This window comes from Limnohabitans sp. 2KL-1, assembly GCF_003063435.1.
In the GTDB taxonomy this organism is placed as follows: Bacteria; Pseudomonadota; Gammaproteobacteria; order Burkholderiales; family Burkholderiaceae_C; genus Limnohabitans_A.
The window spans coordinates 1-54,604 of sequence record NZ_NESL01000014.1 but is presented as its reverse complement, the minus strand read 5'-3'; the positions used below and the strand labels follow the sequence as shown (position 1 = coordinate 54,604).

Below are 54,604 nucleotides of genomic sequence, written 5' to 3'. Positions count from 1 at the left end.
GCGAATGGCCTGACGGCCCAGCGAGCCGATCAGCATGCCCGCCCAACTGGCAAGTACCCCCGCCAGCTGAGCCGGAAATTCCTCGCCAGCGGGCGTGAACATGAACAGCAGCCAAGTCACCAAGCCCAAAACGATGGCAAACAAAGCCCCTTGGGTGGTGGCTTTTTTCCAGTACAGCCCAAACGCCAGGGGGACAAAGGCCCCCACCAAGGTGACCTGGTAGGCACCGGAAACCATTTCGTAAATGGACGTGCCCTGCATCGCGATGGCATAAATCAGCACCAAAGCACTGAACACCAAAACGGTGACACGCATGGCCTTGAGTTCCTGTCGGTCGCTTTGGTGCGGGAAAAACTGCCGCCAGATGTTCTCGGTGAAAGTGACGCTGGGGGCCAGCAAAGTGGCCGACGCGCAGGACTTGATGGCCGAGAGCAAAGCACCGAAGAACAGCACCTGCATGATGAAAGGCATCTGGGTCATGACCAGCGTGGGCAACACTTTTTGCGGGTCTTCCTCAATCAATTTCGCCGCCTGCTCGGGCATGATGATCAAGGCGCTGACCACCAGGAACATGGGCACAAAGGCAAACAGGATGTAGAAAATGCCGCCGATCACCGGGCCGCGGGTGGCAGCGTATTCGCTGTTGGCAGACATGACACGCTGGAACACGTCTTGCTGGGGGATGGAGCCCAGCATGATGGTGATGGCCGAAGCAAAAAAGAAAATGATGTCCTTGAAGTTCGGCTCGGGCCAGAACTTGAACATGTCTTGGCTCACGGCCAGCGCCAGCACCTTGTCTGCCCCGCCCGCCTGGTTGCCAGCAAACACCGCCAACACAGCCAACCCCACCACCAAGATGATCATCTGAATAAAGTCGGTGATGGCCACGGACCACATGCCGCCAAACAAGGTGTAAGCCAAGATGGAGACCACGCCAATCACCATGCCCACGGGCAGACTCACCACACCGTCAGACAAAACGTTGAACACCAAGCCCAAAGCCGTGACCTGCGCCGACACCCAACCCAAATAGCTGACCATGATGATGATGGAGCAGATCACCTCGACGCTGCGGCCATAGCGCTCGCGGAAGTAGTCGCTGATGGTCAACAAGGTCATGCGGTAAAGCCTTGCCGCAAAGAACAGCCCCACCAGAATCAGGCAACTGCCTGCACCAAAGGGGTCTTCGACCACGCCGTTCAGGCCACTGTTGACGAACTTGGCCGGGATGCCGAGCACGGTTTCGGAACCAAACCAAGTGGCGAAAGTGGTGGTCACGATCATCACCAAAGGCAAATGCCTGCCGGCAATGGCGTAGTCGGCGGTGTTTTTAACGCGCTTGGCAGCCACCAGGCCAATCGCAATGGTCACGAGCAGGTAGGCGATCACGAGGGTCAGCAACACGGCAATGTCTCCTGTTTATTTTTGGAAAAAGCGGACGATCAATACAACTGCATGTGCGACCAGACCTGCAAGGCCAGCAAACTCAAGATGAAGCCGATGCCCAGGTAAAGCAAGATTTGCAGCAGGCTGTTGGTGCGGCGCTGCTCGGCCAGCAATTGCGCCATCTGGCGGTTGTCGTTTGGATGTGTTTGTTTCAGGTACTCATGCAACAGGCGCGGCAACTGTGGCAGCAGTTTGGCGTAATGCGGGGCCTGCCCCTTGAGCTCTTCCCACAGCTTTTTAGGGCCGATTTGTTCCAGCATCCACTTTTCGAGGAAGGGCTTGGCCGTGCTCCACAGGTCCAGTTCGGGGTCCAGGTCGCGGCCCAGACCTTCGATGTTGAGCAAGGTTTTTTGCAAGAGCACCAGTTGCGGCTGGATCTCGACCTGAAAACGTCGCGAGGTCTGGAACAAACGCATCAACACCATGCCGAGTGAAATTTCCTTGAGCGGGCGGTCAAAGTAAGGCTCGCACACGGCGCGGATGGCCGACTCCAGTTCGTCCACCCGTGTCTCGGGCGGCACCCAACCGGACTCGATGTGCAGTTCGGCGACGCGCTTGTAGTCGCGACGAAAGAACGCCGTGAAGTTTTGCGCCAAGTACTCTTTGTCGTACTCGGTGAGCGTGCCCACGATGCCGAAGTCCAGCGAGATGTAGCGGCCAAAGGTCTCTGGGGCGAGACTCACCTGGATGTTGCCCGGGTGCATGTCGGCATGGAAAAAGCCGTCGCGGAACACCTGCGTGAAAAACAGCGTCACGCCATCGCGGGCCAGCTTGGGGATGTCCACACCCGCTTCGCGCAAACGGTCAACTTGGCTGATGGGCACACCGTGCATGCGCTCCATGACGATAACCTCGGGATGGCAAAAGTCCCAGATCATCTCGGGGATCAGCACCAGATCGAGGCCCTGCATGTTGCGGCGCAGCTGCGCAGCGTTGGCCGCCTCGCGCACCAGGTCCAGCTCGTCGTGCAGGTATTTGTCGAACTCGGCCACCACCTCGCGGGGCTTGAGTCGTTTGCCGTCGGCACTCAGGTTCTCCACCCAGCCGGCCATCATGCGCATCAGGCTCAGGTCTTTGTCGATGACGGGCAACATGCCCGGGCGCAAGACCTTCACGGCCACTTCGCGCAGCTCACCTGTTTTGCTGCGCAAGGTGGCAAAGTGCACTTGCGCAATGGAGGCGCTGGCCACGGGTTCGCGCTCAAAGGTTTCAAAAATGTCGTCCACCGAGCGGTTGAAGGCCCGCTCGATCGAGGCGACTGCAATGGCCGAACTGAAAGGCGGCACGCGATCTTGCAGCTTGGCCAGTTCTTCGGCGATGTCCGGGGCCAGCAGGTCACGCCGGGTGGACAGCACCTGACCAAACTTCACAAAAATCGGACCCAATCGCTCGAGCGCCTCGCGCAGGCGCACCGCCCGGGGCGAACGCAAGTCACGCCCGACCGACAACACGCGAGCCAAGAGGCGAATCCAGGGTTTCTGAAAGCTCGACAGCACCAACTCGTCCAGGCCGTAGCGCAGGACGATGAAGACGATGAAGGCACCGCGCCCGAAACGGCCCCAGCACATCATGCTGCGCTGCCGGTGCGCAGCCCGGTGCCTGGGCGCTGGGCGACAAAACTGCGCAAGGCCGTCATGGCCTGACGGGCAGCTTGTGCCAAGGTGTGCGCGGGGGCATCCCCGATCAAGCGGGCCAGGTCCTCTTCAGCATCCCAGCGCACATGATCAATCAGCCAGTTGACTTCGGCTGCCAACTGCACATCGCCTTCGATGCGCACCTTGGGTTTGTCGCCCCGGGCCAAAGCCGAAGCGAGCGAAACCGGTGATTCTTCGGTCACCGTCAAACGCAGGTCAAAACCCTCAAAACGGCCACGCTCCAACAAGCCAGCGGGGGTGGGGCTCAGTTGCAGTTGCATGCGGTCCCAGACCAGCTCGATGCGCTGGCCTTTTTGACGGGCGAGGCGGGCCATGGCCTCGGGTTCGCTCATCAGCACATGGTTAAGGAAAAGGACCAGGCGGTTGACGCTCTCGTCCACCACCCAAGCCGGGGGCTGGAAGTTGGCCGCGAGTTGGTTGACCATGTCGGGAAGCGCCTGAGCGGCCCATGAAAAAGGGGACTGTGTTGCCATAGTCCCCGATTATTCCCGAAAGTGCAGGTCCCCCGAGGGACCTGGGCTTTATTGCAGCGCTTGCACGCCAGCGACCAACCAACCGCCGCCTTGCTTGGATTTGGTCATGTTCCAGACTTCGCGGAAAGGGCTGGGGCCGGAAGATGCGTCTTCGCGGATCATGCCGTTGAACTCGACGCTGGCCAGGTAGGCATCGGCCTGCTCTTCAATGCCCAACAGCTGGGCGTCGAGCATGACCACTTCGGTCTTGTTGGGCTGACCGGGGAACTGCGCTTCACGCTCGGACAGCTGGTTGCGGATTTCCACCACCATGGCGTCGGTCATCATCGAGCGCAAGGCGGTGATGTCCGAGCGGTCCCAGGCGTCTTGCAGGGTCACAAAGTTGCGCTTGGCAGCGGTCACAAAACCGTCCACATCAAAACCAGCAGGGATGCCCCAGCTTTGAGTGCCACCCAATGCAGCACCGATCATGGAGCCACTGGTTTGCGCCGCAGCCGAGCTGTCGAAGCGGGTGTTTTGACCTTCCCAGGGGCGGGCCGAGGCGTCGTTGCCGACATTTTGCGGGCTGTATTGTTTGAATGTGGCTGGGTTTTCGGCCGATGCACCAGCACCTTGATAAGCCAATCCGCTGTTGCCGCCCATCTGAGCAGCACCCCCACGCCGGGCCCGCATGATCATGCCGATGACGGCCATCACGGCCACACCGATGAGCAAGGCCATCAGGATGTTGCCGAAGGCTTCACCCATGCCCAGCGAGCTGGCCAGCCAGGCCAGACCCAGACCGGCAGCCAAGCCGCCCAACATGGCACCCCAAGGCTTCTTGGGCGCAGCCGCTGCAGGCGCAGCAGCAGGTTTGGCGGCATTGGCAGGTGCGGCGTTTTGAGCAGGAGCAGCCGGTGTTTGAGGCGCGGCATCGCGCTTGGTGACCTGATTCGATTGCTGGCCGATGGACTTGCCACCGCCCATGCGGCGAGCAGCCTCGGCGTTCAAGCTGCCCAGGGCCAACACGCCCGCGAGCATCAGTGTCATCAACTTGTTCATGGTGTCTCCAACTCAAATCAAATTACGGTTTGTAGGCATCAGCACTTGATGCCCATGTGCAAGGCTACCACCCCGGCCGACAAGTTGTGAAAATCCACATGGCCAAATCCGCTATTTTTCATAAGGGTTTTCAAGTCCTCCTGGCTGGGGTGCATGCGGATGGATTCGGCCAAATAGCGGTAGCTGTCAGCATCACCTGCCACCAGCTTGCCCATGTGCGGCAGGATGTTGAAGCTGTACCAGTCGTAGACTTTTTCCAGCGGCTTGGCCACCTTGGAAAACTCCAGCACCAGCAATTTGCCGCCCGGCTTGAGTACCCGGCACATCTCTTTCAGGGCCACATCCTTGTGGGTCATGTTGCGCAGACCAAAAGCCACGCTGACCACGTTGAAGTGGTTGTCGGGAAACGGCAGCTTTTCGGCATCGCACACCAAGGTGGGCAGTGCCAAGCCGTGGTCCAGCAAACGGTCACGGCCTGTGGAGAGCATGGCTTCGTTGATGTCGGTGTGGACCACACGACCGGTAGCGCCCACTTTTTTGGCAAAGGCCACCGACAAGTCGCCTGTGCCGCCTGCGATGTCCAGCACCTGATCGCCCTCTTTGAGATTGGCCACCTGCACGGTGTAGGCTTTCCACACGCGGTGCAGGCCCATGGACATCAGGTCGTTCATCACGTCGTATTTGGACGCGACCGAGTCGAACACGCCGCGGACGTGTTTGGCTTTTTCTTTTTCGTCGACGGTCTTGAAACCGAAATGCGTGGTGCTCATGGCGGATATTGTAGAAGGCCGACCTTGGCCGGGTAGGTCGGAGCTTCAGCTCCGACAATGGTCGTGGACCCTGCAAATGGTGTCGGGGCTGAAGCCACCGACCTACAACCTCAGTGGTTGTGACCGCAGCTGCTGCCTGCTTTTTCAGGCATGGGGGCATCGCGGCTCATGCCTGCGGCTTGCAGGCGGTCTTCGTACTGTTTCCACAAAGCGTCTTGCTGGTCGCCCAAAAAGTACAGGTACTCCCAGGTAAACAAGCCCGACTCATGGCCGTCTGAAAACGTGGGCTTGACGGCGTAGTTGCCCACCGGTTCGATCTCGGCAATCGTCACGTTGCGCTTGCCCGTTTGCAGCACTTCCTGGCCCGGGCCATGGCCCTGCACCTCGGCCGATGGCGAATACACGCGCATCAGCTCAAAGGGGATACGGAACTGCGCCCCGTCAGAAAAGCCGATTTCCAGCACCTTGGTCTGGCCATGCACGGTCAGCGACTCGGGCGTGGGCATGTCTTTTTTCAATCCGGCCATATTTTGCTTTCAGGGTGTGCGTTGAAGGGTTAAACCAGAACACGTTCAATGCCACCGGCGTTCGCTGCGCTGACGTATTCGGGCATCCAGTTCTCGCCCAGAATGTGCTTGGCCATTTCGATCACGATGTAATCGGCTTCGAGCAGGCCGTTTTTCATGTCATCGCCATAGCGCGACAAGCCTTGCAGGCAGCTGGGGCAACTGGTCAAAATCTTGACGTTGGCTTGCGGGGCCAGGGCCCCGCTGGCACGCAAAGCGGCCTCGCCCTTGAGCAGTTCTTCTTCCTTGCGGAAACGGACCTGGGTCGCAATGTCAGGACGCGTGACGCCCAACGTGCCCGACTCGCCGCAGCAGCGGTCAGACTTGAGCACCTGGTCACCCAGCAAGCCTTTGACCGTCTTCATCGGGTCTTGCAGCTTCATCGGGCTGTGGCATGGGTCGTGGTAGAGATAAGCCCCCCCCGCATCGAGCTTCATGCCTTTTTCCAGCAAAAACTCGTGGATATCGATGATGCGGCAGCCGGGGAAGATCTTGTCGAACTCGTAACCCTGCAACTGGTCATAGCAGGTGCCGCAGCTGACCACCACGGTTTTGATGTCGAGGTAGTTGAGCGTGTTGGCCACGCGGTGGAACAGCACACGGTTGTCGGTGATGATCTTCTCGGCCTTGTCGAACTGACCCGAACCTTTTTGCGGGTAGCCGCAGCACAGGTAGCCCGGCGGCAACACGGTCTGCACACCCACATGCCAGAGCATGGCCTGCGTAGCCAGGCCCACTTGGCTGAACAAGCGCTCGGAGCCGCAGCCCGGGAAGTAAAACACCGCTTCTGATTCAGAAGTGGTGGCCTTCGGGTTGCGGATGATCGGCACGTAGTCGTTGTCTTCGATATCCAGCAGGGCACGCGCTGTTTTCTTGGGCAGGTTGCCCGGCATCTTCTTGTTGATGAAGTGGATCACCTGCTCTTTGATGGGTGCGGTGCCCACCGATGCAGGCGGTGCGCTGGTTTGTTTGCGGGCCACACCCTTGAGCAAACCCGCCACAAAACGCTGCGCCTTCATGCCAACACCCACCATGGCCATACGAGCCAGCTTGATGGTTTCGGGGTTGGTGGCGTTGAGCATGAACATGGCTGCGGCATTGCCCGGCCGGAAACTCTTTTGGCCCATCTTGCGCAACAGGTTGCGCATGTTCATCGACACATCGCCAAAGTCGATGTTGACCGGGCAAGGTGACAAGCACTTGTGGCAGACGGTGCAATGGTCCGCGACGTCTTCAAATTCTTGCCAGTGTTTGATCGAGATGCCTCGGCGGGTCTGCTCTTCGTACAGGAAAGCCTCCACCAGCAAAGAAGTAGCCAAGATCTTGTTGCGCGGGCTGTAGAGCAAATTGGCACGTGGCACGTGGGTGGCGCACACCGGCTTGCACTTGCCGCAGCGCAGGCAGTCTTTCACGCTGGCGGCAATCTCGCCAATGTCGGACTGCTGCATGATCAGCGACTCGTGGCCCATCAGGCCAAAGCTGGGGGTGTAGGCGTGGGTCAGGTCGGCCGCGTGCACATCGTCGCCCAGCCCGGTCAAGGCCGCGCCGCGCAGCAGCTTGCCTTTGTTGAAACGCCCTTGCGGGTCCACCTTGGCCTTGTAGGCGGTGAAGTTGGCCAGCTCGTCGTCGGTCAAAAACTCCAGCTTGGTGATGCCAATGCCGTGTTCGCCCGAGATCACGCCGTCCAGGCTGCGGGCCAACACCATGATGCGGGCCACCGCTTCGTGGGCGGTTTGCAGCATCTCGTAGTTGTCGGAGTTGACGGGGATGTTGGTGTGCACATTGCCGTCACCGGCATGCATGTGCAGCGCCACCCATACGCGGCCCTTGAGCACACGCTGGTGAATAGCGTTGACTTCCAGAAGGATCGGCAAAAAGGCCGAGCCGGAGAAGATGTTCTGGAAAGCCGGGCGAATTTGCGTCTTCCAGCTGGCGCGCAGGCTGTGCTCTTGCAGCTGGGGGAACAAGGCATCGACATCGGTCAACCAGCCTTGCCATTGCGCCTGCACCTCGCGCACCACCGCCAAGGCTTGCGCCACGCGGTCTTCGAGCAGTTCGGCCGAAGCAATCTCGTTGGCGTCGTCTTGCTTGCCCAGCGGCAGATTGCCCCGCTCCAAGAAAGCTTCCAGCTCGCGGCAAAAATGCAGCTTGTTGCGCAGGCTCAGCTCGATGTTGATGCGCTCGATGCCGTCGGTGTATTCGGCCATGCGCGGCAGCGGAATCACCACGTCTTCGTTGACCTTGAAGGCGTTGGTGTGGCGCGAGATGGCCGCCGTCTTCTTGCGGTCGAGCCAGAACTTCTTGCGTGCTTCGGGGCTGATGGCAATGAAGCCTTCGCCGCTGCGCGAGTTGGCGATGCGCACGATCTCGGAAGCCGCCTTGGCCACGTCGTCGGCGTTGTCACCGGCGATGTCACTGAGCAACACCATCTTGGGGAAACCGCCGCGCTTGCTCTTGGTGGAATAACCCACCGCCCGCAGGTAGCGGTCATCCAGGTGCTCCAGGCCCGCCATCACAGTGCCGGTGCGCTTTTGCTCGGCAAACATGAAATCCTTGATCTCGACAATGCTGGGCACCGCATCACGGGCGTGACCAAAGAACTCCATGCAGACCGTGCGGGTGTGTGTGGGCATGCGGTGCAACACCCAACGGGCACTGGTGATCAAACCGTCGCAGCCTTCTTTTTGCACGCCGGGCAGGCCCGAAAGGAACTTGTCGGTCACGTCCTTGCCCAGACCTTCCTTGCGGAAGGTTTTGCCCGGAATCACCAGGGTTTCGGTGCGGATCGGGGTTTTGCCGTCGGCCTTGAAATAGCGCAGCTCAAACGTGGCGACTTCGGCATCGTGGATCTTGCCCATGTTGTGGTCCATGCGGACCACATCCAGCCATTCGGCGTCGGGCGTGACCATGCGCCAGCTGGCCAAGTTGTCCAGTGCCGTGCCCCACAAAACGGCCTTCTTGCCACCGGCGTTCACTGCGATGTTGCCGCCAATGCAGCTGGCTTCAGCCGAGGTCGGGTCCACCGCAAACACAAAACCGCCGCGCTCGGCCGCATCGGCCACGCGCTGGGTCACCACACCGGCTTCGGTGTAAATGGTCGGAATCTTGTGGGCGATACCCGGCAGGTCGACCATCTCGACTTCGGTCATGGCTTCGAGCTTTTCGGTGTTCATGACCGCGCTCTTCCAGGTCAGCGGGATCGCGCCGCCCGTGTAGCCCGTGCCGCCGCCCCGAGGCACGATGGTCAGGCCCAGATCGATACAGCCTTTAACCAACCCGGCCATTTCGACCTCAGAGTCAGGCGTCAGCACCACAAAGGGGTATTCCACGCGCCAGTCGGTCGCGTCGGTCACGTGGCTCACACGCGAAAGGCCGTCGAACTTGATGTTGTCTTTGGCCGTCAGGCGCCCCAAGGTCTTTTGTGTCTGCGCGCGCAGCTTGGCCATGCGGGTGAATCGTTCACTGAATTGCGTGACAGCCTGGGTGGCCAGCGCCAGCAGCTGGCCCACCAGCGCATCACGAACCGCATCCAAACTCGGTGTACGCCGCTTTTGAACCTCACCCAGGCGATGGTGCAAAGCCTCAACCAGCAGTTTGCGACGGTCAGGATTGTCCAGCAGATCGTCTTGCAAATAAGGATTGCGCTCAACGACCCAAATGTCACCCAGCACCTCGTACAACATGCGGGCCGACCGGCCTGTACGGCGCTCATCGCGCAACTGGTTCAGCAGATCCCAGGCCGACTCGCCCAGCAATCGAACCACAATTTCGCGATCTGAAAAACTGGTGTAGTTGTAAGGAATCTCGCGCAGGCGCGGCGCATCGGCGTCGGCTTGCATCAAAAGTTGGAGCGTGGTGGGTGCATTCATGGGGAATTGGCGCAGATAGGACGTCACACGGGACGCTGTCAGCACGACCCGAAACAAGCATCAAACCGGCTGAAACTGAATGTTACCGCAGTGCAACAAACACGCGTCGGGTCAAGGGACACCGGTCTGAGCCTTTTTCACTCCCCAGAAACCTCATGGAAACCCCGGGTTGTCGCATTCTGGTCACTTCGTTGTAATCAATTGGTCATTGGCGTGATGTCCAATCGATTTGAAAATCCATGTGACGTGCGCTGTTGCACCGATGGAAACCTTGCCTTTATTTGCCCAGGACCCCTTACATGACAAAAATCAAACACTCGATCACTGCACTTGCGCTCAGCCTGACCGGTATCTGCGCTCAGGCCCAGACCGAAATCCAGTGGTGGCACTCCATGGGCGGTGCCCTGGGCGAATGGGTCAACGACCTCGCCAAAGACTTCAACGCTAGCCAAAAAGACTACAAAATCGTGCCCACCTTCAAGGGCAGCTACGACGAGTCCATGACCGCCGCCATCGCCGCCTACCGGGCAGGCAATGCGCCCCACATCCTGCAGGTGTTTGAAGTGGGCACCGCCACCATGATGGCCAGCAAGGGGGCCGTCGTGCCCGTGGGCAAGGTCATGACCGACGCGGGACTCAAGTTTGACCAAAGCGCCTATGTGCCCGCCGTGGCCGGTTACTACACCGCCCCCAACGGCCAGATGCTGAGCTTCCCCTTCAACAGCTCCACCCCGGTGTTCCACTACAACAAGGACGCCTTCAAGGCCGCCGGCCTGGACGCCGAAAAGCCGCCCACCACCTGGCCAGAAGTGGCTTTGGCAGCGGCCAAGCTCAAAGCCAGCGGCCACAAGTGCCCCTTCACCACCAGCTGGATCAGCTGGACGCAGCTGGAAAGCTTCTCGGCCTGGCACAACACCGAATTCGCCACCAAGGGCAACGGCATGCGCGGCATGGACGCCCGCCTGTCCTTCAACACCCCACTGCATGTGCGCCACATTGAGAACCTGGCCAACATGGCCAAGCAAGGGCTGTTTATCTACAAAGGCCGTGGCAACGCGGCCGACGCCACCTTTGTCTCGGGCGAATGCGCCATGGCCACCGGCTCCTCGGCGCTGTATGGCAGCGTGGTGCGCAACGGCAAGTTCGGCTACGGCATCGGCACCCTGCCCTATTACCCCGACGTGAACGGCGCCCCGCAAAACACCGTGATCGGTGGCGCGAGCCTGTGGGTCATGAGCGGCAAGAAAGCCCCTGAGTACAAAGGCGTGGCGCAATTCTTCGCCCACCTCTCCAAAGACAGCGTGGCCGCCGCCAGCCACCAGCGCACCGGCTACCTGCCCGTGACCAAGTCTTCGTTTGAAGTGACCGAGAAGTCGGGCTTCTACAAAAAGAACCCTGGCACCGATGTGTCGGTGACGCAGATGATCCGCAAGACCACCGACAAGTCACGTGGCGTGCGCTTGGGCAATTTTGTGCAGATCCGCACCATCGTTGACGAGGAACTCGAAGGCGTGTGGAGCGGTAAAAAGCAGCCCAAAGAGGCCCTGGACATCGCCATCAAGCGGGGCAACGAACAGCTCGAACGCTTCGAAAAAGCCAACAAGTGATGCACCGCTGATGCCCCATTCCCGCTTCGGGGCGGGGGCACGGCATGAAAGCAGAGGCAGTGCCTCTGCTTTTGCGCATTCTGGGCTGATACTTTTGAATTGGCGTTTTGGAGTCGCCATTTTTGATCTGACACTTCACACGCAGGTTTTGCAAAGCATTTATGGAAAAACGCGTTCGATTCAAATCCCGCTGGTTGCCCTGGCTGCTCATCGCTCCGCAGCTGAGCATCGTGCTGGTCTTCTTTTTCTGGCCTGCCGGGCAAGCGCTTTACCAAAGCGTGTTGCAAGAAGACGCTTTTGGCGCATCCCGGGAATTTGTGGGGATGGAGAACTTCTCCCGGCTCTGGAACGACAGCGGCTACCTGGAATCGTTCAAGACCACCGCCGTGTTTTCGCTTTTGGTGGCGGTGACGGGATTGTCGGTGTCGCTGCTGCTGGCCGTGATGGCCGACCGGGTTGGGCGCGGCGCAGGTCTGTACAAAACCCTGCTGATCTGGCCCTATGCGGTGGCCCCGGTGGTGGCGGGGGTGTTGTGGCTGTTCATGTTCGCATCGCCCATGGGCGTGGTGGGTTATGCACTGCGGTCTATCGGTATCGAGTGGAACCACCTGCTCAACCCCAACCATGCCATGGCGCTGATCGTGATGGCGGCGGTCTGGAAGCAGATTTCCTACAACTTCCTCTTCTTTCTGGCTGGGCTGCAGTCCATTCCCAAATCACTCATCGAGGCGGCGGCCATCGACGGGGCCAGCCCCTGGAAGCGCTTTTGGACCATCGTGTTCCCGCTCCTGTCGCCCACCACCTTCTTTTTGCTGGTGATCAACATCGTCTACGCCTTCTTTGACACCTTCGCCATCGTGGACGCCACTACGCACGGCGGCCCCGGCAAGGACACGGCGATTCTGGTCTACAAGGTGTACTACGACGGTTTCAAGGCGCTGGACATGGGCAGCTCGGCCGCGCAGTCGGTGGTGCTGATGGTGATCGTGGTCTCGCTCACGGTCTTGCAGTTCAAATTTGTCGAGAAGAAAGTGCAGTACTGATGTTGCACCCACACATTCCCTTGGGAGGGCTGTCATGATCGAACGACGCCCCGGCCTGCAAATTTTGCGGCATGTCATCTTGCTCATCGGTGTGGCCATCGTGGCCTTTCCGCTGTACCTGACTTTCATCGGCTCTACCCAAACCGCCCAGCAGATCAACCAGAGCGTGCCCATGTCGCTGGTGCCGGGCAGCCACTTTTGGGAGACCTACCGCCTGACCCTGTTTGGTGGCCCCAATTCGCAAGGCAGCCCCCTGCCCGCCATGTGGCCCATGATGCAGATCAGCCTGATCAGCGCCCTGGGCATCGCCATTGGCAAGATCGCGATCTCGCTGCTGTCGGCCTTTGCCATCGTGTATTTCCGCTTCCCGCTGCGCAACCTGGTGTTCTGGATGATTTTTGTCACCCTGATGCTGCCGGTCGAAGTGCGGATCAGCCCCACTTACGAAGTGGTGGCGGGCCTGGGCCTGCTCAACAGTTTTGCGGGCCTGACGGTGCCGCTGATCGCCTCGGCCACGGCCACCTTTTTGTTCCGGCAGTTTTTCCTGACCATCCCCGACGAACTGGTCGAGGCCGCCCGCATGGACGGGGCTGGACCGATGCGCTTTTTCAAAGACGTGTTGCTGCCCCTGTCGGCCACCAACATCGCGGCGCTGTTTGTCATCCAGTTCATCTATGGCTGGAACCAGTACCTGTGGCCGCTGCTGGTGACCACCAGCGAAGACATGTACCCGGTGGTGCTGGGCATCAAGCGCCTGATTTCGGGCGAGTCCTGGACCGAGTGGAACGTGGTCATGGCCGCCGCCATCCTGGCCATGCTGCCCCCGGCGCTGGTCGTGATCCTGATGCAAAAATGGTTCGTCAAGGGCCTCGTTGATACGGAAAAATAATAACCCCGGGGACAGACCACTGCGAAGCGGTGCTCTGTCCCCGTCAAATTAGGAACCAGGGGACAGACCGCTGCGAAGCGGCGCTCTGTCCTCGTCTGATCAAAGAATTTATGGCTGCCATTACCCTTTCCCACATCCTCAAAACCTACGGCGCGGGCGCCAAAGCCAACACCGTCATCCACGACCTGAACGCCAGCATTGCGGACGGCGAATTCGTGGTCATCGTCGGGCCCTCGGGCTGCGGCAAATCCACCTTGCTGCGCATGGTGGCGGGCCTCGAGGACATCTCGGGCGGCACGATTTCGATTGGCGAGCGCGTGGTGAACGACCTGGAGCCCGCCGAGCGCGACATCGCGATGGTGTTCCAAAACTACGCGCTGTACCCGCACATGAGTGTGTTCGACAACATGGCTTACGGCCTGAAGATCGCCAAGCGCCCGATCGAAGAAATCAAAGCCCGAGTGGACAAAGCGGCGGGCATTTTGGAACTGAGCCACCTGCTGCAACGCAAACCCCGCGAACTGTCCGGTGGCCAGCGCCAGCGCGTGGCCATGGGCCGCGCCATCGTGCGCCAGCCGCAGGTGTTTTTGTTTGACGAGCCGCTGTCCAACCTCGACGCCAAGCTGCGCGCCCAGACCCGTCTGGAGATTCAAAAACTGCACCGTGAATTGGGCATCACCAGCCTGTTCGTCACGCACGACCAAGTCGAAGCCATGACCCTGGCCCAGCGCATGATCGTCATGAACGGCGGCCACATGGAGCAGTTCGGCACGCCCGAAGAGGTCTACAACCGCCCGGCCAGCACCTTTGTGGCCAGCTTCATCGGCTCACCACCCATGAACCTGCTCAAGCGCGCTCCGGGCACACCGGCAGGACAAATTCTGGGCATCCGGCCCGAGCATCTGGACATCACGCCCACGCCCAACGCGGGGGGCTGGACCTTGACCGCCGACACGGTGGAACTGCTGGGTGCCGAGCGCCTGGTGCATGCCCGCCTGGGCGAAGAAATCCTGACGCTGCGGCTGGACGAATCGGTGGCGCCGCCGCAAGCGGGCCAAAGCTTTCACGCCACGCCCCGCGCCGACCGCCTGCACTGGTTTGACGCGCAAACCCAAAAACGCATCAACTGAACATGCCCATGTCCCCACACTGGCCCTACCCGCGCTGGATCGCCCACCGGGGCGCAGGCAAGCTCGCACCCGAAAACACCCTGGCCGCCTTCCGCATGGGGGCCGAGCACGGTTACCGCATGTTCGAGTGCGACGCCAAGCTCAGTGCCGACGGTGTGGTGTTCTTGATGCACGACGCCACGCTGGAGCGCACCACCAATGGCCAAGGTATCGGTGGCGACCTGCCCTGGCAAGCCTTGTCACAACTCGACGCAGGCAGCTGGCATTCACGCCGCTTTGCGGGCGAAGCCTTGCCCACGCTCGAGGCGCTGGCGCGGTTTTGCCTGGCCAACCGCTACCTGCTGAACATCGAGATCAAACCCACACCGGGCGCCGAAGCGGCCACAGGCGAAGCCGTGGCGCGTCTGACCGCCCGGCTGTGGGCGGGGGCCGAAGTGCCGCCGCTCTTGACCTCGTTCAAACCCGAAGCCTTGGCCGCCGCACAGCAAGCAGCGCCCGAGCTGCCCCGCGGCCTGCTGGTCGACACTCTGTGGGAAGGCTGGTTGGAGAAAGCTTTGGCGCTCGATGCGGTGGCCGTGGTGGCCAACTTCGCGCTGTGGGACCCCACCACCGTGGCCCAAGTGCATGGCGCAGGCCTGAAATGCCTGAGCTACACCGTCAACGACGACTGGGCTGCCGAGCACCTGCTGGCGCTCGGCACCGACGGCATCATCACCGACCGGGTGGACCTGTTCAGCCCGGCTTGAATCAATCGAGCTTGGCGCCCGATTTCTGAACCACCGCCGCCCAACGGGGCATTTCGGCGGTCAGGAATTTCGCAAAGTCATCGGCCCCCAAAAACGCCGGATCGGCCCCCTGCGCGACCATGCGCGATCGGATGTCAGGCTGGTTCATCACGGCTTTGAAGGCGTCGCTGAGCTTGTTCACCACATCTTTGGGTGTGCCGGCCGGGGCCAGAAAACCGTAAAAACCCACCACTTCGAAGTTCTTGATCCCGGTTTCCATCACAGTGGGGATGTCGGGCAGCGCGGGGTTGCGCTCGCGGCTGGTCACGGCCAAGGCCCGCACCTTGCCCTGCTTGTGGTACTGCGCGGCCTGCGGAATGCTCTCGGCCATGAACTGCACCTGCCCCGCCATCAGGTCGGTGAAAGCCGGTGCGCTGCCCCGGTAAGGGATGTGCACCATGAACAGCCCCGTGGCCGACTTGAACATCTCGGGCACCAGGTGGCTGCTGCCGCCGTTGCCCGCCGAGCCGTAATTGATCTGGCCGGGCCGGGCTTTGGCATAGGCCACAAATTCCTGCAGGTTGTTCACCGGCACTTTGGGGTTGACCAGCAGGGCCAGCGGCTGCATGGCCGTGCGGGCCACTGGTACAAAGTCGCGCAGTGTGCTGTAAGGCAGCTTGGTGTACAGCGCCGGGTTGATGACCATCACCCCCGTGTTGGCCAGCATCAGGGTGTGGCCATCGGGCGCGGCGCGCATCACCTCTTGCGCGCCCACGGTGCCGCCAGCACCGGCTTTGTAATCGATGAGGATGGGCTGCCCCAGCTGGGCTTGCAGCCGATCGGTCAACAAACGGGCATGCTGGTCGAGCGGTCCGCCCGCCGGGAAACCCATCACCACACGGATGGGTTTGGTGGGGAAAGACCAGGCATTGCCCAACACCCCCGCCAGGCCAAGCCCGAACACCACGGTCATCACACGTCGCCCTATGCCTGTCATTTTGTTTCCTTTGTGTTGAGTCGATGAGCCCGGTCCATGCTGGGCAGTGCTCGGCTTCATGCCCAGCCTTTTTGCAGAGCCCATTCCAGCGCGGCCGCCACCAGCACCAAAGCCGCATAGGTGGCCATGGTGCCGTCGTGTCCTTGCAAGACCAACCCCACCGCCAAAACCGCCACACCGGCCAAGGCATGCCACAGGATGCGGCGGGCCAGGCGGGGGTGGCGCGGGCCCATGACCCAGCGCCCCGCCAAAGGCATGAAAACAGCCATGACCAAAGCCGGCAAGACAAAATTGAACAGGTGCAATACCAATTGCCAGAACGTCATGAAACCTCGTTGTTGCCCGTTAGCCCACCGCATCCGGTGGCCACAATGGGGCAAATTGTGCATCGAAATGAACGGCAAGGCGTCGCCTGACGACAAAGTGTCAAGTCAAGTTGACATGCCGTGCCTATAATGTGCTTTATGGCCGTCTGGACCCTGGGTTTGAACCACACCACTGCACCGCTGGATTTACGCGGTCGGTTCGCGTTCGCCGTGGACAAACTGGTCCCTACGCTGCAAGGTTTGCGCCGCGATCTGGCCCACCGCATCTCACAAGAACCCGAAGCGGCCATCTTGTCGACCTGCAACCGCACCGAAATTTATTGCGCCGCCGACCAAGCCGCTACCAACGACACCTTGCGCTGGCTGGCCGAAACAGGCGGCGTCAGCGCCCACGAGCTGCATGCCCACACTTATTTGCTGGAAGGCAATGAAGCTGCGCGACACGCTTTCCGCGTGGCCAGCGGACTCGACTCCATGGTTTTGGGCGAGGCCCAAATATTGGGTCAACTCAAAGATGCTGTGCGCGCTGCCGAGCAAGCAGGCGCCTTGGGCAGCACCCTGAACCAACTGTTTCAACGCAGCTTTGCTGTGGCCAAGGAAGTGCGCAGCTCCACCGAGATCGGTGCCCACTCCATCAGCATGGCAGCGGCCTCGGTGCGGCTGGCCAGCCAGTTGTTTGAAGACATCAAAGACATCCGGGTGCTGTTTGTCGGTGCTGGCGAAATGATCGAATTGGTGGCGACTCACTTTGCAGCCAAACAACCCAAAAGCATGGCCATCGCCAACCGCAGCCTGGACCGTGGCGAATTGTTGGCCAACCGCTTTGGCGCCGAAGTGATGCGCCTGGCCGACCTGCCCGAGCGTCTCCACGAGTTCGATGCGGTCATCAGCTGCACCGCCAGCACCCTGCCCTTGATCGGTTTGGGCGCGGTCGAGCGGGCCCTGAAAAAGCGCAAGCACCACCCCATGTTCATGGTTGACCTGGCCGTGCCACGCGACATCGAGCCCGAGGTCAAGTCGCTGGAAGACGTGTACCTCTATACCGTGGACGATCTGGCCAGTGTGGTGCAAGCGGGTCAGGCCCACCGGCAAGCGGCCGTGGCCGAAGCCGAGGTCATCATCGACGCGGGCGTGCAAAGCTTCATGCACTGGATGGGCCAGCGCGGCACCGTGCCGCTGATCCAGCAACTCCAAAACCAGGCCGACGCTTGGCGAGAAGCCGAAATGGCCCGTGCCCGCAAGTTGCTTGCTCGGGGCGATGACCCGATCGCCGTCATGGAGGCCCTGTCCAAAGGCCTGACGCAGAAAATGCTGCACGGCGCACTGGCCGAGTTGCGTGGGGCCGATCCTGAGCACCGCGAGCACACCATGCAAACCGTGCAACGCGTCTTTTTGCGCAAAGAGCGTTAGCGGCTCACTTTGTAGGCCGGGGCTTGCGCTCCAGCAAATTCTTCTGGGCCTGCAGGACAGCGCATCAGCTCGGACACATGGCAGATGTTGGTGCTGCAGCGCCAACCTACAAAAATTCTGGTCGCATGAAACCCTTTCTCATCCAACAACTCGAACGCTACGCCTTGCGGCTAACCGAGCTGGACTTTTTGCTCTCGCGTGAAGACATCATGGGTGATATGACCCAGTTCCTGAAGCTCTCGCGCGAACACGCAGACGTCTGCGCCGTGGCCTCGCGCTTTGCCCGCTTTCAGCAACGCAGTGCCGACTTGGCAGCCGCCCAAGCCATGCTCGATGACGCCGACCTGCGCGAGATGGCCGAAGAAGAAGTGACCAGCGCCAGCGCCGAGCTGCAAACGCTTGAAGCCGAGTTGCAACGCATGCTGCTGCCCAAAGACCCGGATGACGCACGCCCGGCCTTTGTGGAAATCCGCGCTGGCACCGGGGGCGACGAGTCCGCCCTGTTTGCGGGCGACTTGCTGCGCATGTACACCCGCTATGCCGAAAGCCAAGGCTGGAAGACCGAGATCGTCTCTGAATCGACCAGCGAGCTGGGCGGCTACAAAGAGGTGGTGGTGCGCATCGAGGGCGGCGCGTCGGGCGATGGCGTGTATGGCGCGCTCAAGTTCGAATCCGGTGGCCACCGCGTGCAGCGCGTGCCCACCACCGAGACACAAGGCCGCATCCACACCAGCGCCTGCACCGTGGCGGTGCTGGCTGAGCCGGACGAGGCCGCGGCCATCAAGATCAACCCGTCCGACTTGCGCATCGACACCTACCGCGCCAGCGGTGCGGGCGGGCAGCACATCAACAAGACCGACTCGGCCGTGCGCATCACCCACTTGCCCACCGGCATCGTGGCCGAATGCCAAGACGGCCGCAGCCAGCACGGCAACAAGGCACAAGCCCTGAAAGTGCTGACAGCCCGGATTCAGGAAAAAGACCGGGCCGAACGCGCCGCCAAAGACGCGGCCGAACGCAAGAGCCTGATCGGCAGCGGCGACCGCTCGGACCGCATCCGCACCTACAACTTCCCACAAGGGCGCCTGACCGACCACCGCATCAACCTGACGCTGTACAAGCTGCTCACCATCATGGAAGGCGATTTGCAGGACGTGGTCCACGCCTTGCAAAGCTACGAAGCGGCCGAACAATTGGCGGCGTTGGAAATTGGGGCCACCGCCTGATGCAAAACCCAACGACCGTCGCCGAGTGTCTGCGTCAAGCCCAAACCCTGGGTTTGGCCCGGGTGGACGCGCAGATTTTGCTGCTGCACGGCCTGCAACGCCCGCTGCACGACCGTGCCTGGCTGCTGGCCCACGACAGCGACACCTTGACGCCTGTGCAAGCAGCCGCGTGGCATGACGCACTGCAGCGCCGCCTGAGCGGTGAGCCCGTGGCTTACATCACCGGGCGCAAGGATTTTTTTGGTCTGACGCTCGCTGTGGATGCGCGTGTGCTGGACCCACGCCCCGACACCGAAACTTTGGTGGAGTGGGCCTTGGAATGTCTACCTGAATCCCAGCCAGAATCCACGCACGTACCCTCTTCCGCCAATGGCTCGCCCCGCATTCTGGACTTGGGCACGGGCAGCGGCGCGGTGGCTTTGGCACTGCAACATGCCCGGCCCGATGCCACGGTGTGGGCCGTGGACGCGAGCGAAGACGCCCTGGCCGTGGCCCGCGCCAATGCCGCCCGTTTGCAACTGGGCGTGCAATTCATCGCCAGCGACTGGCTGAAGGCGGTAGATGTCCAGCACACGGGCCGTTTTGACCTCATCGTCTCCAACCCGCCCTATGTGGCCGATGGCGACCCGCACTTGGCCGCCCTGACACACGAACCCCTTCAAGCCCTGACCAGCGGCCCTGATGGCCTGGATGACATCCGCAAAATCATTGCCCAGGCCCCTGCCTGCCTGGCCCCCGGCGGCTGGCTGCTGCTCGAACACGGCTGGGACCAGGCGGCCCAGGTGCAAGCGCTGCTGCGCGAGGCCGGGTTTGTGCAGGTGCAGTCGCGCCGCGATCTGGGCGGCATCGAGCGCTGCACAGGCGCGGCCATGCCGGCGTGACAGCAACACCCCTGTGAAAATGGCAGACTTTCAATCAGAGACATAATTCACCCCATTCGATACCGACCCCATTTGGAGTAAAGACCATGAGCGACACCCAGCAACGCATCGACGAACTCGTCAAAGGCAACGAGATCACCCTGTTCATGAAGGGCAGCGCCAGCTTCCCGATGTGCGGTTTTTCCGGCCGAGCCATCCAGATCCTCAAAGCTGTCGGCGTGGACCCCAAAACCGTCAAGACCGTGAACGTGCTGGACGACGCTGAAATCCGCCAGGGCATCAAGGAATACAGCAACTGGCCCACCATCCCCCAGCTCTACGTCAAGGGCGAATTCATCGGCGGCTCCGACATCATGATGGAAATGTACGAATCGGGCGAATTGCAGCAAGTGATCAACGGCCAAGCCTGATCGACCGCCACACCCGGGCCCAAAGCCCCGCCAGAGCCACCTTCAGGTGGCTTTTTTGCGGCCCGTCGATCTCACTGGCCCGAGGTTGTCGTTTGCCGCCAGTCTGACAATCCGAACCGTTCTAAATTGCGGTTTGCCTGTAATAGCAGTGCTGCGCCTATCAGCATCAGCAACAGATCGTGGCCCATATGGCGCAGCGCCCAAAACTGCCTGCCGCTGTCGGTCAGCATCCAGATGAAGCCAGACATCACCAGCAGCAGCCCCAGGCCATCTTCCCAACGCCGCCAATGCAGCGAACGCACCCAAACCGCCATGGCGGTGGCCACCAGCAAGTCCACCGTCCACCAGCGCCACACATGTCCCACGGTTTTCAGAATGTCGAGCAATAAACCGCCCAAACCAAAATTCACAAGCAAACCTATCAGTCCAAGCGGAATCAACAGACTGAGTACGAAACGCAAGCTGGCCCCCCAGATTTCGTAAGCACGGTTCTGACGAACCCGCAAACGCGGCATCAGTTCCCAACGCCAGTGGTGGCGATCTGAGCGTAGCAAGCAAATCATGATCAGCACCCAAGCCAACAACCGGGATCCAAGCCCTTTTTCCGACCATACCCATGGCGAAAATATGGACTGAGTCAAGGGCAGCACTGCAAAAGCCACCATCTGCGGCAGCCCGATCCACCGCCCTTGCCCACGCCAATACGACCACAACCGTGCCCACCCGTCCCACCGCCCCACAACACGAACTTCGACAACCGGGGCAGGTTCGCCCAAACGCAGCATCCGGTGCATCAGGGCCCACAGTCCGATCAAAGAGAACAGCAAGCAGATCAGGGGCAGCCACCAGCCTTGATCTTTGCCCCAATACTGCCAAACCAACCAAGAGCTCGCCCATGCGAACATGGACACGGGGTACATCAGCCATGGCCATCGCACCCAGCGGGGCCCATGGCCCATCCTGGCCAAACCCGCCAGTCCATACAGCGGCCAACCCACCTTGGACAGACCCACCAGCGCACTGCCCTGCTGCAACGTGAAGCCACTCAAGGGGGCGATACAAAGCACGGTCAAACAAAAAAAGACCGCCCAAAACATGAGCATCTGAAAATGCCCAAACACCCATCGCTGCACATGCACAGAAGGCACCCGCAATCGCAGCAGGCGAAGCCACTGTTGCTGAAAGTCATTGTGCGGAACCAGCAAAACCACGAAACTCGCCCCGCTTCCCCAAGCAGCACTCATCCAAACACTGCTCAAGGTCCCTTGCGATGCATGAACCGCATAGGCCGCCCACATGAAAACTCCGTTGAAAAACACCGGAAAGAGCAAATTGAATGCGCCAGATCGCTGAGACGGTCTGCGCTGGATCAGGGCTTTCATGCGTTGAGCCCCTCAAACAGGTCTTCCAGGTTCATGGCTTCGCCCTGCAGGCCGGGCGGTGCCCTGCGCAAGTCCACGATCCAGCGGCCATCGGCTGTTTGTGCCAGCACACAGTCTGGTGGCGGAGCCACCGGCCCCTGCACGCATCGCACCTGCTCGGCCAGCACATCCCAGGCGTCCATGAGCTGAATCCGGCCCTGATGCATGAAAGCCACATGGCTGACCACCCGCTCCAGATCGCTGAGCAGGTGGCTGCTGATGATCACGGTGCGCGGGTCCTCGCGCTCTACCCGGTCGAACAGGGCACGCATGAAGGCGCGACGTGCCACCGGGTCCAGGCTGGCCACCGGCTCGTCGAGCAAAAGCCAGTCGGGGTCGTGGCCCAGCGCGAGCACCACTGCAAGCTTTTGCTGATCGCCCAGTGAGAGTGCACGCGCAGGGGTGAACAGGGGCAGATCCAGTTGCGTGGCCAGCGCCCGAGCACGGTCATGCTGCCAGTCGCGGTACATGGTGCCGATCTGCTCGAAATGCTGCTCGCCCGTCAGCCACTCAAAGAGGTCTGGCGTTTGCGCGACCACCCCCAGGCGTTCACGCACCTCATCGGCCAGGTCCTGACTCGGGTAGCCGCCGATGCGGCAGTCCCCCTGAGTGGGCTTGACCAGGCCGGTCAGGCAGCGCATCAGGGTGCTTTTGCCAGCACCGTTGCGCCCCACCAGCCCGAGCACAGCCCCCTCGGGCACGGCCAGGTTCAGACGGTTCAGGATGGTTTTTCGCCGGTAGGCGAGCTGGAGGTCGTGGGCCTCGATGGCAATTCGTGTCATGGTGTCTCCCTGTCTGAAGTGTTGTCGAGTGTCTGGTCGATGAGCCGGTGCAGCGTCTCGGGTGGCAGACCCAGTTCGGCGGCCTGTCGCACCAAGGCCTGCAGCAAAGGGGCCAGCAGGCGCTCCGGATCGACCGCGCTGCGCGCTCCCTGCCCAGCCACGACCATGCCCATGCCCCGGCGACGGGCCAGCAGACCTTCGGCTTCGAGCAGGCTGTAAGCCTTGGACACAGTCATGGGGTTGATCGCGTGCTCTTGCGCCAGGGCACGCACACTGGGCAGCTCTTGCCCCGGGCCAATCACGCCACCGGCAATCTGGCGACGCACCTGCTCCACGATCTGGCGGTAGATCGGGGTGGGGTCACTGGGGGCGATGCTGAAGTTCATGTGCATTGGTGTATTAGTTAAATAATACACAAAGACAATGCTTCAGTCTATTTTTTAAATTCCAAAGTATTCAATTCAATCCACCGGGTGCAGCCAGCCGCGCTGCGCCGTTTGAACAGCCTGCGGATAGGGACTCTGCCCCCGGCTGCCGTTGTAGCGGCCCAGCGCCATGAAGGTGTCACCGCGTTCGCGGTCCAGGTAGTGGCGCAGGATCACGCAGCCAAAGCGCAGGTTGGTCTGCATGTGGAACAAACGGCTGTCGTCGCCGTCGCCGATCAGCCGCGCCCAAAATGGCATGACCTGCATGTAACCCCGCGCCCCCGCACTGGACACGGCAAATTTACGAAACGCGCTTTCAACCTGCACCACGCCCAAGACCAACGAGAGGGGCAGACCGGCTCGGCGGGCTTCGTACCAGAGGGTTTGCAGAAATTCCTGTCGCTCGGTGGGATGGTTTTTGTAGCGGGCCAGACGCTGGCTGCTGGTGGCCAGCCATTGGGCATAGGCTTGTTGCTCTTGCTGCGTGCCCAGCAGGGGCTCAGGCGGTGCCGCAGCCGCCACGGCGGCGCTGAGCGCCGAGCGCACCGCGTGCGAGAGGGGTTCTTCGACTTGGGTGCCCGCCTGAGCCCGGCTTGAAGACAAAAGGCCCGGCACCACGCTCAGCAGCAGCCGGGCCATGGAGGCCCGGCGGGTGGCGTGGCCGGGGCGACGCGTCACCGGTATGGCCCCAATTCAGGCGAACAGATCAGGCTGAACGATCAGGCCGCAAGACGTGCCCGAAGGTGGCCCAAGATGTCGGCCACGGCCACTTTGCTGGACTCGGCATCGCGGCGGTGCTGGTACTCCACCAGACCGTCTTTGAGGCCCTTGTCACCAATCGTGATGCGGTGTGGCACACCGATCAGCTCCCAGTCGGCAAACATGGCACCGGGGCGCTCGCCACGGTCGTCCAGGATCACGTCCACGCCGTCGGCCAACAAGGCGGCGTAGATGCGCTCGGCCTCGGCTTTGACGGCTTCGCTGCGGTCCATGCCAATGGGGCACACCACGGCAGTGAACGGGGCAATCGCGTCGGGCCAGATGATGCCGCGCTCGTCGTGGTTTTGCTCGATGGCGGCGGCGGGCAAGCGCGTGATGCCGATGCCGTAGCAGCCCATTTCCAGAAATTGCGGCTTGCCGTTTTCATCGAGGAAAGTGGCATTCATGGCCTTGGAGTATTTGGTGCCCAGATAGAACACATGGCCGACTTCGATGCCGCGCTCAATGGCCAGCTCGCCCTGGCCGTCGGGGGACTTGTCGCCCGCCACCACGTTGCGGATGTCGGCCACCAAGGCGGGCTCGGGCAGGTCGCGGCCCCAGTTGACGCCGGTGATGTGGAAGTCTTCTTCGTTGGCACCGCAAATCCAGTCGGCCATCACGGCCACCTCGCGGTCGGCAACGATGTGCACGGGCTTCTTCAGATTCAGGGGGCCGAGGTAACCGGGCTTGCAGCCGAAGTGGTCTTCGATCTCGCCGAGGGTGGCAAAGCGGAAACCGCCCTCCATGCCGGGCAGTTTGTTGGCCTTGACTTCGTTCATGTCGTGGTCGCCGCGCAGCAGCAAAAGCCAGACTTGGGATTTGACGATCTCGCCCTGCTCGTTCAGGGTGTCGGTGGCCAGCACCAGCGATTTGACGGTGGAGGACAGGGGCACGTTCAGCAAGGCGGCCACGTCTTCGCAGGTGCTCTTGCCTGGGGTGGGCGTCTTGGTCAGTGCTTGGCTTGCCGCACCGCGGGGCTGGCTCGGGGCCAAAGCCTCGGCTTTTTCCATGTTGGCGGCGTAATTGCTGGTGGGGCAGTAGACGATGGCGTCTTCGCCGGTGGCAGCGATGACCTGGAACTCTTCGCTCAGGTCGCCCCCGATGGCACCGCTGTCGGCAGCCACAGCGCGGTAGGTCAAGCCAAAGCGGTCAAAGATCTTGCGGTAAGCCCCGGCCATGACCTGGTAGCTGGCCTTGGCGCTCACCATGTCGCGGTCAAAGCTGTAGGCGTCCTTCATGATGAATTCGCGGCCACGCATCAGGCCAAAGCGGGGGCGGCGCTCGTCACGGAATTTGGTCTGGATTTGGTAGAAATTTTTGGGCAGCTGTTTGTAGCTGCGCACTTCCTGGCGCACCACATCGGTCACGACTTCTTCGCTCGTGGGCTGGATGACAAAGTCGCGGCCGTGGCGGTCTTTGATGCGCAAAAGCTCTGGGCCCATCTTGTCAAAGCGGCCCGTCTCTTGCCAAAGCTCGGCAGGCTGCACCACGGGCATGGTCATCTCAATCGCTCCAGCGCGGTTCATCTCTTCGCGAACGATGGCTTCGACTTTGCGGATCACGCGCAAGCCCATGGGCATGTAGTTGTAAATACCGGCACCGAGCTTCTTGATCATGCCCGCACGGGTCATCAGCTTATGGCTGACCACCTCGGCATCGGCGGGGGCTTCTTTGAGGGTGGAAATGAGGAACTGGGAGGCTTTCATCGCGGCGGGCTAACTCTGCAAGGGCATCAGGGAAACATCCAAGAACAAGCGCAGGTGCGGCGTGCATAATGGACACAATTTAAAAATTTGAGGTTGATTATGCTTGACCGTGAAGGCTTTAGGCCGAACGTCGGCATCATTCTGCTCAACCAGAGAAACCAGGTTTTCTGGGGCAAGCGCATACGCACCCACAGCTGGCAGTTTCCGCAAGGCGGCATCGACCGGGGCGAAAGTCCTGAACAGGCGATGTTCCGAGAACTGCATGAAGAAGTGGGGCTCCACCCGGAGCATGTGCGCATCGTGGCCCGAACCCGTGACTGGTTGCGCTATGAGGTGCCTGACCGCTTCATCCGCCGGGATGCTCGCGGCTTTTACAAGGGCCAGAAACAAATCTGGTTCCTGCTGCAGATGGTCACGCACGACCACCACCTGAACCTGCGCGCCACCGACCACCCGGAATTCGACGCCTGGCGCTGGAACGATTATTGGGTGCCCCTGGATGTGGTGGTGGAGTTCAAGCGCGGGGTCTATGAAATGGCACTGACCGAACTGGCACGTTACCTGCCCCGGCACGAACGGCACAACCGGTATTTGCGTGGTGGCGCTCGTGGGCAGCGCGAGGGGTTTGAACCTGAAATGGGGCAAGCCGATACTCAGCCACCCTTGCACATGGAACTGCCGCCTGGGGCGAGTTTCGATCCAAATCCGCAAGGTTGAGCCTTCTGCCTCACACCCAAAAGCCCACTTCATGTGGGCTTTTTTTGGGAGTCAAGACGGGCCTGCTCAGCGACTGAGGATCATATTGTCCCGATGCACCATTTCAGGCTCGGCGGTATAGCCCAACAAGGCTTCGTAATCGTGCGAGGGTTTACGGCACAACAAGCGGGCCTCAGCGCTGGCGTAATTGGCCAGGCCCCGGGCAATTTCCGCGCCTTGCTCGTCACGGATGGCGATCACATCACCGCGTGAAAAGTCACCCGACACCCCCGTCATGCCGATGGGCAACAGGCTCTTGCCTTCGGTCAGCACCTTGTGGGCGGCCCCAGCATCGACCGTCACAGAACCGCGCAGTTGCAAATGGTCGGCCATCCATTGTTTGCGGGCTTGTTGTTTGGCAGTTTGTGCCACCAGCAAGGTGCCCATGTTGTCGCCCTCGCACAACCGCAACAAGGCATCGGGTTCACGCCCCCAGGCGATCACGGTGGATGCGCCCGAACCGGCAGCCCGTTTGGCGGCCAGAATTTTGGTGATCATGCCGCCCTTGCCAATGCTCGAACCAGCGCCACCGGCCATGGTTTCCAATGCAGGATCACCGGCACGGGCCTCGTGCACAAACGTGGCAGAAGGGTCTTTGCGTGGGTCAGCGGTGTACAGGCCTTTTTGGTCGGTCAGGATGACCAGCAGATCGGCTTCAATCAGGTTGGCCACCAAAGCGCCCAAGGTGTCGTTGTCGCCAAACTTGATTTCATCGTTGACGACCGTGTCGTTTTCATTGATGACCGGCAACACCCGGTGCTGCAACAAAGTCAGCAAGGTTGAGCGGGCATTGAGGTAACGCTCGCGGTCGGCCAGATCGGCATGGGTGAGCAGCACTTGGGCGCTGCCCATGCCGTTTTCACGCAACTTGGTTTCGTACATCTGCGCCAGACCCATCTGGCCCACGGCCGCAGCAGCCTGCAAGGCAGGCACTTCGCTGGGACGGGTGGTCCAGCCCAGGCGCTTCATGCCTTCTGCAATCGCGCCGCTGGAAACCATGACCACCTCTTTGCCCTGCCCCACCAGCAAAGCCATTTGGCGACACCATTCGCCAATTGCGCCCTCATCCAGGCCGCGGCCTTCGTTGGTCACCAGGCTGGAGCCCACTTTGACTACGATACGACGGGCGTCACGCAAGAGGCTGGAAACGGCGGGAGTGGTCATGCTCAAGAGGGGTTTCGTTGGCAATTGGACGAGTGGCGCGAGAGCAGCCCTCAGCGGGCTTTATTCTGTGGGCAGCGGCTTGAAGCGCGGGTCATCGGCATCGGGCTCTTGCGGCTTGTCCTGCTCCGTGAAACGGGGGTCAATGTCCACAACACCTTGCTCGATGATCTGCTGGGCACGGATGTGCTTGTAGATTTCTTTGATCAGCGGCTCACAACCTTCACGGGTCAGGGCCGAGATCTGGAAAACCGGGCCTTTGTAGCGCATGCGTTTGATGAAGTCCTTGACGCGGGCTTCGCGCTCGTCTGCCGGCACCATGTCCAGCTTGTTGAGCACCAGCCAGCGCGGCTTGTTGTACAGGCCCGGGTCGTATTTTTTGAGTTCGGCCACGATGGCCTTGGCCTGTTGCACCGGATCGACATTCTCGTCAAACGGCGCAAAGTCGACCACATGCAGCAGCAAGCGGGTGCGCTGCAAGTGGCGCAAGAACAAATGGCCCAGACCAGCGCCTTCCGAAGCACCTTCGATCAGGCCAGGCACGTCGGCCACCACAAAACTCTGCTCGGGGCCCACACGAACCACGCCCAGGTTGGGGTGCAAAGTGGTGAAAGGGTAATCGGCAATCTTGGGGCGGGCGTTGGAGACGGCCGCGATGAAAGTGGATTTTCCCGCGTTGGGCATGCCCAGCAAGCCGACGTCGGCCAGCACTTTCAGCTCAAGTTTGAGCTCTTTCTTTTCACCGAGCCAGCCCGGTGTTTTCTGGCGCGGAGCGCGGTTGATCGCACTTTTGAAGCGCATGTTGCCAAAACCGCCGTCGCCACCCTTGGCGATCATGATGGTTTCGCCAGGCACCAGCAGTTCGTACAGCACTTCACCGGTTTCGGCGTCGGTGATGATGGTGCCCACGGGCATTTTGAGGGTCACGTCGTCACCGGCAGCGCCAAACATGTCGGAGCCCATGCCGTGCTGGCCACGTTTGGCCTCGTGGCGACGGGAGTAACGGTAATCCACCAAGGTATTCAGGTTGATGTCGGCAAAGGCGAACACATGCCCGCCACGACCGCCATCGCCCCCGTTGGGGCCACCGAATTCTTTGTACTTTTCATGACGGAACGAGACGCAGCCGTTCCCGCCGTCACCTGCGGCGATGTCAATATAGGCTTCGTCAACGAACTTCATGAGATTTCCAGTGTAGCTTGGGGCCCGCGATCAAAACACCCACGGGCCAAAATGCGAAAAGCCCCGGCTTGCGGGGCTCCTCTTCGCAATGGGCGAGACGGGCTTAAACAGCCGGCGTCACGTTCACCATGTGCTTGCTCAGTTCGCCTTTGGTCGAGAACGACACGTGGCCGTCCACCAGGGCAAACAAAGTGTGGTCTTTGCCGATACCGACATTGTTGCCAGCATGGAACTTGGTACCACGTTGACGAACGATGATCGAGCCAGCGCTGATCAGTTCACCACCGAAAGCCTTGACACCCAGCATCTTTGGCTTGGAATCACGACCGTTGCGCGTAGAGCCGCCGCCTTTTTTCTGTGCCATGACCTATTCTCCTCAGGCAGAGATCGCGCCGATTTGCAGTTCGGTGAACTGCTGGCGGTGACCCTGACGTTTCTGATAGTGCTTACGACGGCGCATCTTGAAGATGTGCACTTTGTCGTGCTTGCCATGCGCCAAAACTGTGGCTTTGACTGTGGCGCCGGACACCAGGGGCGTGCCGATCTTGAGTTCAGCGCCGGTACCGACGGCCAAAACTTGATCAATCACGATTTCCTGGCCAACGTCCGCAGCAATCTGTTCTACTTTAATTTTTTCGCCAGCGACAACACGATACTGTTTGCCACCGGTTTTTATGACCGCGTACATAAATGACCTCTTTGAATGGAAGTTTCCAAGGGCTAATCCCCAAGGAACCGAAGATTCTAGCACGGTCAAACCCATCAGGCAAATCCTTCGGCCCCGCCGATCTCTCAAAGCAGGACTGACAAACGCGGTCCCTATAATGTGTGCACATTCAAAATGTGTCCCACCCTCGTCCTTTCCAGACTCGGCCCAGCCGGGTAACCCAGCCGGATATTCCATTTGTCTGCCTCCGATCACAGCACCGCCACCGTCCTAGAACTGGTGGCACCCGACATGGCCGAAGTCGACCGGGTTATCGCCCAGCGACTGGATTCAGGTGTGCCATTGGTGGGCCAAGTGGCACAGTACATCATTTCGGCCGGTGGCAAACGCCTACGCCCCGTCCTTTTGCTGTTGACTTGCGGCGCTCTGGGCTACACGGGCAGTCAACGCCACAACTTGGCCGCGGTGGTTGAATTCATCCACACCGCAACGCTGTTGCACGACGATGTGGTGGACGATTCGACCTTGCGACGCGGCAAGCCTACGGCCAATGAAAATTTTGGCAATCCAGCCAGCGTACTTGTCGGTGACTTTTTGTATTCGCGCGCCTTCCAGATGATGGTGGACGCCGAAAGCATGCGAATCATGCAGACCTTGGCCGATGCCACCAACGTGATCGCCGAAGGCGAGGTGCTGCAGTTGATGAACATGCACGATGCCTCTCTCGACGAAGCGGGTTATTTGCGCGTCATCCGCTCCAAAACGGCCAAACTCTTTGAAGCCAGTGCCCGTTTGGGCGCTATCTTGGCAGCCAGCCCCCCCGAAATAGAAGCCGCATGCGCTGAATACGGTCAGGCCTTGGGGACGGCTTTTCAAGTGATCGACGATGTGCTCGATTACGACGGCAACACGGCCGAGATGGGCAAGAACCTGGGTGATGATCTGCGCGAGGGCAAAGCCACTTTGCCCTTGATTTTGGCCATGCAACGCGGCAACGAAGCGCAACGCCAAATCGTGCGCGAAGCCATTGAAACCGGCAGCGTCGACCGATTGACAGACATTGTGGCCATCGTCCGCGACACTGGGGCATTGGAGGCCACACGTGACGCCGCTGCCGCAGAAGCTCAACGCGCCATAGATGCAGCCCTGCAACTGCCCAGCAACGAGCATCGCCGGGCGATGGTGGTGCTGGCGTCCCAATTGCTCAACCGACGCACTTGATCCGCATACCACGCGGTGGCAACAGGATGTTTGACGACATTCCCGACCACTGCTGATCTTGCACATCACGCCTTGTGCATGACCGGGTTCTGCGGCCATCACATTGGCTCTACCGATACGGCAGCCCGCTGTGTTCCGCTGGAACACCCCCTTGCGTGACCGCACTTGCAAATTTTTAACCGGAACAGTGGTTTGGGTTCACTTGGATGGTGCATTTACAAAATCGCGTTAAAGCACCATGATTTGAATAACTCGGTTTTCAAATCATTCGGAGACAGCATGGAATTTGCCCAGACACGTGCACCAAACACCGGGGCAGACGATGCGCCGGTCGTCAGTTACGTTCAGCAATTGCTGGAGCATGCCGTGCTGCTCAAAGCCTCCGACCTGCACTTCGAACCTTACGAACACCACTACCGGGTACGGATGCGCATCGACGGTGAATTGCGGGAACTGGCCACGCCGCACATGGCGCTCAAAGACCGGCTGGCGTCACGCATCAAAGTCCTTTCACGCCTGGATATTGCCGAAAAGCGCCTGCCTCAGGACGGTCGCATGAAATTACAACTGGCCAACGGACGCGAGCTGGATCTGCGCATCAGCACCTTGCCCACCCTGTTTGGCGAGAAGCTGGTTGTTCGCATCCTCGATGCCGCGCAGGCACAGCTGGATCTGAACAAACTGGGTTATGAACAGGAAGATCTCAACCGTCTCATTCAGGCCATACGGGCGCCCCATGGCATGGTGCTGGTGACCGGTCCCACGGGCTCGGGGAAGACGCAGTCGCTTTACGCCTGCCTGAACTTGCTCAACACGCCTGAAGTGAACATTGCCACCGTTGAAGACCCTTGCGAAATTCAGATGGAAGGCATCAACCAGGTCAACGTGCAGGACAAACCTGGTTTGAGTTTTGCGGTTGCCCTGCGGGCTTTCTTGCGACAAGACCCGGACATTTTGATGGTAGGCGAAGTGCGCGATCTGGAAACCGCCAACATCGCCATCCAGGCGGCGCAGACCGGTCACCTGGTGCTCTCCACGCTGCACACCAACGACGCGCCCAGTACGCTCGTGCGTTTGCGCAACATGGGCACGGCTCCCTACAACATCGCTGCCAGCGTGACACTGATCACAGCCCAAAGGTTGGTGCGCTGCTTGTGCCCGCATTGCAAAAGAAAAACCTCATTGCCGACGACTGTCTTGCAACATGCAGGACTGCCCGCGGCGCTTTTGCCAAGCGACCCAGTCGAAGTTTTCATCCCGGTGGGCTGCGATCAATGTCACAAAGGATTCTCTGGCCGGACGGGGATTTTTCAGGTGATGCCCATCAGTACCGAGATACAAAACCTGGTGCTGCGCGAAGCTGGCAGCCAAGAAGTGGCCCAGCAAGCCCAACGCGAAGGGGTGGGCAGCTTGCGTCTGGCCGGTTTACGCAAAGTGTTGCAGGGCGTGACCTCGCTGGACGAGGTACTGGCAGCCACACGGGAGGGCGCATGACCCCGCCCAAAACCTCACACGCCCAGGCGGCTTTCGCATGGAAAGGTCTGAATTCTCAGGGCCAGCCGGTCGAGGGGCGTTTGAACGCAGTCAATGCCGACCTGGCCCGTGCGCAATTGCGCAGGCAAGGCCTGCAACAAGTTCAATTACACCGCCTGTGGTGGCACAAAACACCCACTGTTCGCCCCAAAGAACTGTCAGCCATGACCAGGCAATTGGCTGCCTTGTTGCGCGCAGGCGTGCCGCTCCTGCAAGCGCTGGACATGCTGTGCCGCAGCATGTCCTCTCCTGGACTGTTGCAAACCATTCGGGCCGTGCAATCCGATGTCGAGGCAGGCCTCAGCCTGCACACCGCTTTGGCAAAACACCCGCAGCTATTCAGCGGTCTGTATGTCCACATGGTTCAGGCTGGCGAGGCGGCGGGCATATTGGAGACCATGATGGAGCGCCTGTCTCTGACGCTCGAAAAGAACGAGGCTCTGCGCTCCAAAATCCGGTCTGCGTTGATGTACCCCTGCGCGGTCTTGCTCGTAGCCATCGGCATTTTGATCATGATCCTGGTGTTTGTGGTGCCGGTTTTTCAGGACGTTTTTCAGTCTTTTGGTGCAGAACTGCCATGGGCCACTCAGATGGTGGTGGGTCTGAGCGGTGCACTGATCCATTCAGGGCCACTGTTGCTGGTCGTGGCTGCTGGTGGCGCCTGGCTGACGCAAAGGTCTCAACACAAACTGGAACATGCCAAGCAATGGTGGTCTCGCTGGCTCTTGCGATGGCCTCTTTTGGGGGCCCTTGTGACCCACTCGGTGGTGGCCCGGTGGGCGCAAACCCTTTCAGCGCTGCTGTCCGCCGGTGTCCCATTGACCGAAGCATTGGGGCCCACGGCCCAAGCGTGCGATCATCCAGTGTTCGCTCGCATCACGCTGCAACTGCAACGCCGGGTTGCCCAGGGCAGCAGTTTGAGTGAGGCCATGACCCAAACCGGGCGATTTCCGGCGATGATCACGCAGTTGTGCGCTACCGGAGAAGAAACCGGATCGCTGGACAGCTTGCTGGCCAAAGCAGCAGGCCTGATGGAGACCGAACTGGACGATCAGGTCAATGGCCTGTCGAGCTTGCTCGAGCCCTTGATCATCGTGGTGCTGGGTGGCTTTATTGGTGCCATTTTGGTGGCCATGTATTTGCCCATTTTCCGTTTAGGACAAGTTTTCTGACATGAACGAGATTTTTTTCAGCCTTTCGCTGGCAGGTTTGCTTGGCTTGATCGTTGGCAGTTTTCTGAATGTGGTCATTTACCGCCTGCCCCGCATGATGGAGGCGCAGTGGCAACCCGAATCGGATGGCAAGGTTGACGAATGGGCAAGCTACAACCTGGCATTTCCCGCATCGCATTGCCCACATTGCGCGCACCCGCTGGGCTGGAGAGAAAACATCCCCGTATTGGGTTTCTTGTGGCTCAAGGGCCGCTGTGCCCACTGCCAGACACCGATTTCCTGGCGCTATCCGGCTGTAGAGCTGATCACCGCTTTGTTGTTTGTAGGGGTTTTTGCGCAGCACGGCTGGGGTTACACAGCGGCAGCTTGGGCAGGCTTTTCAGCCGCTTTGGTGGCCTTGGCCGCCATCGACGCCGACACGACGCTGCTGCCCGACGCCATCACACAGCCCCTGACGTGGGCTGGCCTGGTGGGTGCCAGCCTGGGGCTGACGGGCACGACACTGAACCACGCACTTTGGGGTGCCAGCGTGGGTTATTTGTTTTTGTGGTCGGTGTATTGGCTTTTCAAAATCGTGACAGGCAAGGAAGGCATGGGACAAGGTGATTTCAAGCTGCTGGCAGCACTGGGGGCCTGGCTGGGCTTACCCGCCTTGTTGTCCCTGGTGATGATTGCCTCGCTGACCGGCGTCGCTGGCGGGGTGGTGTTGCGACTTCGAGCTCAACTGTCTGAGAATGGTCAATTGCCATTTGGACCTTTTCTGGTTTTGGCAGGCTTTTGGGTCATGGCTTTTGGTCCCCTGCCCTGGTTTCATATTTGACGAACATGGTTCACCAACGCATCTGGCGCCTAGGCTTGACCGGGGGTATCGGCAGTGGCAAAAGCACCGTGGCTGGCTTTTGGGCTCAACGTGGCGCCACGGTCATTGATGCCGATGCCATTTCTCGCCAACTGACGGGGCCTTCCGGCCGCGCCCTGGAAGCCATTGCCCAAACATTCGGACCCCACATGATTGGGCCGGACGGTGCCATGGACCGACAAGCCATGCGCACTCGGGTATTTCAAGACCCCTTCGCCAAGCGTCAACTGGAGGGAATCATTCATCCACTGGTCAGCCTGATCACCGCAGAACAGACCCATGCGGCGATCGAACAAGGCCAGCATTGCCTGGTCTTTGATGTCCCGTTGTTGGTGGAGTCTGGTGAACGCTGGCGTCGTCAGGTCGATCGTGTGGTCGTGGTGGATTGTGATCAAGACACCCAGCGCCAGCGGGTCATGAAGCGAAGTGGCTTGAGTGAGCCCGAGGTTGATCGCATCATCGCCCAACAAGCCCAGCGGCTTGAACGCTTGGCTTGTGCAGATATCGTTATTGTCAATCAAGGTCTCGATTTTGACGAATTAAGCACCCAAGTGGCTCAGTTGGCTGCCGACTTCGGGCTATGATGGCGGTATTGGAAAATGCCGCGTGATACTGTACGAATATCCATTTAATGAACGCATTCGCACTTATTTGCGATTGCAGCAACTGTTCAGGCGTCTGGGTCAGTTGATCCTGCGTGAGGATGCACTCGACCATCACTTTGCGCTCACCACTTTGTTTGAAATCATGGAAGTGAGCAGCCGCTCGGAACTCAAATCCGATGTGCTCAAGGATCTTGAACGTCAAAAGCAGCTTTTCAATGCTTACCGTGGCAACCCGGCCATCTCGGAGCAAGCACTTGACGGCCTGATCCATCAACTCGATGAGCACTTTGAAGCCCTGAACCAGTTGAACGGCAAGATCGGTCAAAGCCTGACAGAAAATGATTTTCTGATGGCCCTCAGAAGCCGTGTGGTCATCCCTGGCGGTACTTGTGAATTTGACTTGCCCGCATACCACGCTTGGCAGCACTTTCCAAACAGCAGCAGGTCGGCCGACCTGCAGACTTGGTCTGCACCGTTTGGCCCATTGTCGCAAGCCGTTCATTTGCTCTTGCAAATGCTGCGTGAATCCGGGGCCAGCCAAAAAGTCATGGCGACCACCGGACAGTTGCAACAAAATTTGCCCCAAGGACGCGCGTTCCAACTGCTGCGCCTCAAAATCGATCCGGCACTGGGCATCACCCCCGAGATCAGCTGCAACCGTTTGTTGGTGGTGATCCGCATGATGCGCCAACAAAGCGATGGTAAATTGGTGGCCACCACCGATGACGTGCCTTTTGAAATGTCTTTGTGCGCATGAGCGACTCGAACCAGCCTCAAGGCTTCACACCCCGCAAGGTACGCTGCCCAGCCTGCGCCGGCCAGAGCCTGTACAGCAGCGCCAACCCCTACCGCCCGTTTTGCAGCGCCCGTTGCAAGGGCGTTGACCTGGGGGCCTGGGCCAGCGAAGAGTTCAAACTGCCCGACGACACCCCACCTGACGAGCCCTTTGGCGATCCACGTTTGCAATAAGGCCTGAATCGCTCAGCGCCACCCGCATAGGTTTCAGGCGTGCGTGGCACCGCTGAATTGACGCTCGTGCGCCAACCAGCCCAGCACCGGCACCGTACCCGGCAACACAGGCACCACCTCAACCGGCAGCGTCTGCCAAGCATGTGACTGCGCTTCGCGCATCTGCAGCTCGCCCTGCCAGTCCCACACTTTGCAAAAGTGCAGCCGCACCAGCGCGTGCGGGTAATCGACCATCTGGGTTTTCCAGGCCTGCGCGGCACCGATGGTGATGCCCAGCTCTTCTTGCAACTCTCGGCGCAGCGCTTGCTCGACCGACTCACCCGCCTCGAGCTTGCCGCCGGGGAATTCCCAATACCCAGCGTAGACCTTGCCCTCTGGGCGCGAGGTCAGCAAAAACCGACCATCGGCCTGCAGCAGCACACCCACGGCCACATCGACCACGGCACGCTCGGACTGGCCTGCGCTCAGGTCTTCGCGTGCACGCTCACCATGAGCGACCAGCAAACCTGCGCTCATGCGGGATCGGCTTGGCGGCCCATCATGTCCCGCGCAAACTGGTAGGCCACACGGCCGCTGCGCGAGCCGCGCTCCAGGGCCCACAGCAGCGCATCGGGGCGTGCTGCCTCGATTTGCGCAGGCGTGGCCCCCAAAGCGCTGAGCCATTGGCCTGCGATGGTCAGGTACTCGTCTTGCGAGAAGGGGTAAAAACTGATCCACAGGCCAAAGCGCTCGGACAGAGAAATTTTTTCTTCCACGCCCTCGCCCGGGTGCACCTCGCCGTCCTCGGTGTGCTTGTAGGTGAGGTTCTCGCTCATGTACTCGGGCAGCAGGTGGCGGCGGTTGCTGGTGGCGTACACCAGCACATTGGGGGTCGAAGCCGCCACGGTGCCGTCCAAAATCGACTTGAGCGCCTTGTAGCCCGGTTCACCGTCTTCAAAGCTCAGGTCGTCGCAATAGACCACAAACTTTTCGGGGCGGTCCGCCACCACCTCGATGATGTCGGGCAGGTCGGTCAGGTCTTCCTTGTCCACCTCAATCAGGCGCAAGCCCTGGGGCGCATAGGTGTTCAGGCAGGCCTTGATGAGCGAGGACTTGCCGGTGCCGCGTGCGCCTGTGAGCAGCACGTTGTTGGCCGGACGGCCGTGCACAAACTGCTCGGTGTTGCGCTGCAGCTTTTCTTTTTGGTCGTCGATTTCTTTGAGGTCAGCCAGCGTCATGGCCGCCACATGGCGCACAGGTTCGAGCACGCCATGGCCGGACGAGCGTTTGCGGTAGCGCCAGGCAATGGCCTGCGTCCAGTCGGGGGCAGACAGGGGTTGGGGCAAGACCGACTCGATGCGATCCACCAGCTGGCTGACTTTGGCCAGCAGTTGGTCCAGGGCAGAGGTTGCAGGAGAAGTCATGAACGGTAATCCGCATTGATGGTGACGTACTCGTGGCTCAGGTCACAGGTCCACACGGTGTCGCTGGCGGTGCCCCGGCCCAGGCCCACACGCACGGTGATTTCGCTGCCTTTCATGACGCGTTGACCGTCTTCTTCGCGGTACTCGGCGCGGCGACCGCCTTGCGAGACCACATGCACATCGTCCAGGTGCAGCTCGATCAGGCCCTGGTCCAGGTCTTCAATCCCGGCGTAGCCCACTGCGGCCAGAATGCGGCCCAGATTGGGGTCGCTGGCAAAGAAAGCGGTTTTGACCAGGGGCGAGTGCGCGATGGCATAAGCCACTTGACGGCACTCCTCGCCCGTGCGGCCGCCTTCGACCTGCACGGTGATGAACTTGGTGGCACCCTCGCCATCGCGCACGATGGCGTGGGCCAGCTGGCGAGCCACTTGCATCAGGCCCTGTACCAAGGCTTGGCCTTCTGCGCTGTCCAGTGACGTGATGGGTGCATTCGCCGCCTTGTGCGTGGCGATCAGCATAAAGGAGTCGTTGGTCGAGGTATCGCCATCGATGGTAATGCGGTTGAACGAGCCGTCGGCCAATTGTTTGGCAAGCGCGGGCAACAAGGCCGGATCGATGCACGCATCGGTGGCCACAAAGCCCAGCATGGTCGCCATATTGGGGCGGATCATGCCCGCGCCCTTGCTGATGCCGGTGATGCTCACGGTCTTCCCGCCCACTTGCACTTGCACGCTGGCGGCTTTGGGCACAGTGTCGGTGGTCATGATGCCTTCGGCGGCCTTGGCCCAATGGGCAGGCTGCGCATCTGCCAGCGCAGCGGGCAAGCCTGCCACGATGCGGTCCACCGGCAGCGGCTCCATGATCACGCCCGTCGAAAACGGCAGAACTTGCGCGGGTGTGCATTGGAGCAACTTGGCCAGCGCGTCACAGGTCTGGCGAGCATGGGCCAGACCCGGTGCGCCCGTACCCGCATTGGCATTGCCCGTGTTGATGACCAAAGCACGCACCGCGCTGCCCGCAGCCAAATGCTCGCAGCAAACCTGCACCGGGGCGGCGCAAAAGCGGTTGCGGGTGAACACACCCGCCACGCTGGCACCTTCGTCCAGCAAAAACACCGTGAGGTCTTTTCGGTTGGCTTTGCGCACACCGGCTTCGGCGATGCCAATGCGCACACCCGTGATCGGGCTGAGTTGAGCGGGGTCCAGTGGGGGCAAATTCACGGGCATAAATATCCTTCAGAAAAACAGTCGGTATTCAGTCAGCACAAGGAGAAAACGGGCCGAAGCCCGTTTCATTCGTTCAGCGCAATCAGGCGAGTTTGCCGTGGCACTGCTTGAATTTCTTGCCACTGCCGCAAGGGCAGGGATCGTTGCGGCCCACAGGACCAAAGGCTTGCTGCATGCCCGCCAAATCGGCCGACACGGTCTGAGGCTCACCCGACTCGTCGGGGGCGCTGTAGGTCACGTTGCTGATGTGCTCGGCACGCTCTTCGATGTCATGGGCTGCCTGCTCGATCTGGTCGCCCGAGTCGATGCGCACGGTCATTAGGGTACGAGTGACTTCGTTTTTGACGGCGTCAAGCAACTGGCCAAACAATTCGAAAGCTTCGCGCTTGTATTCCTGTTTGGGCTGCTTTTGGGCATAGCCACGCAAATGGATGCCCTGGCGCAAATAATCCAGCGCACTCAGATGTTCGCGCCAATGCGTGTCAATGCTTTGCAGCAAGATCATGCGTTCAAACGAGGTGAAGTTATCCGCGCCCACGCTGTCGAGCTTGGCCTGGAAATGCGCGTTCGCGGCGGCCACCACCGTCTCGAGAATTTCTTCATCGGTGATCGCGTTGGAGACTTGTACCTTCTCGCGCAAATTGAGCGGCAGCAACCACTCTTCGGCCAACAACTTTTCCAGACTGGCCAGGTCCCATTGCTCCTCGACCGTCTCGGCTGGCACGTATTGGCGCACCATGTCGGTGAAACAGCCTTCACGCAAGGCGGTGATCTGACCGTTCAAATCTTGCGCATCCAGAATATCGTTGCGCTGCTGGTAAATCACCTTGCGCTGGTCGTTGGACACATCGTCGTATTCCAGCAGTTGCTTGCGGATGTCGAAGTTGCGCGACTCCACCTTGCGCTGGGCGCTTTCGATGCTGCGTGTGACGATGCCCGCTTCGATGGCTTCGCCCTCGGGCATCTTCAGGCGGTCCATGATGGATCGCACACGGTCGCCCGCAAAAATGCGCATGAGCGGGTCGTCCAGGCTCAAATAAAAACGCGAGGAACCAGGATCGCCCTGGCGGCCAGATCGGCCGCGCAACTGGTTGTCGATGCGGCGCGACTCATGACGCTCAGTGGCGATGATGCGCAAGCCACCCAAGGCCTTGACCTGCTCGTGCACGACTTTCCATTGCTCGCGCAATTCGTTCACGCTGGCTTGACGTGCATCTTCGGAAAGGGTCTCGTCGGCTTCTACCGCCTGGATGTCTTTTTCGATGTTGCCGCCGAGCACGATGTCGGTGCCACGACCGGCCATGTTGGTCGCAATCGTGATCATGCCGGGGCGTCCGGCTTGGGCCACGATGTCGGCCTCGCGGGCATGTTGCTTGGCGTTGAGCACTTGGTGCGGCAACTTCTCTTGGGTCAGCATCTGGGCAATCAACTCCGAGTTTTCAATCGAAGTGGTGCCCACCAGCACGGGCTGACCGCGCTCATGGCATTCACGGATATCGGCGATCGCGGCCGTGTAACGCTCTTGCGAGGTCTTGTACACCCGGTCCAACTGGTCTTCGCGTTGGCTCTTGCGGTGCGGCGGAATGACCACGGTCTCCAGACCGTAGATTTCCTGGAACTCATAAGCCTCGGTGTCGGCCGTTCCGGTCATGCCACCGATCTTGTTGTACAGGCGGAAATAGTTCTGGAACGTGATGGAGGCCAGCGTCTGGTTCTCGGCCTGGATCTGCACGCCTTCTTTGGCCTCCACGGCTTGGTGCAAGCCATCACTCCAGCGACGACCAGCCATCAAACGTCCCGTGAACTCGTCCACGATCACGATTTCGCCGTCTTGCACCACATAGTGCTGATCGCGGTGGTACAGGTGCTGCGCACGCAGGGCAGCGTTCAGGTGGTGCATCAACGTGATGTTGGCCGGATCGTAGAGGCTTGCGCCCTCGGGGATCAGGCCCATCTGAGCCAGCACGGCTTCGGCTTTTTCATGGCCGTCTTCGGTCAAAAAGACCTGGTGCGATTTTTCGTCTACCGTGAAGTCGCCGGGCGTGATGATGCCTTCGCCCGTGCGGGGATCGGCTTCACCTTCCTGGCGGGTGAGCAAAGGCACGACCTGCCTCATCGCCAGGTAAGTGGCTGTGTGGTCTTCGGCCTGACCACTGATGATCAGAGGGGTTCGCGCCTCGTCGATCAGGATGGAGTCCACCTCGTCGATGATGGCGTAGTTCAAGGGACGCTGAACGCGGTCACGGGCTTCATAGACCATGTTGTCGCGCAGGTAATCAAAGCCGTATTCGTTGTTCGTACCGTACGTGATGTCCGAGTTGTAAGCGGCCTGCTTTTCTTCACGCGACATTTGGGCCAGGTTGATACCGACCGACAAACCCAGGAAGTTGAACAGTTTGCCCATCCACTGGGCATCACGGCTGGCCAGGTAGTCGTTCACAGTCACCACATGCACGCCCTTGCCTGCGATGGCGTTCAAATAAGCGGGCAACGTCGAGGTGAGTGTTTTGCCCTCACCCGTGCGCATCTCTGCGATCTTTCCGTAGTGCAGGGCGATACCACCGACCAATTGCACATCGAAGTGACGCATTTTCATGGCACGCTTGGAGCCCTCACGGACCACCGCGAAAGCCTCAGGCAGCAACGCATCCAGGCTCTCCCCTGATGCGGCACGTTCACGAAAACTCTGCGTTTTCCCCCTCAACTCATCATTGCTCAGACTTTCCAGTCCAGCCTCAAGGGCATTGATGCGTTCAACCGTTTTACGGTATTGCTTGAGCAGGCGGTCGTTGCGACTGCCGAAAATCTTGGTGAGGAATGGGATGGCCATGTCTATTAGATCCACCTTCAGCGCGAGACTGAAAAACAGACCGTCTATCCTGTCTAGTTAAAAGTTTCATGAAAACCGGGCCAGCCAGGCTGTTGCCCACTTGGCCTGGCAGGCAGCCCTCAGGTCAGCCAGCACAACCGAATGATTTTAGCCGCTTGAATCTGACACTTCGAAGACCTTTTCGCGGCGCATAACGGTTGCCGGATAATCCTTGTCAACAAGCCCATCCATGACCAGAAGACACCACCCCATTCCCCTGCAACAAGCAGCCCAAGAGTCGCCTACTTTTGCCCTCTTGATGGACCGTGTGCGTGATTCGTCAGATCGTCTGAATGCCATTCGCAGTCTTCTTCCTGCCCCTTTGCGTGCCAGCATTCAAGCTGGACCCATTGAAGATGGATGCTGGTGTCTGCTTGTGGGATCGAACGCTGTGGCTGCAAAACTGCGGCAGTTGCTGCCGGCCTTACAAGCCCATCTGAACAACAAGGGCTTGGGTGTGGTGTCCATTCGCCTCAAAGTGCAAAACCGCTGAAACAACGCAGCCTTGGTGTAGCGGCATGAGCGCACACCAAAAAAAAAGCCCTGACCGGTGAGGATCAGGGCTTGAATTTTGGTGCCGCTTGTCGGATTCGAACTGACGACCTACCGCTTACAAGGCGGGTGCTCTACCAACTGAGCTAAAGCGGCACGGGCTGAATTCTAACTTGCTATCAGGCGTACTTCTGTTCGGGTCGAATAATTTTTATTTGATTCGCTTGAGCGTTGGCCTTGTAGAACCGGGTGCAGCGGGTTTATCCCCTCCTGAAGGAGGCGCTTCATCTTGCGGTTCCACGGCCGTTAACGACGCCGAAGACGACTCTTCATCGCTGACTGGAAATGCCATGCCTTGTCCATTTTCCCGTGCATAAATGGCCATGACCCGGTGAATGGGCACCATGATGTCGCGCGGTTTGCCGCCAAATCGGGCTTTGAACTCAATGAATTCATTGCCCAATTTGAGCGAGCTGGTCGCATCCATGCTGACGTTCAGCACAATTTCGCCACCTTGCACATATTCACGCGGAACCTGCACCGAGTGATCCACCTTCACGGCCACGTAGGGCGTGAAGCCATTGTCAGAGCACCACTCATAAAGCGCCCGAATCAAATAAGGGCGTGTAGAAGGCAACTCACCAGAACCGATCATTGCAGTCTCCCCGTCGATTTATTTGCGCATGACCTTTTCCGAGGGCGTCAATGCCTCGATGTAGGCAGGACGCGAGAAAATGCGCTCAGCGTACTTGAGCAAAGGCGCAGCGTTTTTGCTGAGTTCAATGCCGTAATAATCCAAACGCCAGAGCAGGGGTGCGATTGCCACGTCGAGCATTGAGAAGTTGTCGCCCAACATGAACTTGTTCTTCAAGAACACCGGTGCCAACTGGGTCAGGCGGTCACGAATATGCGAGCGGGCCTTTTCCAGCGCCTTGTCATTGCCTTTGAGGGCGCGGTTTTCAAGCGTCAACACATTAGCAAACAGTTCTTTCTCGAAGTTGAGCAAGAAGAGGCGCACGCGGGCGCGGTCCACGGGATCACCGGGCATCAATTGGGGGTGCGGAAAACGCTCGTCGATGTACTCGTTGATGATGTTCGACTCGTACAGGATCAGGTCGCGCTCGACCAAAATGGGAACCTGGCCGTACGGGTTCATCACATTGATGTCTTCGGGCTTGTTGTACAGGTCCACATCGCGGATTTCGAAGTCCATGCCTTTTTCAAACAGCACAAAGCGGCAACGATGGGAAAAAGGACAAGTGGTTCCGGAATAAAGCACCATCATGGCAGGAGGCTCCTCAAAAAATCAAAAAGAGTGGGAGGCCGCAATGACCCACCACTCCGCAAGACCCGGCATGCTTGCCGGGTGAAAAATCAATTACTTGATGTCTTTCCAGAACGCGGCATTCAGACGCCAGGCAATGAAAGTGAAGAACGACAAGAAAATCAGGACCCAGACGCCAATGCGAACACGGGTGTTTTGAGCAGGCTCGGCCATCCACTGCATGTAACCCACCAGATCACCAATGGCTTGGTCGTATTGCAGGGGTGTCATGGTGCCAGGTTTGGTTTGCTTCCAGCCCTTGAAGACTTGGACTTTGTGGCCGTGCTCTTCTTTTTCTTCATAAACCGGCTCTCGCTCACCTTGCAATTCCCACAAGGGATTGGGCATGCCCACGTTCGGGAAGGCCAGGTTGTTCCAGCCGGTCAGCTTGGTGTCGTCACGGTGGTAGCTGCGCAGGTAGGTGTAGAGGTAATCTGCACCGGTGCCGCCGTGACCTGAACGCGAGCGGGTCATCAAAGTCAAGTCGGGGGGGTTCTTGCCGAACCACTCTTTGGCTTGAGCGGGATCGATCGCAGCCTTCATGGTGTCACCCACTTTGGCAGAGGCGAACAACAGGTTGTCCTTGATCTGCTGCTCGGTCAAACCGATGTCTTTCAGGCGGTTGTAACGCATGAAAGCGGCCGAATGGCAGTTCAGGCAGTAGTTGACAAACAGCTTGGCGCCGTTTTGCAAAGCGGCCAGATCGTTCGTTTTGTGGGGCGCTTTGTCCCAGGAAATGCCGCCGCCCGCAGCGGCGTTGGCACCAGCGATCAAACCAAGGGCCATCACAAAGCCCAGTGCGAGTTTCTTGAGGTTTTTCATGTTCTTGAATCTCCGTGATCTCAGTGAGGCGTGAAGGTCACGCGGTCAGGAACGGGCTTGGGCGTGCCCAGCTTGCTCCACCAAGGCATCAGCAGGAAGAAGCCGAAATAGAACAGGGAACCGACTTGGGAGACACGTTCACCGATAGGCGATGGTGGCTGCACGCCGAGGTAGCCCAGGATCAGGAAGTTGATCACGAACACGGCGTACAAATACTTGTGCCAGTCAGGGCGGTAGCGGATCGACTTGACAGGGCTGTTGTCGAGCCATGGCAGGAAGAACAGGATCACGACAGCGCCACCCATGACGACCACACCCCAGAATTTGGCATCGATGGCCAGCATCAAGGCAGAGATCACCACGGCCGCACCAATCACAGCGCCCTTGAGCAGCTGAGGCAATTTGCCCTTGGCCACAGCCAGCACGGCACCAATCACGACGCAAGCGATCAAGGCGTACATCATCTCACTGGTGATGGCACGCAGCATCGAGTAAAACGGTGTGAAGTACCACACAGGTGCAATGTGCAAAGGTGTGGTCAGCGGATCGGCCGGAATGAAGTTGTTGTATTCGAGGAAGTAACCACCGAATTCAGGCGCGAAGAACACGATCGCAGTGAACGCCATCAGGAAGACGCTCACGCCCATGATGTCATGCACCGAGTAGTAAGGGTGGAATGGAATACCGTCCAGAGGATGACCTTGGGCATCTTTGGGGGCATTCGGGCCCTTGATTTCAACGCCATCGGGGTTGTTGGAGCCGACTTCGTGCAACGCAATGATGTGCGCCACGACCAGCCCCAGCAAGACCAAAGGCACCGCAATCACGTGGAAGCTGAAGAAGCGGTTCAGGGTGGCGTCGCCGACCACGAAATCGCCACGGATCAGCAATGCCAGATCAGGACCGATGAAGGGAATGGCCGAGAACAAGTTCACGATCACCTGAGCGCCCCAGTAGGACATCTGACCCCAAGGCAACAGATAACCCATGAAGGCCTCTGCCATCAGGCACAAGAAAATCGCGCAACCGAAGATCCAGACCAGCTCGCGTGGCTTGCGGTAGCTGCCGTAAATCAGGCCACGGAACATGTGCAGGTACACCACCACAAAGAACGCAGAAGCGCCCGTGGAGTGCATGTAACGAATCAGCCAGCCCCAAGGGACATCGCGCATGATGTACTCGACCGAAGCGAAAGCCACGGCGGCATCAGGCTTGTAGTGCATGACCAGAAAAATACCGGTCACGATCTGGATCACCAGCACCAGCAAAGCCAGCGAGCCGAAGAAGTACCAGAAGTTGAAGTTTTTGGGCGCGTAGTACTCGGACAGGTGTTCCTTGTACAGCTTGGAAGCCGGGAATCGATTGTCCACCCAGTTGAGCAGCTTTTCGCCAGCAGGGGCGTTCGGGGAAATTTCTTTGAATTCAGCCATGTCGTTCTCCATCAGGCCTTCTTGTCTTCACCAATGATCAATTTGGTGTCAGACAGGTACATGTGCGGAGGCACTTCGAGGTTGTCAGGCGCAGGCTTGTTCTTGAACACGCGGCCAGCCAGGTCGAATGTCGAGCCGTGGCAAGCGCACAAGAAACCACCGTTCCAGTCATCGGGCAACGAAGGCTGCGGCCCTGTAGCGAATTTGTCACCAGGCGAGCAACCCAAGTGGGTGCAAATGCCCACGGCCACCATGATTTCGGGCTTGATGGAGCGGTGGCCGTTCTTGGCGTATTCGGGCGTGGGGTAAGCGGTACGGTCCGAAGCGGGATCGGCCAGCTGACCTTCAATCTTCTTGAGGGATTCGAGCTGCTCGGGCGAGCGCTTCATGATCCAGACGGGCTTGCCGCGCCATTCGACCGTGAGCTTTTCGCCCGGGTTCAAAGCGGAAATGTCCACTTCTACGGCCGCACCAGCCGCTTTGGCTCGTTCGGAGGGTTGAAAGCTGCTGACGAAGGGGGTGGCCACAAAGCCAGCGCCTACGGCACCTGCGCAAGTGGAGGCAATCAGCCAGGTCCTCTTGCTGCTGTCGACTGGGGTGTCACTCATGGGAATCCTCTAGCGAGTCGTTATCAGGGTCAACCCGGGATTGTAGCGGAGTGAAACAAACAACCGACTTACAAGATCTCTGCACGCACAATGTTGCGTCACAATCGGCCGCATCACTTTTACCCAAGGAGTTACAGAGATGTCATTTGTCCAAGAATTCAAATCTTTTGCCCTCAAAGGCAACGTCATGGACCTGGCGGTTGGCGTGATCATTGGCGGCGCTTTCGGCAAGATCGTCGACTCGGTGGTGGGAGACCTGGTCATGCCACTCATCAGCAGCGCCTTTGGGGGTCTGGACTTCTCTAACTACTATCTGGGGCTGGCAGGGCAAGCGGCCGGATTGTCTTTGGTGGAAGCCAAAAAACTGGGGGCCGTGTTCGCTTATGGCAGCTTCCTTACCGTGGCTTTGAACTTCATCATCCTCGCTTTCATCATTTTTTTGATGATCCGCCAGATGAACCGCCTGACCACCTCGACGGCCGAGCCGGAAGCAACGGCTGCCACCCCCATCACCCCGGAAGACGTGTTGCTCTTGCGGGAAATCCGCGACAGCCTCAAAAACAAAGGCTAAAACCGCCGCCGTTCATTGAGCCGCGCTGGCCATCTGGCGGGCCATGCGCAGCGCGTGGATCAGGCTGCTGGCGTCCGCCACACCTTTTCCGGCCAGGTCCATGGCGGTGCCATGGTCCGGGCTGGTCCGGATGAGCGGCAACCCCAAGGTCACGTTCACGCCCTTCTCGACCCCCAGGTACTTGACCGGAATCAAGCCCTGGTCGTGGTACATGGCGATGACCGCATCGAACGCGCTTTGCCCGTCGGGCTGCAGACGTGCCCGCATGAACACCGTGTCGGGCGCATAAGGGCCATGCACATCCATCCCCTCTTGCCGGGCCACGGCCAGGCAAGGCTGCAGGATGTCGATTTCTTCGCGGCCAAACAAACCGCCCTCGCCCGCATGGGGGTTCACGCCCGCGACGGCGATGCGCGGTCTGCGGCCCAGCACCGCACGCAAGGACGCATCGGTGATGCGCAAGGTCTCCAACACCCGATCGTGGGTGACGGCCTCCAGCGCCTCACGCAGGGACAAATGGATGCTCACCAGCACCGTGCGCAATTCGTCGTTGGCCAGCATCATGCGCACCGGCATTTGCGCCACGGACACCCCTTGGTGTCTGGCCGCTTCGGCTTGCAACAACTCGGTGTGGCCCGGGTACTGGTCGTAGGGGGCTCCTGCGGCGTGCAGGGCTTCTTTGTGCAAAGGCGCGGTGACCAAGGCCGCCACCTCTCGCCGCAAGGCCGCACGGGTGGCCCAAAGCACGGCTTCGCCAGCGAGCCGCCCGGCACGGGCATCGATTTGCCCCCAGGGCAAAACAGGGGCCTGCGGCACCACCTGCAACACTGGCAGGCAGCGTGGCGGCACATGCAGGGCCTCTGCAGCTGACTCAATCTCGCACACCGGGAAAGTCGGAGTCGTTTGCACCAAGGCCATGGCGCGGCGCATCAGGCCGACATCGCCCGCCACAAAACAGCCCTGGGTCAAGTCTGGGGCGAGGCACCAGGCCCCCGCCACAATTTCAGGCCCAATGCCGCAGGGGTCGCCCGGGGTGAGGACGATCGGGCGCTGGATTGGCGCCGTTGACAGGTCGTTGAGGGGTGTCATGCAGAGGACCTCACGCCGGGTTGTCGATCTCGATGAAACGGTGCTGCAGGCCCAACTCTTGCGCCACATGTGCGGCCAAGGCCGGCGCACCATAACGCTCGGTGGCGTGGTGGCCACAGGCCAGAAAAGCCACGCCGGTTTCTCGGGCCAAATGGGCCTGAGGCTCCGAGATTTCGCCCGTGATGAAAGCGTCCACGCCCTGGGCAATGGCCGCTTCGAAATAGCCTTGCGCCCCGCCGGTACACCAGGCCACCCGGCTGACGGGCCGATCGCTGCCCTCCACGCAAATCACCGAGCGTCCCAGGGTCGCCGCCACATGGTCCGCCAAGGCCTGGGCACCCGACCAGGTTTGCGCCCCTGCCCCCACAAACCCCAGGTCTTGCTCGCCAAAGCGGCCATCGGCTTGCAGACCCAGCACGCGGGCCAGTTGGGCGTTGTTGCCCAGCTCCGGGTGGGCATCGAGGGGCAGATGGTAGGCAAACAGGTGGATGCCGTGCGCGAGCAACAAGCGCAGGCGCTCGCGCATCCAGCCCGTGACGCGCCCGTCCTGGCCACGCCAAAACAGGCCGTGGTGCACCACGATGGCATCGGCCTGGGCGTCAATGGCCGCTTCGATCAAGGCTCGGCTGGCGGTCACCCCACTGACGAGCAACTGCACATCGCGGTCACCTTCGACCTGCAAGCCGTTAGGGCCGTAATCGCGGAACTTGTCGGGCTGGAGCAAGGCGTCAAAGGCCTGGCCCAGAATTTTGGCGTGGGTCATGGCGAAAGGCTTTCTGTCTGGGTGGGCTATTGTGGCGCAAGGCACCTGTGACCGTGCGGCGAATCTAGGACAATGGACACCATGAAACGTTATTGGCTTTTATTTTCCCAATGGGTGACGGTTTTGCTGGCCGTCTGGTTTGTGGTGGCCACATTGCAACCAGAGTGGCTGCGCAGTGCACAGCGCTCGGCCGATGGCATGACCTTGCTGCAAGCCCCCATCGGCTCGCCGCTCAGCCGCCCGGCGGGCAGCCTGAGCGCACCTGCTCGCCAGGCGTCTCCCGCTGTGGTCAGCATCAACACCAGCAAGGCCAACAGCCAGAACCCCCAAAGCCAGGACCCCTGGTTCCGGTTTTTCTATGGCGAGCAAGAAGAACAAAATCCAGCGGGTCTGGGCAGCGGCGTCATCGTCAGTCCACAAGGCCATATCCTGACCAACAACCACGTCATCGAAGATGCAGATGACATCGAGGTGGTGTTGGCCGACGGACGGCGGGCGGCGGCCAAAGTCATTGGCACCGACCCCGACACCGACCTGGCGCTGCTCAAAATCACCCTCGACAAATTGCCCGTGATCGTTTTGGGGCAAACCCAAGAGCTGCAAGTCGGCGATGTGGTGCTGGCCATTGGCAACCCCTTTGGCGTGGGCCAGACCGTGACCTCGGGCATCGTCAGCGCCCTGGGCCGCAGCCAGCTGGGCATCAACACTTTCGAAAACTTCATCCAAACCGACGCCGCCATCAACCCCGGCAACTCGGGTGGGGCGCTGGTCGACGTGAATGGTCACCTGATGGGCATCAACACCGCCATCTATTCCCGCTCGGGCGGCAGCATGGGCATCGGTTTTGCCATCCCGATCTCGACGGCCAAGCAGGTGATGCAGGATCTGCTGAAAAACGGCAAGGTCATCCGGGGCTGGATCGGGGTGGAACCGCAGGACATGTCGCCCGAGCTGGCCGAAAGCTTTCAGCTGCCCAAGTCCGGCCAAACCTTGCCTGTAGGCGTGGTGATCACTGGCGTGCTGAAAAACGGACCAGCGGCTGCCGCTGGGATCCGGCCAGGCGATGTGGTCGTCAAAGTGGCGGGGCAACCGGTGCGCAACGTGTCTGAATTGCTGACCCAGGTGGCAGGCTTGAAACCTGGTGTATCTGCAGAGGTGAATGTCTGGCGTCGACAGGGCGAGGTCAATCTGCGCCTGACCCCTGCCGAACGACCACCCGCCAGCAAAGTACGCAAATAAAACCTGAAGGGCCGTGCGCATGCTCCAAACAAAAGAGGCCTGTCGGCCTCTTTTGTTTGGAGATCTGATGCCGTCAAGCGGCGGCTTCAGGGTCTTGCGGGGGCTGGGTGTGTTTGATGAAAATCTGTGCGGCCCAGATGCCCAACTGATAAAGCAAGCACATGGGGATGGCCAGCGCCAGCTGAGACACCACATCGGGCGGCGTGACCACAGCGGCGATCACAAAGGCCAACACCACGAAATAGCCCCGGAACTCCTTGAGTTTTTGCACACTGACCACGCCCATGCGGGCCAGCACCACCACGGCCACCGGCACTTCGAAAGCCAGACCAAAAGCCAGGAACATGGTCAGCACAAAGCTGAGGTAAGCCTCAATGTCTGGTGCTGCCGTGATGCTTTTGGGGGCAAAGCTCTGGATGAAGCTGAACACCTGACCGAACACAAAGAAGTAGCAAAACGCCACCCCGATGAAAAACAGCAAGGTGCTGGACACCACCAGAGGCATCACCAGTTTTTTCTCGTGCGCATAGAGGCCTGGCGCAATGAAGGCCCACACTTGATAGAGCACCATGGGCAAAGCGATCAAGAATGCAGCCATCAGCAAAATCTTGAGGGGCACCATGAAAGGCGAGATCACCGAGGTGGCGATCAAGGTGGCACCTTTGGGCAAATGCACAATCAAGGGCGCAGCCAAAATGTCGTACAGCTCACCGGGGCCGGGGTAAATCGCCAAAGCGGCGGCCGCAATCGCCACCGCTGCCACCGCCCAGATCAATCGGTCACGCAACTCAATCAGGTGCGCGACGAACGGTTGCTCGGAACCGGCAAGTTCGTCTTCGGGCTTGGAAGGGGAATCAGACATGGCGAAGTGGGTTGGACAGCGAGCACCCCAGGTGCATGGCCATCACAGGGAATGGAGGGATTTGGGACGGTAACGCGCCACCCGTGCCGCGCCGGAGAGGGCCTTGGTGCGAACACCTGAGCGCGCCTTGTACCACTGAGGCAGCGCGCCGCGCTTGAGACGCCAGTTCTTGTCCGGGCGTTTGTATTCGGGCGGCGGCGTCTCGAGTTCAGGCAGGTCGTAAGTCAGGCCGGCCGTCGTTTGGGCCCAATCTTTTTCAAAATCCGAGGCGGTGGTCTGAACCGTCTGCTCAACATCGCGGGCAGCCGTCTCCATCGTCTCTTTCATTTTCTTGAGCTCTTCCAAGTCCATGGACCGGTTGACCTCGGCCTTGACGTCGGCCACATAGCGCTGTGCCTTGCCCAGCAAGGCGCCCATGGTCCGGGCCACCTTGGGCAGCTTTTCGGGGCCGATCACGATCAAGGCCACGACGCCGATCAGCGCCATCTTGGAAATGCCTAAGTCAAGCACAGTGCAGCATTCGTTCGTTCAAGCGCTCAAGACTTGGTCTTGGCTTCGACATCGATGGTGGTTTTTTCAGCTTGCGCCGAAGAAGCCACTTGACCTGCGGCAGGCGCAGCCTCATCGGGCTTGGTGCCACCGTCTTTCATGCCGTCCTTGAAGCCTTTGACGGCACCACCCAAGTCAGAGCCCATGTTTTTGAGCTTTTTGGTGCCAAACACCATGACCACGATCAACAGCACGATCAGCCAGTGCCAAATGGAAAAGGAACCCATGGAAATCTCCTAACGTTGTTGCTGGATTCTAAGGGGTGTCGCACCCCGAAACGGATCTGCCTTGCGCCAGCAAGGAATTGAGGCCCGGACGCTGGTTTTCAAGCCAGACTCAACCCCGCAGCCATGGACGCGGGCCGCCCATGACGTGCATGTGCAGGTGATGCACTTCCTGCCCACCTTCTGTCCCGTTATTGATCACGATCCGGAAGCCACCATCCGGATAAGGATTGCAGCCCTCCTGCAAGGCCAGCTTGGGAGCCAGGGTCATCATGTGGCCCATCAAGCCCGCATGCTCCGGGGCCAACTGCGCCATCGAGAGGATGTGCAGCTTGGGGATGATCAGAAAATGGACCGGTGCCCAAGGAGCGATGTCGTGGAAAGCAAACACGTGCTCGTCCTCGTGCACCTTGCGCGAAGGGATCTGGCCCGCAATGATTTTGCAAAAAATACAATTAACGACAGTCATGGCTTGCTTGAAATAAAAAAGTGTTCAGTCAGTCACCGGGCGCCGCCCGTTCAAGCGCACCATGCCCAGCACGATGCGGTACAAAAACCAGATGGAAATGGCCACCCAGGCCAGCCAGCCGGGGAAGACAAAGAAAAACCAGAGCGGGAAAGTCACCAGGTAAAGCAAGGCGGCCCAGATCACAGTGCGGATGCGATAACTGAAATGCGTGGCTTCCCAGCCTGTGGTGTCGCCTTTTTTGACCAGATCGATGATCAGCGCCACCAACAGCAAGGTCGGGCCCATTTGCGCCCCGGGAATCACGGCACTCACCGCCACGATCAGGTGCAGGATGTAACTGACCCAGCTGATGGTCTGGGTGCTGTCGTCCACGGGCTGGTTGTACATGGCTTATTCGCCCAAACGCTCGCGCTCTTGCACCTTGCGCAGGGCTTTTTCTTCCAGGCCGCTCAGGCCTTCGCGGCGAGCCAGTTCATTGACCACATCGGCGGGCGTCAAGCCATAGTGGGCCAGCGCGATCATGCTGTGAAACCACAAGTCAGCCACTTCGTAAACCAGCTTGGACGCATCACCGCCGTGGTCCACATCCTTGGCGGCCATCACGGTTTCGGTGGCTTCTTCGCCGATTTTCTTCAAAAAGGCGTCAGGCCCTTTGTGCAGCAGGCGGGCTACATAGCTCTTTTCGGGGTCGCCGCCGTTGATCGCCTTGCGACTTTCGATGATGGCGGCCAGACGCGCCAGCGTATCGGATGAATTGAGTTCGCTCATGGGCTTACTTGTAAATGGTTTCAGGGTCTTTCAAGACCGGATCGGTCGCCTGCCACTCATCGGCTTGCAGGCTCTGGAAAAAGCAACTATGGCGGCCCGTGTGGCAGGCAATGCCGGGCTCATGACCCAACTGCGTGACCTTGAGCAGCACCACATCGTTGTCGCAATCGATGCGGATGTCGTGCACCGTCTGCACATGGCCGGACTCTTCGCCCTTGAACCACAGCTTGTTGCGCGAACGGCTGAAATACACCGCCCGCTTGAGTTCGGCCGTCTTTTGCAGCGCCTCGCGGTTCATCCAGGCAAACATCAACACGTCGCCGGAGCCTTGTTCTTGGGCAATGACCGGCACCAGGCCTTTGTCATCCCATTTGATTTTGTCTAGCCAATTCATAGGGGTGTGATCTTAATCCGTAGGCACTGGCCAATCGGCCAACGCCTTCAAAACTCAGTAATGCAGCCTCAATTGGGCGATTTGCAGCTGATCACCTTCAACGCGATAGACCATGTGGTGCTCTTCGGTGATGCGGCGCGACCAAAATCCAGAGAGCGCATGCTTCAAGGGCTCTGGCTTGCCCACGCCTGCAAAAGGATCACGCGCCGTGGCCTCGATCAGCTTGTTGATGCGGTCCACCATTTTGCGGTCCTGCTTTTGCCAATAAAGGTAATCCTCCCAAGCCAGCTCGGCAAAAACGAGCCTCACTTGAGCAACTCGCGTTCAACGCCCTGCCCCGCATGGAGTTGCCCCACCGCCGCCAGCAAACGCCGTGTATTGGCAGGCGCGCGCAAGAGATAGGCCGTCTCTTCAAGCGCTTTGTAATCTTCAAGCGAAAGCATCACCACCGATTGATCCCCATTGCGGGTGATGATCAGGGGCTCGTGGTCCTCGCACACACGGTTCATCACACCCGCCAGATTGGCGCGAGCGGTGCTGTAAGTCATGGCATCCATGGTGGCACTCCTGTACGTTTATTGGTACAACTATATCAGCTCATGGCCCTTCTTGTGGGCGGAGCTGAAGAAGCGTTTTCGCTTGAATACTGGTTGCACAAACCACCCATTGGTTGCAAAATGCAACCTCATCACGGAGAAGCACCATGGCTGTTGCAATGAAACTGTCTGACGAGTTGGTCGAAGACGCCAAACCCTACGCCGCCGCCGAGCACCGCTCTGTGCCACGGCAAATCGAGTACTGGGCACGCATCGGCAAAGCCGTGATCGACAACCCGGACATGCCTTTGCGGTTGATCCAAGACACCATGCTCTCGCGTGAAGAAGTCAAAGCCGGATTGGCTGCGCCTTATGAGTTTGGCTGATGCTGCAAGTCAGCGCCTCGCCATCCTTCAACCGGGTGGCCAAAAAACTGCACGCCCGCGACAAAAAAACACTGGATGAAGCCATCAAGGCCATTCTTCAAAATCCACATCTGGGCGAAGAAAAGAAGGGCGACCTCGCGGGTGTTTTCGTCTTCAAGTTCAAACTGAACGGCCAAGAAACTTTGCTGGCCTATGAGCTGCAACCGCACAAAACAGCCCCCATTGAAGCCATGCTGCTGGCGGTCGGGCCGCATGAGATTGAAGCGGTGAAGGCAAGTGGCACTCGGTAATTCAATCTCCATCGTGCTTTTTTCGGCTGATTGCTATGACTAACATGCGCAGCAGGTTGGTCATCCGCTCAATGGAATGGTTAGGTGTCAAACGGAAGGATGAAGCCTTCATATCGGCCCCGGGATGGATGGCTGCTGGTTCGATAGATTTGCTTGCCACGATTGCGGGCAAGCGTTGCGTGCACAAACGCCTGTCTTTCATTAAATCGGTTGCTTGTGCTCCAGCCAATGATCACGATATCGGATTGCTTAATGGCTCTTCGAATAGCAGCGTCGTTCTTCTCTCCAATGTCAGAAGTGACCCCAACAAACGACTTCGTTTGAACTCGTGCGAACTGATATACAACGATTAGACGCTCAACATTCATGAAGGCCGGAAGGTTACGAGTGAAAACGTTCTTTTCCATGAACTGTACGGACTTATCGGCAATGTCCTCGCATGCGTAGCTTGGGTTCTGCATCACGACACAAGCCGTGATCGCCCCAGTTCGACACCAAACGTCATAAGTTGTTGATTTATATAGAGTCGGTTAAATTTTTACCACTACAACAACTTCATCTGTTCTTTTTTCTCCGGCTGTTTTACCTTCAACGCGCCCAACACTTGC

At 59.6% G+C, this 54,604-nt stretch carries 60 protein-coding genes, 1 tRNA gene and 1 pseudogene (1 of these 62 cut by a window edge); 22 read left to right on the top strand and 40 right to left on the bottom strand.

The genetic code is table 11. The features are described from left to right. From B9Z47_RS17280 to B9Z47_RS17250, 7 genes are all read right to left on the bottom strand, one after another. On the bottom strand, positions 1-1,404 hold the 5' portion of the coding sequence (locus tag B9Z47_RS17280) for a sodium:solute symporter family protein (RefSeq protein WP_108332455.1). 42 nt of this gene lie to the left of the window's left edge; 1,404 of the gene's 1,446 nt are visible here — the first part of the coding sequence; its start codon is at positions 1,402-1,404; its stop codon lies beyond the left edge, outside the window. A 38-nt stretch (positions 1,405-1,442) separates the two neighbouring features. After that, a complete protein-coding gene (ubiB, locus tag B9Z47_RS17275) occupies positions 1,443-3,017 on the bottom strand; it encodes a ubiquinone biosynthesis regulatory protein kinase UbiB (protein WP_108332454.1) in 1,575 nt (524 codons plus the stop codon). Further along, positions 3,014-3,574, bottom strand: a complete 561-nt coding sequence (locus tag B9Z47_RS17270) for a hypothetical protein (protein WP_108332453.1) — start codon at positions 3,572-3,574, stop codon at positions 3,014-3,016. Before B9Z47_RS17270 ends, ubiB begins: the two co-directional genes overlap by 4 nt. Before the next feature lie 48 nt (positions 3,575-3,622). Beyond that, a complete protein-coding gene (locus B9Z47_RS17265) occupies positions 3,623-4,615 on the bottom strand; it encodes a Tim44 domain-containing protein (RefSeq protein ID WP_108332452.1) in 993 nt (330 codons plus the stop codon). Positions 4,616-4,653: 38 nt separating this feature from the next. After that, complete coding sequence (ubiE, locus tag B9Z47_RS17260; RefSeq protein WP_108332451.1) at positions 4,654-5,385, bottom strand: bifunctional demethylmenaquinone methyltransferase/2-methoxy-6-polyprenyl-1,4-benzoquinol methylase UbiE; 732 nt, start codon at positions 5,383-5,385, stop codon at positions 4,654-4,656. A 110-nt stretch (positions 5,386-5,495) separates the two neighbouring features. After that, positions 5,496-5,912: a gamma-butyrobetaine hydroxylase-like domain-containing protein gene (locus B9Z47_RS17255; RefSeq protein WP_108332450.1), complete on the bottom strand. Its 417-nt coding sequence runs from the start codon at positions 5,910-5,912 to the stop codon at positions 5,496-5,498. Positions 5,913-5,941: 29 nt separating this feature from the next. Continuing rightward, a complete protein-coding gene (locus B9Z47_RS17250; RefSeq protein ID WP_108332465.1) occupies positions 5,942-9,820 on the bottom strand; it encodes a DUF3683 domain-containing protein in 3,879 nt (1,292 codons plus the stop codon). A 299-nt stretch (positions 9,821-10,119) separates the two neighbouring features. Here B9Z47_RS17250 and ugpB point away from each other — a divergent pair, with 299 nt between their 5' ends. From ugpB to ugpQ, 5 genes are all read left to right on the top strand, one after another. Beyond that, positions 10,120-11,427, top strand: coding sequence for a sn-glycerol-3-phosphate ABC transporter substrate-binding protein UgpB (gene ugpB / locus B9Z47_RS17245; protein WP_108332449.1), 1,308 nt, complete (start codon positions 10,120-10,122; stop codon positions 11,425-11,427). Positions 11,428-11,588: 161 nt separating this feature from the next. Beyond that, a complete protein-coding gene (gene ugpA / locus B9Z47_RS17240) occupies positions 11,589-12,470 on the top strand; it encodes a sn-glycerol-3-phosphate ABC transporter permease UgpA (protein WP_108332448.1) in 882 nt (293 codons plus the stop codon). 34 nt (positions 12,471-12,504) lie between these two features. Next, positions 12,505-13,359: a sn-glycerol-3-phosphate ABC transporter permease UgpE gene (gene ugpE, locus B9Z47_RS17235; RefSeq protein WP_108332447.1), complete on the top strand. Its 855-nt coding sequence runs from the start codon at positions 12,505-12,507 to the stop codon at positions 13,357-13,359. 110 nt (positions 13,360-13,469) lie between these two features. Next, positions 13,470-14,489, top strand: a complete 1,020-nt coding sequence (locus tag B9Z47_RS17230; RefSeq protein WP_108332446.1) for a sn-glycerol-3-phosphate import ATP-binding protein UgpC — start codon at positions 13,470-13,472, stop codon at positions 14,487-14,489. Between the two features lie 8 nt (positions 14,490-14,497). Next, the gene (gene ugpQ, locus B9Z47_RS17225) at positions 14,498-15,235 is read left to right on the top strand and encodes a glycerophosphodiester phosphodiesterase (RefSeq protein ID WP_369912557.1); all 738 of its coding nucleotides are present in this window, start codon (positions 14,498-14,500) and stop codon (positions 15,233-15,235) included. 1 nt (position 15,236) lies between these two features. Here the strand turns inward: ugpQ and B9Z47_RS17220 are convergent, their stop codons facing one another. Together B9Z47_RS17220 and B9Z47_RS17215 are read right to left on the bottom strand one after the other, a co-directional pair. Continuing rightward, complete coding sequence (locus B9Z47_RS17220; RefSeq protein ID WP_233253863.1) at positions 15,237-16,187, bottom strand: tripartite tricarboxylate transporter substrate binding protein; 951 nt, start codon at positions 16,185-16,187, stop codon at positions 15,237-15,239. Positions 16,188-16,267: 80 nt separating this feature from the next. Further along, positions 16,268-16,537 carry a hypothetical protein gene (locus tag B9Z47_RS17215; protein ID WP_108332463.1) on the bottom strand — a complete coding sequence of 90 codons (270 nt, stop codon included), beginning with the start codon at positions 16,535-16,537 and terminating at the stop codon, positions 16,268-16,270. A gap of 138 nt (positions 16,538-16,675) precedes the next feature. On the opposite strand from B9Z47_RS17215, the gene hemA reads away from it, so the two are divergent. From hemA to grxD, 4 genes are all read left to right on the top strand, one after another. Beyond that, positions 16,676-17,947 (top strand): glutamyl-tRNA reductase, encoded by a 1,272-nt coding sequence (hemA, locus tag B9Z47_RS17210; protein ID WP_108332444.1) that lies wholly within the window; start codon positions 16,676-16,678, stop codon positions 17,945-17,947. A 125-nt stretch (positions 17,948-18,072) separates the two neighbouring features. Continuing rightward, entirely contained in the window at positions 18,073-19,173 is a 1,101-nt protein-coding gene (gene prfA / locus B9Z47_RS17205; protein WP_108332462.1) for a peptide chain release factor 1, read from the top strand. Then, on the top strand, positions 19,173-20,054 hold the full coding sequence (gene prmC, locus B9Z47_RS17200) for a peptide chain release factor N(5)-glutamine methyltransferase (RefSeq protein WP_108332443.1): 882 nt from the start codon (positions 19,173-19,175) through the stop codon (positions 20,052-20,054). Before prfA ends, prmC begins: the two co-directional genes overlap by 1 nt. An 86-nt stretch (positions 20,055-20,140) precedes the next feature. Further along, positions 20,141-20,464 carry a Grx4 family monothiol glutaredoxin gene (gene grxD, locus B9Z47_RS17195; protein WP_053171770.1) on the top strand — a complete coding sequence of 108 codons (324 nt, stop codon included), beginning with the start codon at positions 20,141-20,143 and terminating at the stop codon, positions 20,462-20,464. A 71-nt stretch (positions 20,465-20,535) separates the two neighbouring features. Here the strand turns inward: grxD and B9Z47_RS18495 are convergent, their stop codons facing one another. From B9Z47_RS18495 to B9Z47_RS17170, 5 genes are all read right to left on the bottom strand, one after another. Next, a complete protein-coding gene (locus tag B9Z47_RS18495; protein WP_146185826.1) occupies positions 20,536-21,291 on the bottom strand; it encodes a hypothetical protein in 756 nt (251 codons plus the stop codon). A gap of 551 nt (positions 21,292-21,842) precedes the next feature. Continuing rightward, on the bottom strand, positions 21,843-22,667 hold the full coding sequence (locus tag B9Z47_RS17185; RefSeq protein ID WP_108332441.1) for an ABC transporter ATP-binding protein: 825 nt from the start codon (positions 22,665-22,667) through the stop codon (positions 21,843-21,845). Continuing rightward, positions 22,664-23,053, bottom strand: coding sequence for a GntR family transcriptional regulator (locus B9Z47_RS17180; protein WP_233253861.1), 390 nt, complete (start codon positions 23,051-23,053; stop codon positions 22,664-22,666). Before B9Z47_RS17180 ends, B9Z47_RS17185 begins: the two co-directional genes overlap by 4 nt. 75 nt (positions 23,054-23,128) lie before the next feature. Then, on the bottom strand, positions 23,129-23,731 hold the full coding sequence (locus B9Z47_RS17175) for a lytic transglycosylase domain-containing protein (protein WP_108332461.1): 603 nt from the start codon (positions 23,729-23,731) through the stop codon (positions 23,129-23,131). A gap of 80 nt (positions 23,732-23,811) precedes the next feature. Beyond that, positions 23,812-25,557 (bottom strand): proline--tRNA ligase, encoded by a 1,746-nt coding sequence (locus tag B9Z47_RS17170; RefSeq protein ID WP_108332439.1) that lies wholly within the window; start codon positions 25,555-25,557, stop codon positions 23,812-23,814. Positions 25,558-25,656: 99 nt separating this feature from the next. Between B9Z47_RS17170 and B9Z47_RS17165 the strand changes: the two genes are divergently transcribed. Next, a complete protein-coding gene (locus B9Z47_RS17165) occupies positions 25,657-26,274 on the top strand; it encodes an RNA pyrophosphohydrolase (protein WP_108332438.1) in 618 nt (205 codons plus the stop codon). A gap of 66 nt (positions 26,275-26,340) precedes the next feature. Here the strand turns inward: B9Z47_RS17165 and proB are convergent, their stop codons facing one another. The 4 genes from proB to rplU all read right to left on the bottom strand — a co-directional run bounded on the left by proB (position 26,341) and on the right by rplU (position 29,344). After that, the gene (proB, locus tag B9Z47_RS17160; protein ID WP_108332437.1) at positions 26,341-27,477 is read right to left on the bottom strand and encodes a glutamate 5-kinase; all 1,137 of its coding nucleotides are present in this window, start codon (positions 27,475-27,477) and stop codon (positions 26,341-26,343) included. A gap of 60 nt (positions 27,478-27,537) precedes the next feature. Further along, the gene (gene cgtA / locus B9Z47_RS17155; protein ID WP_108332436.1) at positions 27,538-28,656 is read right to left on the bottom strand and encodes an Obg family GTPase CgtA; all 1,119 of its coding nucleotides are present in this window, start codon (positions 28,654-28,656) and stop codon (positions 27,538-27,540) included. Between the two features lie 103 nt (positions 28,657-28,759). Then, a complete protein-coding gene (rpmA, locus tag B9Z47_RS17150) occupies positions 28,760-29,020 on the bottom strand; it encodes a 50S ribosomal protein L27 (RefSeq protein ID WP_019430604.1) in 261 nt (86 codons plus the stop codon). 12 nt (positions 29,021-29,032) lie between these two features. After that, positions 29,033-29,344, bottom strand: a complete 312-nt coding sequence (rplU, locus tag B9Z47_RS17145) for a 50S ribosomal protein L21 (RefSeq protein ID WP_019426390.1) — start codon at positions 29,342-29,344, stop codon at positions 29,033-29,035. Positions 29,345-29,560: 216 nt separating this feature from the next. Here rplU and B9Z47_RS17140 point away from each other — a divergent pair, with 216 nt between their 5' ends. The 7 genes and pseudogenes from B9Z47_RS17140 (at position 29,561) to B9Z47_RS17110 (ending at position 35,682) form a co-directional block, all read left to right on the top strand. Next, a complete protein-coding gene (locus tag B9Z47_RS17140) occupies positions 29,561-30,544 on the top strand; it encodes a polyprenyl synthetase family protein (RefSeq protein WP_108332435.1) in 984 nt (327 codons plus the stop codon). 267 nt (positions 30,545-30,811) lie between these two features. Continuing rightward, positions 30,812-32,038 (top strand): annotated as a pseudogene (locus B9Z47_RS17135) (GspE/PulE family protein); the annotation flags it as partial. After that, on the top strand, positions 32,035-33,249 hold the full coding sequence (locus tag B9Z47_RS17130; RefSeq protein WP_108332433.1) for a type II secretion system F family protein: 1,215 nt from the start codon (positions 32,035-32,037) through the stop codon (positions 33,247-33,249). The pseudogene B9Z47_RS17135 and the gene B9Z47_RS17130, both read left to right, overlap by 4 nt. 1 nt (position 33,250) lies before the next feature. Further along, positions 33,251-34,069, top strand: a complete 819-nt coding sequence (locus B9Z47_RS17125) for an A24 family peptidase (protein ID WP_108332432.1) — start codon at positions 33,251-33,253, stop codon at positions 34,067-34,069. Positions 34,070-34,074: 5 nt separating this feature from the next. After that, positions 34,075-34,692 carry a dephospho-CoA kinase gene (gene coaE, locus B9Z47_RS17120; RefSeq protein ID WP_108332431.1) on the top strand — a complete coding sequence of 206 codons (618 nt, stop codon included), beginning with the start codon at positions 34,075-34,077 and terminating at the stop codon, positions 34,690-34,692. Between the two features lie 22 nt (positions 34,693-34,714). Next, positions 34,715-35,470 (top strand): cell division protein ZapD, encoded by a 756-nt coding sequence (gene zapD, locus B9Z47_RS17115; RefSeq protein ID WP_108332430.1) that lies wholly within the window; start codon positions 34,715-34,717, stop codon positions 35,468-35,470. Then, positions 35,467-35,682, top strand: a complete 216-nt coding sequence (locus tag B9Z47_RS17110) for a DNA gyrase inhibitor YacG (RefSeq protein WP_108332429.1) — start codon at positions 35,467-35,469, stop codon at positions 35,680-35,682. Before zapD ends, B9Z47_RS17110 begins: the two co-directional genes overlap by 4 nt. Before the next feature lie 33 nt (positions 35,683-35,715). On the opposite strand, the gene B9Z47_RS17105 is transcribed toward B9Z47_RS17110, so the two are convergent. From B9Z47_RS17105 to secA, 4 genes are all read right to left on the bottom strand, one after another. Next, the gene (locus tag B9Z47_RS17105) at positions 35,716-36,198 is read right to left on the bottom strand and encodes an NUDIX domain-containing protein (RefSeq protein ID WP_108332428.1); all 483 of its coding nucleotides are present in this window, start codon (positions 36,196-36,198) and stop codon (positions 35,716-35,718) included. Next, entirely contained in the window at positions 36,195-37,085 is an 891-nt protein-coding gene (locus tag B9Z47_RS17100) for an ATP-binding protein (RefSeq protein WP_108332427.1), read from the bottom strand. Before B9Z47_RS17100 ends, B9Z47_RS17105 begins: the two co-directional genes overlap by 4 nt. Next, positions 37,082-38,311: a bifunctional glutamate N-acetyltransferase/amino-acid acetyltransferase ArgJ gene (argJ, locus tag B9Z47_RS17095; RefSeq protein ID WP_108332426.1), complete on the bottom strand. Its 1,230-nt coding sequence runs from the start codon at positions 38,309-38,311 to the stop codon at positions 37,082-37,084. Before argJ ends, B9Z47_RS17100 begins: the two co-directional genes overlap by 4 nt. 82 nt (positions 38,312-38,393) lie before the next feature. Then, positions 38,394-41,141: a preprotein translocase subunit SecA gene (gene secA, locus B9Z47_RS17090; RefSeq protein WP_108332425.1), complete on the bottom strand. Its 2,748-nt coding sequence runs from the start codon at positions 41,139-41,141 to the stop codon at positions 38,394-38,396. A gap of 229 nt (positions 41,142-41,370) precedes the next feature. Here secA and B9Z47_RS17085 point away from each other — a divergent pair, with 229 nt between their 5' ends. After that, on the top strand, positions 41,371-41,673 hold the full coding sequence (locus B9Z47_RS17085; RefSeq protein WP_108332424.1) for a DciA family protein: 303 nt from the start codon (positions 41,371-41,373) through the stop codon (positions 41,671-41,673). Positions 41,674-41,752: 79 nt separating this feature from the next. On the opposite strand, the gene B9Z47_RS17080 is transcribed toward B9Z47_RS17085, so the two are convergent. The 6 genes from B9Z47_RS17080 to petA all read right to left on the bottom strand — a co-directional run bounded on the left by B9Z47_RS17080 (position 41,753) and on the right by petA (position 45,856). Further along, positions 41,753-41,828, bottom strand: a tRNA-Thr gene (locus tag B9Z47_RS17080). 55 nt (positions 41,829-41,883) lie between these two features. After that, positions 41,884-42,327, bottom strand: coding sequence for a ClpXP protease specificity-enhancing factor (locus tag B9Z47_RS17075; protein WP_108332423.1), 444 nt, complete (start codon positions 42,325-42,327; stop codon positions 41,884-41,886). An 18-nt stretch (positions 42,328-42,345) separates the two neighbouring features. Beyond that, positions 42,346-42,957: a glutathione S-transferase N-terminal domain-containing protein gene (locus B9Z47_RS17070; RefSeq protein WP_108332422.1), complete on the bottom strand. Its 612-nt coding sequence runs from the start codon at positions 42,955-42,957 to the stop codon at positions 42,346-42,348. A gap of 93 nt (positions 42,958-43,050) precedes the next feature. Next, positions 43,051-43,818 (bottom strand): cytochrome c1, encoded by a 768-nt coding sequence (locus B9Z47_RS17065; protein ID WP_108332421.1) that lies wholly within the window; start codon positions 43,816-43,818, stop codon positions 43,051-43,053. A gap of 20 nt (positions 43,819-43,838) precedes the next feature. Then, positions 43,839-45,248: a cytochrome bc complex cytochrome b subunit gene (locus tag B9Z47_RS17060; protein WP_108332460.1), complete on the bottom strand. Its 1,410-nt coding sequence runs from the start codon at positions 45,246-45,248 to the stop codon at positions 43,839-43,841. 11 nt (positions 45,249-45,259) lie between these two features. Further along, positions 45,260-45,856 carry a ubiquinol-cytochrome c reductase iron-sulfur subunit gene (gene petA / locus B9Z47_RS17055; protein WP_108332420.1) on the bottom strand — a complete coding sequence of 199 codons (597 nt, stop codon included), beginning with the start codon at positions 45,854-45,856 and terminating at the stop codon, positions 45,260-45,262. Positions 45,857-45,995: 139 nt separating this feature from the next. Between petA and mscL the strand changes: the two genes are divergently transcribed. Continuing rightward, positions 45,996-46,427 (top strand): large conductance mechanosensitive channel protein MscL, encoded by a 432-nt coding sequence (gene mscL, locus B9Z47_RS17050; RefSeq protein WP_108332419.1) that lies wholly within the window; start codon positions 45,996-45,998, stop codon positions 46,425-46,427. 12 nt (positions 46,428-46,439) lie between these two features. Here mscL and pdxA read toward each other — a convergent pair whose 3' ends face one another. Further along, positions 46,440-47,516, bottom strand: a complete 1,077-nt coding sequence (pdxA, locus tag B9Z47_RS17045; RefSeq protein ID WP_108332418.1) for a 4-hydroxythreonine-4-phosphate dehydrogenase PdxA — start codon at positions 47,514-47,516, stop codon at positions 46,440-46,442. A 10-nt stretch (positions 47,517-47,526) separates the two neighbouring features. Then, positions 47,527-48,279, bottom strand: coding sequence for a Nif3-like dinuclear metal center hexameric protein (locus B9Z47_RS17040; protein ID WP_108332417.1), 753 nt, complete (start codon positions 48,277-48,279; stop codon positions 47,527-47,529). A gap of 81 nt (positions 48,280-48,360) precedes the next feature. On the opposite strand from B9Z47_RS17040, the gene B9Z47_RS17035 reads away from it, so the two are divergent. Beyond that, complete coding sequence (locus B9Z47_RS17035; RefSeq protein WP_108332459.1) at positions 48,361-49,518, top strand: S1C family serine protease; 1,158 nt, start codon at positions 48,361-48,363, stop codon at positions 49,516-49,518. A gap of 73 nt (positions 49,519-49,591) precedes the next feature. On the opposite strand, the gene tatC is transcribed toward B9Z47_RS17035, so the two are convergent. The 9 genes from tatC to B9Z47_RS16990 form a co-directional block, all read right to left on the bottom strand. Further along, positions 49,592-50,380 carry a twin-arginine translocase subunit TatC gene (gene tatC, locus B9Z47_RS17030; RefSeq protein WP_108332416.1) on the bottom strand — a complete coding sequence of 263 codons (789 nt, stop codon included), beginning with the start codon at positions 50,378-50,380 and terminating at the stop codon, positions 49,592-49,594. Positions 50,381-50,422: 42 nt separating this feature from the next. Further along, positions 50,423-50,890 carry a Sec-independent protein translocase protein TatB gene (gene tatB / locus B9Z47_RS17025; RefSeq protein WP_108332415.1) on the bottom strand — a complete coding sequence of 156 codons (468 nt, stop codon included), beginning with the start codon at positions 50,888-50,890 and terminating at the stop codon, positions 50,423-50,425. A gap of 26 nt (positions 50,891-50,916) precedes the next feature. Further along, on the bottom strand, positions 50,917-51,156 hold the full coding sequence (gene tatA, locus B9Z47_RS17020; RefSeq protein WP_108332414.1) for a Sec-independent protein translocase subunit TatA: 240 nt from the start codon (positions 51,154-51,156) through the stop codon (positions 50,917-50,919). Positions 51,157-51,265: 109 nt separating this feature from the next. Beyond that, positions 51,266-51,622: a histidine triad nucleotide-binding protein gene (locus B9Z47_RS17015; protein WP_108332413.1), complete on the bottom strand. Its 357-nt coding sequence runs from the start codon at positions 51,620-51,622 to the stop codon at positions 51,266-51,268. Between the two features lie 24 nt (positions 51,623-51,646). Next, positions 51,647-52,009 carry a hypothetical protein gene (locus B9Z47_RS17010; RefSeq protein ID WP_108332412.1) on the bottom strand — a complete coding sequence of 121 codons (363 nt, stop codon included), beginning with the start codon at positions 52,007-52,009 and terminating at the stop codon, positions 51,647-51,649. 3 nt (positions 52,010-52,012) lie between these two features. Next, positions 52,013-52,390: a phosphoribosyl-ATP diphosphatase gene (locus B9Z47_RS17005; protein ID WP_108332411.1), complete on the bottom strand. Its 378-nt coding sequence runs from the start codon at positions 52,388-52,390 to the stop codon at positions 52,013-52,015. Positions 52,391-52,394: 4 nt separating this feature from the next. Continuing rightward, entirely contained in the window at positions 52,395-52,784 is a 390-nt protein-coding gene (hisI, locus tag B9Z47_RS17000; protein ID WP_108332410.1) for a phosphoribosyl-AMP cyclohydrolase, read from the bottom strand. A gap of 54 nt (positions 52,785-52,838) precedes the next feature. Then, positions 52,839-53,093 (bottom strand): Txe/YoeB family addiction module toxin, encoded by a 255-nt coding sequence (locus B9Z47_RS16995; protein WP_108332409.1) that lies wholly within the window; start codon positions 53,091-53,093, stop codon positions 52,839-52,841. Then, positions 53,090-53,341 (bottom strand): type II toxin-antitoxin system Phd/YefM family antitoxin, encoded by a 252-nt coding sequence (locus B9Z47_RS16990; protein WP_108332408.1) that lies wholly within the window; start codon positions 53,339-53,341, stop codon positions 53,090-53,092. The genes B9Z47_RS16995 and B9Z47_RS16990 overlap by 4 nt, the downstream gene beginning before the upstream one ends. A 146-nt stretch (positions 53,342-53,487) precedes the next feature. Here B9Z47_RS16990 and B9Z47_RS16985 point away from each other — a divergent pair, with 146 nt between their 5' ends. Together B9Z47_RS16985 and B9Z47_RS16980 are read left to right on the top strand one after the other, a co-directional pair. Continuing rightward, complete coding sequence (locus tag B9Z47_RS16985) at positions 53,488-53,706, top strand: hypothetical protein (protein ID WP_100173640.1); 219 nt, start codon at positions 53,488-53,490, stop codon at positions 53,704-53,706. Then, positions 53,706-53,996 (top strand): type II toxin-antitoxin system RelE/ParE family toxin, encoded by a 291-nt coding sequence (locus tag B9Z47_RS16980; protein WP_108332407.1) that lies wholly within the window; start codon positions 53,706-53,708, stop codon positions 53,994-53,996. Before B9Z47_RS16985 ends, B9Z47_RS16980 begins: the two co-directional genes overlap by 1 nt. An 80-nt stretch (positions 53,997-54,076) precedes the next feature. On the opposite strand, the gene B9Z47_RS16975 is transcribed toward B9Z47_RS16980, so the two are convergent. Beyond that, entirely contained in the window at positions 54,077-54,475 is a 399-nt protein-coding gene (locus B9Z47_RS16975; protein ID WP_255418479.1) for a DUF1643 domain-containing protein, read from the bottom strand. Positions 54,476-54,604: the final 129 nt, after the last annotated feature.

Coding starts and splice junctions, on each gene's coding strand:
- ugpB (WP_108332449.1), top strand. CDS start 10,120: ATGACAAAAATCAAACACTCGATCACTGCACTTGCGCTCAGCCTGACC.
- B9Z47_RS17060 (WP_108332460.1), bottom strand. CDS start 45,248: ATGGCTGAATTCAAAGAAATTTCCCCGAACGCCCCTGCTGGCGAAAAG.
- coaE (WP_108332431.1), top strand. CDS start 34,075: ATGGTTCACCAACGCATCTGGCGCCTAGGCTTGACCGGGGGTATCGGC.
- prfA (WP_108332462.1), top strand. CDS start 18,073: ATGAAACCCTTTCTCATCCAACAACTCGAACGCTACGCCTTGCGGCTA.
- tatC (WP_108332416.1), bottom strand. CDS start 50,380: ATGTCTGATTCCCCTTCCAAGCCCGAAGACGAACTTGCCGGTTCCGAG.
- secA (WP_108332425.1), bottom strand. CDS start 41,141: ATGGCCATCCCATTCCTCACCAAGATTTTCGGCAGTCGCAACGACCGC.
- B9Z47_RS17070 (WP_108332422.1), bottom strand. CDS start 42,957: ATGATGGTGCTTTATTCCGGAACCACTTGTCCTTTTTCCCATCGTTGC.
- ubiE (WP_108332451.1), bottom strand. CDS start 5,385: ATGAGCACCACGCATTTCGGTTTCAAGACCGTCGACGAAAAAGAAAAA.
- B9Z47_RS17005 (WP_108332411.1), bottom strand. CDS start 52,390: ATGAGCGAACTCAATTCATCCGATACGCTGGCGCGTCTGGCCGCCATC.
- B9Z47_RS16985 (WP_100173640.1), top strand. CDS start 53,488: ATGGCTGTTGCAATGAAACTGTCTGACGAGTTGGTCGAAGACGCCAAA.
- petA (WP_108332420.1), bottom strand. CDS start 45,856: ATGAGTGACACCCCAGTCGACAGCAGCAAGAGGACCTGGCTGATTGCC.
- B9Z47_RS17230 (WP_108332446.1), top strand. CDS start 13,470: ATGGCTGCCATTACCCTTTCCCACATCCTCAAAACCTACGGCGCGGGC.
- B9Z47_RS17180 (WP_233253861.1), bottom strand. CDS start 23,053: ATGAACTTCAGCATCGCCCCCAGTGACCCCACCCCGATCTACCGCCAG.
- B9Z47_RS17220 (WP_233253863.1), bottom strand. CDS start 16,187: ATGACCGTGGTGTTCGGGCTTGGCCTGGCGGGGGTGTTGGGCAATGCC.
- B9Z47_RS17250 (WP_108332465.1), bottom strand. CDS start 9,820: ATGAATGCACCCACCACGCTCCAACTTTTGATGCAAGCCGACGCCGAT.
- B9Z47_RS17035 (WP_108332459.1), top strand. CDS start 48,361: ATGAAACGTTATTGGCTTTTATTTTCCCAATGGGTGACGGTTTTGCTG.
- argJ (WP_108332426.1), bottom strand. CDS start 38,311: ATGCCCGTGAATTTGCCCCCACTGGACCCCGCTCAACTCAGCCCGATC.
- B9Z47_RS17265 (WP_108332452.1), bottom strand. CDS start 4,615: ATGAACAAGTTGATGACACTGATGCTCGCGGGCGTGTTGGCCCTGGGC.
- ugpA (WP_108332448.1), top strand. CDS start 11,589: ATGGAAAAACGCGTTCGATTCAAATCCCGCTGGTTGCCCTGGCTGCTC.
- B9Z47_RS17215 (WP_108332463.1), bottom strand. CDS start 16,537: ATGACGTTCTGGCAATTGGTATTGCACCTGTTCAATTTTGTCTTGCCG.
- B9Z47_RS17175 (WP_108332461.1), bottom strand. CDS start 23,731: ATGGCCCGGCTGCTGCTGAGCGTGGTGCCGGGCCTTTTGTCTTCAAGC.
- B9Z47_RS16980 (WP_108332407.1), top strand. CDS start 53,706: ATGCTGCAAGTCAGCGCCTCGCCATCCTTCAACCGGGTGGCCAAAAAA.
- B9Z47_RS17040 (WP_108332417.1), bottom strand. CDS start 48,279: ATGACCCACGCCAAAATTCTGGGCCAGGCCTTTGACGCCTTGCTCCAG.
- grxD (WP_053171770.1), top strand. CDS start 20,141: ATGAGCGACACCCAGCAACGCATCGACGAACTCGTCAAAGGCAACGAG.
- cgtA (WP_108332436.1), bottom strand. CDS start 28,656: ATGAAGTTCGTTGACGAAGCCTATATTGACATCGCCGCAGGTGACGGC.
- B9Z47_RS17255 (WP_108332450.1), bottom strand. CDS start 5,912: ATGGCCGGATTGAAAAAAGACATGCCCACGCCCGAGTCGCTGACCGTG.
- rplU (WP_019426390.1), bottom strand. CDS start 29,344: ATGTACGCGGTCATAAAAACCGGTGGCAAACAGTATCGTGTTGTCGCT.
- B9Z47_RS17130 (WP_108332433.1), top strand. CDS start 32,035: ATGACCCCGCCCAAAACCTCACACGCCCAGGCGGCTTTCGCATGGAAA.
- B9Z47_RS17015 (WP_108332413.1), bottom strand. CDS start 51,622: ATGACTGTCGTTAATTGTATTTTTTGCAAAATCATTGCGGGCCAGATC.
- B9Z47_RS17085 (WP_108332424.1), top strand. CDS start 41,371: ATGACCAGAAGACACCACCCCATTCCCCTGCAACAAGCAGCCCAAGAG.
- B9Z47_RS16990 (WP_108332408.1), bottom strand. CDS start 53,341: ATGGATGCCATGACTTACAGCACCGCTCGCGCCAATCTGGCGGGTGTG.
- B9Z47_RS17270 (WP_108332453.1), bottom strand. CDS start 3,574: ATGGCAACACAGTCCCCTTTTTCATGGGCCGCTCAGGCGCTTCCCGAC.
- B9Z47_RS17010 (WP_108332412.1), bottom strand. CDS start 52,009: ATGTACAACCAGCCCGTGGACGACAGCACCCAGACCATCAGCTGGGTC.
- mscL (WP_108332419.1), top strand. CDS start 45,996: ATGTCATTTGTCCAAGAATTCAAATCTTTTGCCCTCAAAGGCAACGTC.
- ugpQ (WP_369912557.1), top strand. CDS start 14,498: ATGTCCCCACACTGGCCCTACCCGCGCTGGATCGCCCACCGGGGCGCA.
- B9Z47_RS17170 (WP_108332439.1), bottom strand. CDS start 25,557: ATGAAAGCCTCCCAGTTCCTCATTTCCACCCTCAAAGAAGCCCCCGCC.
- B9Z47_RS17165 (WP_108332438.1), top strand. CDS start 25,657: ATGCTTGACCGTGAAGGCTTTAGGCCGAACGTCGGCATCATTCTGCTC.
- B9Z47_RS17110 (WP_108332429.1), top strand. CDS start 35,467: ATGAGCGACTCGAACCAGCCTCAAGGCTTCACACCCCGCAAGGTACGC.
- prmC (WP_108332443.1), top strand. CDS start 19,173: ATGCAAAACCCAACGACCGTCGCCGAGTGTCTGCGTCAAGCCCAAACC.
- hemA (WP_108332444.1), top strand. CDS start 16,676: ATGGCCGTCTGGACCCTGGGTTTGAACCACACCACTGCACCGCTGGAT.
- B9Z47_RS17065 (WP_108332421.1), bottom strand. CDS start 43,818: ATGAAAAACCTCAAGAAACTCGCACTGGGCTTTGTGATGGCCCTTGGT.
- pdxA (WP_108332418.1), bottom strand. CDS start 47,516: ATGACACCCCTCAACGACCTGTCAACGGCGCCAATCCAGCGCCCGATC.
- tatA (WP_108332414.1), bottom strand. CDS start 51,156: ATGGGTTCCTTTTCCATTTGGCACTGGCTGATCGTGCTGTTGATCGTG.
- ubiB (WP_108332454.1), bottom strand. CDS start 3,017: ATGATGTGCTGGGGCCGTTTCGGGCGCGGTGCCTTCATCGTCTTCATC.
- rpmA (WP_019430604.1), bottom strand. CDS start 29,020: ATGGCACAGAAAAAAGGCGGCGGCTCTACGCGCAACGGTCGTGATTCC.
- B9Z47_RS17185 (WP_108332441.1), bottom strand. CDS start 22,667: ATGACACGAATTGCCATCGAGGCCCACGACCTCCAGCTCGCCTACCGG.
- B9Z47_RS17105 (WP_108332428.1), bottom strand. CDS start 36,198: ATGAGCGCAGGTTTGCTGGTCGCTCATGGTGAGCGTGCACGCGAAGAC.
- hisI (WP_108332410.1), bottom strand. CDS start 52,784: ATGAATTGGCTAGACAAAATCAAATGGGATGACAAAGGCCTGGTGCCG.
- B9Z47_RS17125 (WP_108332432.1), top strand. CDS start 33,251: ATGAACGAGATTTTTTTCAGCCTTTCGCTGGCAGGTTTGCTTGGCTTG.
- ugpE (WP_108332447.1), top strand. CDS start 12,505: ATGATCGAACGACGCCCCGGCCTGCAAATTTTGCGGCATGTCATCTTG.
- proB (WP_108332437.1), bottom strand. CDS start 27,477: ATGACCACTCCCGCCGTTTCCAGCCTCTTGCGTGACGCCCGTCGTATC.
- B9Z47_RS17075 (WP_108332423.1), bottom strand. CDS start 42,327: ATGATCGGTTCTGGTGAGTTGCCTTCTACACGCCCTTATTTGATTCGG.
- B9Z47_RS17100 (WP_108332427.1), bottom strand. CDS start 37,085: ATGACTTCTCCTGCAACCTCTGCCCTGGACCAACTGCTGGCCAAAGTC.